This is a genomic window from Salmonella sp. 741265073_HBA, from assembly GCF_046569105.1.
In the GTDB taxonomy this organism is placed as follows: domain Bacteria; phylum Pseudomonadota; class Gammaproteobacteria; order Enterobacterales; family Enterobacteriaceae; genus Salmonella; species Salmonella enterica.
The window spans coordinates 228,657-283,588 of the sequence record NZ_JBKFRY010000001.1 but is presented as its reverse complement, the minus strand read 5'-3'; the positions used below and the strand labels follow the sequence as shown (position 1 = coordinate 283,588).

The 54,932-nt window shown below is 47.9% G+C and carries 63 protein-coding genes, 2 tRNA genes and 2 pseudogenes (1 of these 67 only partly in view); 31 read left to right on the top strand and 36 right to left on the bottom strand.

Translation table 11 applies throughout. From position 1 onward, the window contains the following. Positions 1-2: 2 nt before the first annotated feature. A complete protein-coding gene (locus tag ACLD3P_RS01465) occupies positions 3-449 on the top strand; it encodes a DUF441 domain-containing protein (RefSeq protein ID WP_000460698.1) in 447 nt (148 codons plus the stop codon). Here the strand turns inward: ACLD3P_RS01465 and ACLD3P_RS01460 are convergent. Further along, complete coding sequence (locus tag ACLD3P_RS01460) at positions 429-1,223, bottom strand: AraC family transcriptional regulator (RefSeq protein ID WP_131046384.1); 795 nt, start codon at positions 1,221-1,223, stop codon at positions 429-431. The two genes, ACLD3P_RS01465 and ACLD3P_RS01460, sit on opposite strands and share 21 nt — an antisense overlap. A gap of 100 nt (positions 1,224-1,323) precedes the next feature. On the opposite strand from ACLD3P_RS01460, the gene ACLD3P_RS01455 reads away from it, so the two are divergent. Together ACLD3P_RS01455 and ACLD3P_RS01450 are read left to right on the top strand one after the other, a co-directional pair. Next, positions 1,324-2,508, top strand: a complete 1,185-nt coding sequence (locus tag ACLD3P_RS01455) for a CynX/NimT family MFS transporter (RefSeq protein WP_115286095.1) — start codon at positions 1,324-1,326, stop codon at positions 2,506-2,508. 120 nt (positions 2,509-2,628) lie between these two features. Further along, positions 2,629-2,976 carry a DUF488 domain-containing protein gene (locus ACLD3P_RS01450; RefSeq protein WP_001222527.1) on the top strand — a complete coding sequence of 116 codons (348 nt, stop codon included), beginning with the start codon at positions 2,629-2,631 and terminating at the stop codon, positions 2,974-2,976. On the opposite strand, the gene ACLD3P_RS01445 is transcribed toward ACLD3P_RS01450, so the two are convergent. Both ACLD3P_RS01445 and ACLD3P_RS01440 read right to left on the bottom strand, forming a co-directional pair. After that, on the bottom strand, positions 2,962-3,273 hold the full coding sequence (locus ACLD3P_RS01445) for a hypothetical protein (protein WP_000487126.1): 312 nt from the start codon (positions 3,271-3,273) through the stop codon (positions 2,962-2,964). The genes ACLD3P_RS01450 and ACLD3P_RS01445 overlap by 15 nt on opposite strands. A gap of 68 nt (positions 3,274-3,341) precedes the next feature. Further along, the gene (locus ACLD3P_RS01440) at positions 3,342-3,593 is read right to left on the bottom strand and encodes a DUF333 domain-containing protein (RefSeq protein WP_000673492.1); all 252 of its coding nucleotides are present in this window, start codon (positions 3,591-3,593) and stop codon (positions 3,342-3,344) included. Between the two features lie 195 nt (positions 3,594-3,788). Here ACLD3P_RS01440 and ACLD3P_RS01435 point away from each other — a divergent pair, with 195 nt between their 5' ends. After that, entirely contained in the window at positions 3,789-3,887 is a 99-nt protein-coding gene (locus ACLD3P_RS01435) for a YoaK family small membrane protein (RefSeq protein WP_001589065.1), read from the top strand. Positions 3,888-4,025: 138 nt separating this feature from the next. Here ACLD3P_RS01435 and ACLD3P_RS01430 read toward each other — a convergent pair whose 3' ends face one another. The 6 genes from ACLD3P_RS01430 to ACLD3P_RS01405 all read right to left on the bottom strand — a co-directional run bounded on the left by ACLD3P_RS01430 (position 4,026) and on the right by ACLD3P_RS01405 (position 7,559). Beyond that, entirely contained in the window at positions 4,026-4,274 is a 249-nt protein-coding gene (locus ACLD3P_RS01430; protein WP_000512149.1) for a GlsB/YeaQ/YmgE family stress response membrane protein, read from the bottom strand. Between the two features lie 313 nt (positions 4,275-4,587). Beyond that, positions 4,588-5,229 carry a hypothetical protein gene (locus tag ACLD3P_RS01425; RefSeq protein ID WP_411006349.1) on the bottom strand — a complete coding sequence of 214 codons (642 nt, stop codon included), beginning with the start codon at positions 5,227-5,229 and terminating at the stop codon, positions 4,588-4,590. Between the two features lie 229 nt (positions 5,230-5,458). Continuing rightward, positions 5,459-5,641, bottom strand: a complete 183-nt coding sequence (locus tag ACLD3P_RS01420; RefSeq protein ID WP_000513733.1) for a DUF1869 domain-containing protein — start codon at positions 5,639-5,641, stop codon at positions 5,459-5,461. 2 nt (positions 5,642-5,643) lie between these two features. Beyond that, positions 5,644-6,006, bottom strand: a complete 363-nt coding sequence (gene yeaR, locus ACLD3P_RS01415; protein WP_079944997.1) for a DUF1971 domain-containing protein YeaR — start codon at positions 6,004-6,006, stop codon at positions 5,644-5,646. Positions 6,007-6,178: 172 nt separating this feature from the next. After that, positions 6,179-6,817, bottom strand: a complete 639-nt coding sequence (gene leuE, locus ACLD3P_RS01410; RefSeq protein ID WP_000457190.1) for a leucine efflux protein LeuE — start codon at positions 6,815-6,817, stop codon at positions 6,179-6,181. Between the two features lie 196 nt (positions 6,818-7,013). Further along, positions 7,014-7,559, bottom strand: a complete 546-nt coding sequence (locus tag ACLD3P_RS01405) for a chorismate mutase (protein WP_000617990.1) — start codon at positions 7,557-7,559, stop codon at positions 7,014-7,016. 82 nt (positions 7,560-7,641) lie between these two features. Here ACLD3P_RS01405 and ACLD3P_RS01400 point away from each other — a divergent pair. Together ACLD3P_RS01400 and ACLD3P_RS01395 are read left to right on the top strand one after the other, a co-directional pair. Then, positions 7,642-7,796, top strand: a pseudogene (locus ACLD3P_RS01400) (hypothetical protein). Between the two features lie 78 nt (positions 7,797-7,874). Continuing rightward, positions 7,875-8,123, top strand: a complete 249-nt coding sequence (locus tag ACLD3P_RS01395; protein ID WP_000208086.1) for a biofilm/acid-resistance regulator YmgB/AriR — start codon at positions 7,875-7,877, stop codon at positions 8,121-8,123. Positions 8,124-8,377: 254 nt separating this feature from the next. Here the strand turns inward: ACLD3P_RS01395 and ACLD3P_RS01390 are convergent, their stop codons facing one another. The 6 genes from ACLD3P_RS01390 to ACLD3P_RS01365 all read right to left on the bottom strand — a co-directional run bounded on the left by ACLD3P_RS01390 (position 8,378) and on the right by ACLD3P_RS01365 (position 12,100). Continuing rightward, complete coding sequence (locus tag ACLD3P_RS01390) at positions 8,378-9,226, bottom strand: MerR family transcriptional regulator (protein ID WP_411006684.1); 849 nt, start codon at positions 9,224-9,226, stop codon at positions 8,378-8,380. Positions 9,227-9,294: 68 nt separating this feature from the next. Continuing rightward, positions 9,295-9,888: a helix-turn-helix domain-containing protein gene (locus ACLD3P_RS01385; RefSeq protein ID WP_001562706.1), complete on the bottom strand. Its 594-nt coding sequence runs from the start codon at positions 9,886-9,888 to the stop codon at positions 9,295-9,297. Positions 9,889-10,032: 144 nt separating this feature from the next. Continuing rightward, complete coding sequence (gene aadA, locus ACLD3P_RS01380; RefSeq protein WP_117344089.1) at positions 10,033-10,821, bottom strand: cryptic aminoglycoside nucleotidyltransferase ANT(3'')/ANT(9); 789 nt, start codon at positions 10,819-10,821, stop codon at positions 10,033-10,035. 108 nt (positions 10,822-10,929) lie between these two features. Next, positions 10,930-11,577, bottom strand: coding sequence for a metal-binding protein ZinT (zinT, locus tag ACLD3P_RS01375; protein ID WP_001537483.1), 648 nt, complete (start codon positions 11,575-11,577; stop codon positions 10,930-10,932). A 111-nt stretch (positions 11,578-11,688) separates the two neighbouring features. Further along, positions 11,689-11,765: transfer RNA gene (locus tag ACLD3P_RS01370), tRNA-Arg, on the bottom strand. Between the two features lie 8 nt (positions 11,766-11,773). Beyond that, entirely contained in the window at positions 11,774-12,100 is a 327-nt protein-coding gene (locus tag ACLD3P_RS01365; RefSeq protein ID WP_411006347.1) for a four-helix bundle copper-binding protein, read from the bottom strand. A gap of 193 nt (positions 12,101-12,293) precedes the next feature. Here ACLD3P_RS01365 and ACLD3P_RS01360 point away from each other — a divergent pair, with 193 nt between their 5' ends. After that, positions 12,294-13,427 (top strand): mechanosensitive ion channel family protein, encoded by a 1,134-nt coding sequence (locus tag ACLD3P_RS01360; protein ID WP_024797568.1) that lies wholly within the window; start codon positions 12,294-12,296, stop codon positions 13,425-13,427. An 81-nt stretch (positions 13,428-13,508) separates the two neighbouring features. On the opposite strand, the gene ACLD3P_RS01355 is transcribed toward ACLD3P_RS01360, so the two are convergent. Genes ACLD3P_RS01355 through ACLD3P_RS01335 form a run of 5 tightly spaced genes read right to left on the bottom strand, consistent with a single transcriptional unit; the run spans position 13,509 to position 18,294 of the window. After that, entirely contained in the window at positions 13,509-14,099 is a 591-nt protein-coding gene (locus ACLD3P_RS01355) for an ATP-binding cassette domain-containing protein (protein ID WP_000947460.1), read from the bottom strand. After that, positions 14,093-14,890 (bottom strand): ATP-binding cassette domain-containing protein, encoded by a 798-nt coding sequence (locus ACLD3P_RS01350; protein ID WP_117344087.1) that lies wholly within the window; start codon positions 14,888-14,890, stop codon positions 14,093-14,095. Before ACLD3P_RS01350 ends, ACLD3P_RS01355 begins: the two co-directional genes overlap by 7 nt. Beyond that, a complete protein-coding gene (locus tag ACLD3P_RS01345; protein WP_000966647.1) occupies positions 14,884-15,696 on the bottom strand; it encodes an ABC transporter permease in 813 nt (270 codons plus the stop codon). Before ACLD3P_RS01345 ends, ACLD3P_RS01350 begins: the two co-directional genes overlap by 7 nt. Then, complete coding sequence (locus ACLD3P_RS01340; protein WP_001520270.1) at positions 15,686-16,660, bottom strand: ABC transporter permease; 975 nt, start codon at positions 16,658-16,660, stop codon at positions 15,686-15,688. Before ACLD3P_RS01340 ends, ACLD3P_RS01345 begins: the two co-directional genes overlap by 11 nt. After that, positions 16,660-18,294: an ABC transporter substrate-binding protein gene (locus ACLD3P_RS01335; protein WP_131046387.1), complete on the bottom strand. Its 1,635-nt coding sequence runs from the start codon at positions 18,292-18,294 to the stop codon at positions 16,660-16,662. Before ACLD3P_RS01335 ends, ACLD3P_RS01340 begins: the two co-directional genes overlap by 1 nt. A gap of 681 nt (positions 18,295-18,975) precedes the next feature. On the opposite strand from ACLD3P_RS01335, the gene ACLD3P_RS01330 reads away from it, so the two are divergent. Both ACLD3P_RS01330 and ACLD3P_RS01325 read left to right on the top strand, forming a co-directional pair. Beyond that, positions 18,976-19,290, top strand: a complete 315-nt coding sequence (locus ACLD3P_RS01330) for a TRL-like family protein (RefSeq protein WP_000182479.1) — start codon at positions 18,976-18,978, stop codon at positions 19,288-19,290. Positions 19,291-19,438: 148 nt separating this feature from the next. Beyond that, on the top strand, positions 19,439-19,969 hold the full coding sequence (locus tag ACLD3P_RS01325) for a cytochrome b (protein ID WP_000929974.1): 531 nt from the start codon (positions 19,439-19,441) through the stop codon (positions 19,967-19,969). 81 nt (positions 19,970-20,050) lie between these two features. Here the strand turns inward: ACLD3P_RS01325 and ACLD3P_RS01320 are convergent, their stop codons facing one another. The 3 genes from ACLD3P_RS01320 to ACLD3P_RS01310 form a co-directional block, all read right to left on the bottom strand. Further along, positions 20,051-21,094, bottom strand: a complete 1,044-nt coding sequence (locus ACLD3P_RS01320) for a sialidase family protein (protein WP_131046388.1) — start codon at positions 21,092-21,094, stop codon at positions 20,051-20,053. A gap of 338 nt (positions 21,095-21,432) precedes the next feature. After that, entirely contained in the window at positions 21,433-21,900 is a 468-nt protein-coding gene (locus ACLD3P_RS01315; protein WP_001218118.1) for an Hsp20 family protein, read from the bottom strand. A gap of 197 nt (positions 21,901-22,097) precedes the next feature. Next, positions 22,098-22,325 (bottom strand): hypothetical protein, encoded by a 228-nt coding sequence (locus ACLD3P_RS01310; RefSeq protein WP_079841410.1) that lies wholly within the window; start codon positions 22,323-22,325, stop codon positions 22,098-22,100. Positions 22,326-23,027: 702 nt separating this feature from the next. Here ACLD3P_RS01310 and ACLD3P_RS01305 point away from each other — a divergent pair. After that, positions 23,028-23,372: a c-type lysozyme inhibitor gene (locus ACLD3P_RS01305; protein ID WP_000977721.1), complete on the top strand. Its 345-nt coding sequence runs from the start codon at positions 23,028-23,030 to the stop codon at positions 23,370-23,372. Positions 23,373-24,126: 754 nt separating this feature from the next. Here the strand turns inward: ACLD3P_RS01305 and ACLD3P_RS01300 are convergent. Beyond that, a tRNA-Arg gene (locus ACLD3P_RS01300) sits at positions 24,127-24,203 on the bottom strand. A 405-nt stretch (positions 24,204-24,608) separates the two neighbouring features. Beyond that, positions 24,609-25,166 carry a virulence membrane protein PagC gene (pagC, locus tag ACLD3P_RS01295; protein WP_131046389.1) on the bottom strand — a complete coding sequence of 186 codons (558 nt, stop codon included), beginning with the start codon at positions 25,164-25,166 and terminating at the stop codon, positions 24,609-24,611. 803 nt (positions 25,167-25,969) lie between these two features. Here pagC and pagD point away from each other — a divergent pair. The 4 genes from pagD to msgA all read left to right on the top strand — a co-directional run bounded on the left by pagD (position 25,970) and on the right by msgA (position 27,934). Then, a complete protein-coding gene (pagD, locus tag ACLD3P_RS01290) occupies positions 25,970-26,233 on the top strand; it encodes a virulence protein PagD (RefSeq protein WP_024146543.1) in 264 nt (87 codons plus the stop codon). 131 nt (positions 26,234-26,364) lie between these two features. Then, entirely contained in the window at positions 26,365-26,577 is a 213-nt protein-coding gene (cspF, locus tag ACLD3P_RS01285) for a cold shock-like protein CspF (RefSeq protein WP_001537306.1), read from the top strand. Between the two features lie 415 nt (positions 26,578-26,992). Beyond that, positions 26,993-27,514: an RICIN domain-containing protein gene (locus ACLD3P_RS01280; RefSeq protein WP_131046390.1), complete on the top strand. Its 522-nt coding sequence runs from the start codon at positions 26,993-26,995 to the stop codon at positions 27,512-27,514. A 180-nt stretch (positions 27,515-27,694) separates the two neighbouring features. Continuing rightward, entirely contained in the window at positions 27,695-27,934 is a 240-nt protein-coding gene (gene msgA, locus ACLD3P_RS01275; RefSeq protein WP_000497451.1) for a virulence protein MsgA, read from the top strand. Positions 27,935-28,151: 217 nt separating this feature from the next. On the opposite strand, the gene ACLD3P_RS01270 is transcribed toward msgA, so the two are convergent. Continuing rightward, a complete protein-coding gene (locus ACLD3P_RS01270) occupies positions 28,152-28,316 on the bottom strand; it encodes a hypothetical protein (protein WP_058331232.1) in 165 nt (54 codons plus the stop codon). Between the two features lie 497 nt (positions 28,317-28,813). Between ACLD3P_RS01270 and cdtB the strand changes: the two genes are divergently transcribed. Continuing rightward, positions 28,814-29,623 (top strand): cytolethal distending toxin S-CDT, encoded by an 810-nt coding sequence (gene cdtB / locus ACLD3P_RS01265; protein ID WP_131046391.1) that lies wholly within the window; start codon positions 28,814-28,816, stop codon positions 29,621-29,623. Between the two features lie 72 nt (positions 29,624-29,695). Further along, positions 29,696-30,073 carry a DUF1353 domain-containing protein gene (locus tag ACLD3P_RS01260; RefSeq protein ID WP_001277616.1) on the top strand — a complete coding sequence of 126 codons (378 nt, stop codon included), beginning with the start codon at positions 29,696-29,698 and terminating at the stop codon, positions 30,071-30,073. A 147-nt stretch (positions 30,074-30,220) separates the two neighbouring features. On the opposite strand, the gene ACLD3P_RS01255 is transcribed toward ACLD3P_RS01260, so the two are convergent. The 3 genes from ACLD3P_RS01255 to pltB all read right to left on the bottom strand — a co-directional run bounded on the left by ACLD3P_RS01255 (position 30,221) and on the right by pltB (position 32,113). Beyond that, on the bottom strand, positions 30,221-30,763 hold the full coding sequence (locus ACLD3P_RS01255) for a glycoside hydrolase family 108 protein (RefSeq protein ID WP_000158843.1): 543 nt from the start codon (positions 30,761-30,763) through the stop codon (positions 30,221-30,223). A 191-nt stretch (positions 30,764-30,954) separates the two neighbouring features. Beyond that, entirely contained in the window at positions 30,955-31,683 is a 729-nt protein-coding gene (pltA, locus tag ACLD3P_RS01250; protein WP_000733630.1) for a typhoid-like toxin S-CDT ADP-ribosylating subunit PltA, read from the bottom strand. A gap of 16 nt (positions 31,684-31,699) precedes the next feature. Continuing rightward, on the bottom strand, positions 31,700-32,113 hold the full coding sequence (gene pltB / locus ACLD3P_RS01245) for a typhoid-like toxin S-CDT binding subunit PltB (RefSeq protein WP_000275700.1): 414 nt from the start codon (positions 32,111-32,113) through the stop codon (positions 31,700-31,702). Between the two features lie 612 nt (positions 32,114-32,725). Between pltB and ACLD3P_RS01240 the strand changes: the two are divergent. Continuing rightward, a pseudogene (locus ACLD3P_RS01240) lies at positions 32,726-32,872 on the top strand (hypothetical protein); the annotation flags it as partial. A 191-nt stretch (positions 32,873-33,063) separates the two neighbouring features. Here the strand turns inward: ACLD3P_RS01240 and sopF are convergent. Then, the gene (gene sopF, locus ACLD3P_RS01235; protein ID WP_061383022.1) at positions 33,064-34,188 is read right to left on the bottom strand and encodes a type III secretion system effector SopF; all 1,125 of its coding nucleotides are present in this window, start codon (positions 34,186-34,188) and stop codon (positions 33,064-33,066) included. Between the two features lie 458 nt (positions 34,189-34,646). Further along, positions 34,647-35,897 carry an NADP-dependent isocitrate dehydrogenase gene (gene icd, locus ACLD3P_RS01230; RefSeq protein ID WP_000444508.1) on the bottom strand — a complete coding sequence of 417 codons (1,251 nt, stop codon included), beginning with the start codon at positions 35,895-35,897 and terminating at the stop codon, positions 34,647-34,649. 171 nt (positions 35,898-36,068) lie between these two features. Here icd and rluE point away from each other — a divergent pair, with 171 nt between their 5' ends. From rluE to roxA, 9 genes are all read left to right on the top strand, one after another. After that, a complete protein-coding gene (rluE, locus tag ACLD3P_RS01225) occupies positions 36,069-36,734 on the top strand; it encodes a 23S rRNA pseudouridine(2457) synthase RluE (RefSeq protein WP_023233928.1) in 666 nt (221 codons plus the stop codon). Further along, positions 36,731-37,060, top strand: coding sequence for a lysozyme inhibitor LprI family protein (locus tag ACLD3P_RS01220; RefSeq protein WP_000825956.1), 330 nt, complete (start codon positions 36,731-36,733; stop codon positions 37,058-37,060). Before rluE ends, ACLD3P_RS01220 begins: the two co-directional genes overlap by 4 nt. An 11-nt stretch (positions 37,061-37,071) precedes the next feature. Then, a complete protein-coding gene (locus tag ACLD3P_RS01215) occupies positions 37,072-37,533 on the top strand; it encodes an NUDIX hydrolase (RefSeq protein WP_001628903.1) in 462 nt (153 codons plus the stop codon). A gap of 53 nt (positions 37,534-37,586) precedes the next feature. After that, on the top strand, positions 37,587-38,693 hold the full coding sequence (gene mnmA, locus ACLD3P_RS01210) for a tRNA 2-thiouridine(34) synthase MnmA (RefSeq protein ID WP_000004540.1): 1,107 nt from the start codon (positions 37,587-37,589) through the stop codon (positions 38,691-38,693). Positions 38,694-38,779: 86 nt separating this feature from the next. After that, positions 38,780-39,421 (top strand): high frequency lysogenization protein HflD, encoded by a 642-nt coding sequence (hflD, locus tag ACLD3P_RS01205; RefSeq protein WP_001519653.1) that lies wholly within the window; start codon positions 38,780-38,782, stop codon positions 39,419-39,421. A 3-nt stretch (positions 39,422-39,424) separates the two neighbouring features. Then, the gene (purB, locus tag ACLD3P_RS01200; protein WP_000423764.1) at positions 39,425-40,795 is read left to right on the top strand and encodes an adenylosuccinate lyase; all 1,371 of its coding nucleotides are present in this window, start codon (positions 39,425-39,427) and stop codon (positions 40,793-40,795) included. Between the two features lie 126 nt (positions 40,796-40,921). Then, positions 40,922-41,593 carry a two-component system response regulator PhoP gene (gene phoP / locus ACLD3P_RS01195; protein ID WP_001537766.1) on the top strand — a complete coding sequence of 224 codons (672 nt, stop codon included), beginning with the start codon at positions 40,922-40,924 and terminating at the stop codon, positions 41,591-41,593. Beyond that, positions 41,593-43,056: a two-component system sensor histidine kinase PhoQ gene (gene phoQ / locus ACLD3P_RS01190; protein WP_001031687.1), complete on the top strand. Its 1,464-nt coding sequence runs from the start codon at positions 41,593-41,595 to the stop codon at positions 43,054-43,056. Before phoP ends, phoQ begins: the two co-directional genes overlap by 1 nt. A gap of 80 nt (positions 43,057-43,136) precedes the next feature. Further along, positions 43,137-44,258 (top strand): [50S ribosomal protein L16]-arginine 3-hydroxylase, encoded by a 1,122-nt coding sequence (gene roxA, locus ACLD3P_RS01185; protein WP_000456514.1) that lies wholly within the window; start codon positions 43,137-43,139, stop codon positions 44,256-44,258. Positions 44,259-44,297: 39 nt separating this feature from the next. On the opposite strand, the gene ACLD3P_RS01180 is transcribed toward roxA, so the two are convergent. Together ACLD3P_RS01180 and pepT are read right to left on the bottom strand one after the other, a co-directional pair. Continuing rightward, positions 44,298-45,632 (bottom strand): hypothetical protein, encoded by a 1,335-nt coding sequence (locus ACLD3P_RS01180; protein WP_411006346.1) that lies wholly within the window; start codon positions 45,630-45,632, stop codon positions 44,298-44,300. Positions 45,633-45,635: 3 nt separating this feature from the next. Then, complete coding sequence (gene pepT, locus ACLD3P_RS01175; RefSeq protein WP_000359412.1) at positions 45,636-46,865, bottom strand: peptidase T; 1,230 nt, start codon at positions 46,863-46,865, stop codon at positions 45,636-45,638. Positions 46,866-47,115: 250 nt separating this feature from the next. Here pepT and potA point away from each other — a divergent pair, with 250 nt between their 5' ends. The 5 genes from potA to potD all read left to right on the top strand — a co-directional run bounded on the left by potA (position 47,116) and on the right by potD (position 52,604). Then, the gene (gene potA, locus ACLD3P_RS01170; RefSeq protein ID WP_000531582.1) at positions 47,116-48,252 is read left to right on the top strand and encodes a spermidine/putrescine ABC transporter ATP-binding protein PotA; all 1,137 of its coding nucleotides are present in this window, start codon (positions 47,116-47,118) and stop codon (positions 48,250-48,252) included. Continuing rightward, positions 48,236-49,099, top strand: a complete 864-nt coding sequence (gene potB / locus ACLD3P_RS01165) for a spermidine/putrescine ABC transporter permease PotB (RefSeq protein WP_000799391.1) — start codon at positions 48,236-48,238, stop codon at positions 49,097-49,099. Before potA ends, potB begins: the two co-directional genes overlap by 17 nt. A 328-nt stretch (positions 49,100-49,427) precedes the next feature. After that, the gene (gene sifA / locus ACLD3P_RS01160; protein WP_131046395.1) at positions 49,428-50,438 is read left to right on the top strand and encodes an SPI-2 type III secretion system effector SifA; all 1,011 of its coding nucleotides are present in this window, start codon (positions 49,428-49,430) and stop codon (positions 50,436-50,438) included. A gap of 315 nt (positions 50,439-50,753) precedes the next feature. Then, positions 50,754-51,533 carry a spermidine/putrescine ABC transporter permease PotC gene (gene potC / locus ACLD3P_RS01155; protein ID WP_000580299.1) on the top strand — a complete coding sequence of 260 codons (780 nt, stop codon included), beginning with the start codon at positions 50,754-50,756 and terminating at the stop codon, positions 51,531-51,533. Between the two features lie 24 nt (positions 51,534-51,557). Beyond that, positions 51,558-52,604, top strand: coding sequence for a spermidine/putrescine ABC transporter substrate-binding protein PotD (gene potD, locus ACLD3P_RS01150; RefSeq protein ID WP_000759329.1), 1,047 nt, complete (start codon positions 51,558-51,560; stop codon positions 52,602-52,604). An 81-nt stretch (positions 52,605-52,685) separates the two neighbouring features. Here the strand turns inward: potD and cobB are convergent, their stop codons facing one another. The 3 genes in view from cobB to lolE are tightly spaced (at most 28 nt apart) and all read right to left on the bottom strand, a layout consistent with a single transcriptional unit that may run on beyond the window. Then, the gene (gene cobB / locus ACLD3P_RS01145) at positions 52,686-53,507 is read right to left on the bottom strand and encodes a Sir2 family NAD+-dependent deacetylase (RefSeq protein WP_001191856.1); all 822 of its coding nucleotides are present in this window, start codon (positions 53,505-53,507) and stop codon (positions 52,686-52,688) included. A gap of 18 nt (positions 53,508-53,525) precedes the next feature. Then, a complete protein-coding gene (gene nagK, locus ACLD3P_RS01140) occupies positions 53,526-54,437 on the bottom strand; it encodes an N-acetylglucosamine kinase (RefSeq protein WP_000291330.1) in 912 nt (303 codons plus the stop codon). A gap of 28 nt (positions 54,438-54,465) precedes the next feature. Beyond that, a protein-coding gene (gene lolE, locus ACLD3P_RS01135) for a lipoprotein-releasing ABC transporter permease subunit LolE (protein ID WP_000168092.1) crosses the window boundary here: on the bottom strand, positions 54,466-54,932 show its 3' portion. 778 nt of this gene lie beyond the right edge of the window; 467 of the gene's 1,245 nt are visible here — the last part of the coding sequence; the start codon falls outside the window, past its right edge; the stop codon is at positions 54,466-54,468.

Genomic DNA, 54,932 nt, shown 5'->3' with positions numbered 1-54,932 from the left:
TAATGTTTGATGTCACTCTGCTGATCCTGCTCGGACTGGCAGCTCTGGGATTTATCAGCCACAACACCACTGTCGCCGTCTCAATTCTGGTGCTGATTATTGTCCGCGTAACCCCGTTGAATACCTTTTTTCCCTGGATTGAAAAACAGGGACTCACCGTCGGGATTATCATTCTGACCATCGGCGTGATGGCCCCCATCGCCAGCGGAACCCTACCGCCCTCCACATTGATCCACTCTTTTGTGAACTGGAAATCGCTGGTCGCGATTGCCGTCGGCGTTTTCGTCTCCTGGCTGGGCGGTCGCGGCATTACGCTGATGGGAAACCAACCGCAGCTCGTCGCCGGGCTGCTGGTCGGTACGGTACTTGGCGTCGCGCTGTTTCGCGGCGTGCCGGTCGGCCCACTGATTGCGGCAGGGCTGGTCTCTTTAATTGTGGGGAAGCAGTAACTCGCCCGTCAAATACTGGCCTGGCGTCTGCCCCAGGCCTTTTTTAAACATGGTAATGAATGCCGTGGTGGAATCATAACCCAGCATTTGCGCCGTCTGCTGTACATTACGTCCCGCGATTAGCGCTTGTAGCGCCAGAATTAATTGCAACTGATGACGCCAGCGACGAAAGCTTAGCCCCGTCTCTTTGACAACCAGCCGGGCAAGGTTACGCTCGCTCATCGCGAATACGCTGGCCCACTGCCCTAACGTATTCCATCGCGCGGGCTCCTGCGCCATTGTCTCAACCATTTGGCGAATTTTTGGATGCCCCGATACCGGTAATTGCAATTGTTCCTGCGGCTGCTGCGGCAGTTCATCAAACAACACCTGAATAAGGCGCTGCGTTGGCATTTGCGCTCTTTCGGAATCGGTTCTGCGCGCCAGCGACAAAATCAACTCCCGGCATAACGGCGAAATTTTCAGCGTACAGCAACGCTCCGGCATGACGACCGCCGCAGGTTCAATAAATAAAAAGCACAGCTCCGCCCCTGCGGTCACATGATTACTGTGCGGCAGCGAGCCGGGGAGCCAGACGGCATACTGGGGCGGAACCATCCACATCGCATTTTCCACCTCACAGGTGATCGCGCCGTGCAGAGCGAGGATCAACTGTCCCTTGCGATGCTGATGGCGAGGGCTAAACAGTTCATCATCCCTGGCGCGAATACAAAAGGCCACAGCGGCATCGTGGTGAAGGTCGGGAGCGTAACCGTCCAGTCTCAGGCCAATCATTATATTGTCCGATTTTAGCGATAAATTGTCATTTTAGCTTGATTCATCCAAACAGTAAAAACTGTTAAGGTATCGCCTCGCCTGACGAGATGAGAAAACGATGACGACAGCCCTTTCACCACGCGGCAAACAGGGCGCTTTACTGATTGCCGGTATTTTGATGATAGCCACTACGCTGCGCGTAACATTTACCGGCGCTGCACCGTTGCTGGAGACAATCCGTTCGGATTACGGTCTTTCCACCGCCCAGACGGGCCTGCTAACAACCTTGCCGCTTCTGGCGTTTGCACTGGTTTCGCCGCTGGCGGCCGGTATTGCCCGCCGGTTTGGGATGGAACGCAGTCTGTTTGCCGCAATGCTGCTGATTTGCGCGGGTATTGCCCTCCGCTCCCTGCCCTCCGCTGCATTGTTGTTTGCCGGAACTGCCATTATTGGGTGCGGGATAGCGCTGGGTAATGTGCTGCTACCAGGATTGATTAAACGCGATTTTTCACAACATGTCGCAAGGCTGACGGGCGCGTATTCATTGACGATGGGCGCCGCCGCCGCGTTGGGGTCTGCGCTGGTGGTTCCGCTGGCGTTGCACGGTTTTGGCTGGCGCGGCGCGCTGTTAATGCTAATGCTGTTTCCGCTGTTGGCGTTTCTTATCTGGTTGCCGCAGTGGCGCACTACTCGCACAGCTAACCTGAGTAGCTCCCGGGCATTACATGAACGCGGTATCTGGCGTTCGCCTTTAGCCTGGCAAGTTACGTTGTTTCTGGGACTTAACTCACTGATTTATTATGTGATTATCGGCTGGTTACCAACAATACTCATCAGCCACGGTTACAGCGAAGCACAGGCAGGATCGCTACATGGCCTGCTGCAACTGGCGACCGCGGCGCCTGGGTTAGCTATTCCGCTTATTTTGCATCGCTTTAACGATCAACGCTGGATTGCCGCGCTGGTCTCACTATTGTGCGCAGTGGGCGCGGCGGGGCTTTGGTTTGTGCCGGGCCAGGCGATCATCTGGACGCTACTGTTCGGCTTCGGTTCAGGCGCGACGATGATCCTCGGCCTGACGTTTATCGGCCTGCGCGCCAGTTCGGCGCATCAGGCGGCGGCGCTTTCCGGCATGGCGCAGTCGGTCGGGTATTTACTGGCGGCATGTGGGCCCCCCGTCATGGGAAAACTTCATGATGCCAGCGGTAGCTGGTATCTGCCGCTATCAGGCGTGACGGTTCTGGCTATCATCATGGCGATTTTTGGCCTCTACGCCGGACGCGATCGAGAGATAGCGTCATAAATAAACTTGATACCCACTTCTGAATGCCTGATGGCGCTTCGTTTATCAGGCCTGATCCATTAAAATCATTACCGCTATTCGACAAAAGTAGCGTAAGCGACACCATCACAGGAGGGAAAAATGCGAATCCAGTGTAAGCGCGTCTATTTCCCGGCGGAAAAAGACGATGGTTATCGGGTATTGGTTGACAGGCTATGGCCGCGCGGCATTAAAAAAGCAGCGCTGGTCTATGATGAATGGAATAAGGCCATTACGCCCTCAACCGAATTGCGCAAAGCCTTTCATAGCGAACTGATTGATTTTAACCACTTCGCGCAGCAATACCGGGCAGAACTTGCGCAACAGCATCAAGAAGGCAAACGGCTGGCGGATATTGCCCGACACCAACCGCTAACGTTGCTATACGCCGCTAAAGATACTCGCCAGAACCATGCCATTGTGCTGGCAGAGTGGCTACGAGAGCTGTGATTGTCGTGCCGCCGCCTGGCCTGGTTGTCTGTCCGGGGACAACGGCATCAAATGTTCTGCCCGCACCCAGGCAAAACCGTGCTGACCATCGGCGGAGGCTACATCGCCCGTGACCAGCCACAGCGCCCGAGGCGCTTCTTTCGGCAGTAAGGTGACGTGTCCATTTACCGGGTTAATGAATTCATCTCCGGGTTGACACAGGCAAAATAGCTCAACCGATTTACCAATATTCTGCCGTCCGGCGGGTGTTTTAGCGCCAATAACTATTGCCAACGCGCCCGGCTTTAACTGAAACATATTTTCTTGCGCCGCATGAAACTCATTATCAGATTGTTCTTAATCATATCCCGTCGGACCGCAGGTTGTCACTTTTTCGTATCAGGATGCTCTCTGCGCCATAATGTCCACTCATCAATGATTTCGCCATTGGGCAATTTGCAATCGGAACGCACGCCTTGTGGGGTCTGCACCGGCATCAGCGTACCGCCCTGTTGCTCACAGTAGACGGCTGCCGGATTAGGCATCCCAATACGCGGCGGCCTGGGGGCGTTGGGTTGCGACGATGAACAAGCGCTCAGCAGCAATACGCCTGGCAACGCAATCCACGTAAATTTCATAACGACTCCTTAAAGCGATATTTTGTCCAGGATAACCTGGCGGGTACGCTATTTCCATACTTTCTGTCAGCGCTTTAGCGGGTGTTTATCCCGGGTTAAGTCAGTAATAGCCACGCCCTGTCACAAAGTAACCGACCTTTTGTCGCTGAGAAAACCCTGCTATTCTGGCGCCCCCTGAACAGTGAAGGTAATAGCATGAGAGTGGGTATCCTCTTCCCTGTCGTCATTTTTATTACGGCAATATTATTTTTGGCATGGTTTTTTATTGGCGGTTACGCCGCGCCGGGAGCATAACCATGAGGAAAACAACGATGGTGTTGATGGGCATCGCGCTAATTGCGGTGGCGGGTACCGAACTGGGCTGGTGGTAAATTCATTTTGAATAATAAAGGCTACCTGTCGTAGCCTTTATTATCTCTGAAAGTTCTGCGTTTAGCTTTTGATTTTTCTGTAGATTAACAGCACGACAATCGCGCCGATCACCGCGACTGCAAAGCTGCCGAAGTTGAAACCATCCACTTTGCCAAAGCCAAAGAACGTACTGATCCATCCTCCGACTACCGCACCAACGATCCCCAGAATGATCGTCATAAAGAATCCGCCGCCATCTTTACCTGGCATGATCCACTTAGCCAAAATACCCGCAATAAGTCCAAAAATAATCCATGAAAGAATGCCCATTTTTTCCTCACTTATGTCTTAACGTTAGCGGTTTATTTGCCGTTAAAAAGAATAGCACATCGTCAGGAAAGTGAAGTTTGTGATATCCATCACCTTTTAGCGTCGTGGATAAAAGCGCATAAATATCAGGGTTGCAATCATTAATGATAACGATTATCTTTATCAACACCGAGTGGTTGAGTTTATAACCCACCTGTTCGGTACGACATTGCTCACATTGCTTCCAGTATTATTTGCCCGCCTCACCGAGTGCGGGCTTTTTTTGCTAACCGCTATCTATCCCATGTCGAATTCATGGTCTTTTTCAGCCGCGCTATTTTGCGTGATACAGGGTCATCTCCAGCGCCGTACATTCATCTTGCTTGTCCTGCTGCATAAACCCCATTGTCACCATAAACAAACCGATCATAAATGGCACTTCATAAAGCTCTTCAATCAAATCTGTGTAACGCGCGTTATGCAGGAATATCGGCGACAACCACCGATGATGCTCGACAGTGTCGGAAATCAGATATGAACATGCCGTCACGGCAAACAGCCACAATGGCAGAGAAACGTCCCGCAGACGACGAACAATCTCCTTACGTAGCCCGGCAGAAAACAGGACTGGCAAGACTAACGCAGCAATTAATAGCACTGAAATCGTTCTGAATAGCATACGCGGCTCGTCAGGGAAATAGTCACGCCCCCAACTGGTGCTTCTACCCAATAGCACCACCCACCAGACAACAGCCCATAGCCAAAACTGCTTTGCCCCTTCGGGACGGGAAAGTGGCCGTATATACCAGGCGGTAAATAGCGCCCCAAACAGTAACCATAACGCTTGTCCGTTTTCAATCCATCGGACCACCACGCCGTTAAGCAAAGGCAATTGCCAGTCCGCCGTAAACGGGATGACCACAGCGGCAAGCGCAAGAGTAAGTGCTGACGAAGTTAATCGGGTATCGAGTTTCATGATTATAAGACTCTTCTGGTTTTTAATACCCAATCATAAGTTTTATGAATACGCTCTCATTAGCAAACAATGCGATATTCTTAATGTTTTCTTAATGTTTCTTTTCAACCCATGTCTGATGTAAATAAACAGCGCTTTTCAATACGCAAAAACCGCATCACGTTGGCGACGCGCGATGCGGCTTCTGATTTAAAAAATCACTTTATATCAAATAGATACTACAATATCCTTACCAACCGCAAACGTCGTGTTCGTTTTCGGTATCGTAGGAACGCACGGTATTGACCAAATCCTTCACAACTTCTGCTGCAACTTCAGGTACCAGCAACGTCATCGGTGCTTCCGTTTCATAGTCCACAGAGACGCCGTTGCTATTATTCGTGACCGTGACGGTATAAGTAGCCTTTCCCATTATTATTCTCTCCCGGCATGAATGACTTTTCGTGAGGTCGCCCCTTCCATCAGTACTTCCGGCGCGACAAAAAAGTCGATGTTAAAATAGGTATCATCCGTCATGACCTCAATATTGTGCCACTTTTCCGGAGGAAACACGCCAAACTCGCCGGCATTGATCACTATGATCTCTTCCGGCTCAGAGCAATGTTCATCAGCGTATCCGAGATATTTGACCGCCCCCTGCATCACCGAGAGGCGAGGATAAACGCCGGGTCGCGTTCCCTTATCAAGGTGGCGTTCGAAAATTCCGGCAGGCGCCGTCTCTTTGTTCCAGAAGGGCGTGGAACGTGTATGGATATGATTTTGTGGAATTTGCCGCATTTGCTTCCCTCTTCCCGCAGGTTACTCAGCGATAATCTCATCGCTGTCGTAAAAAGGTTACGCTCCAAAAACAGCATTTTAAATACCATTTATTGGTTACTATTTTGCTGTTTTCCACGCAATAAAACCGAAAGGAGAGCAATGACCCGCCGTTGACGACGGGTCCAGGGGGTTAAGACTGGAGCGTTGCCAGCCGGGCGGCAAATCCGACGAAAAGAAGGCCAATCAAAGAATTGCCCACTTTTGCCAGTTTCTTTTTGGTACCAATATAGTGGGTTACAAAAGCGCCAGAAAGAATTAAAAAGCTCAGATAGCAAAAACTGACGATTTCAAGGGTGGTGGCCAAAATAAAAAATGACACCCCAGTATGCGGCGCAGTAACGTCAATAAATTGCACAAAAAAGGAAACATAAAAAAGTATGGCTTTAGGATTCGTCAGGCTAAGAATTAAAGCACGCTTAAAAATAGCGCCAAAAGGAACTACCGTTTCCGTCGCCGCACGCCCTTTTGAGGTCAGCGTGGCGTAAAGAATTTTTGCGCCAAGGTAGAGCAGATAAAACGCGCCGAGATAGCGAACAATGTTAAACAGAACCGGCGTTGTTTTGATCAGCGTCGCCACGCCCGCATACGCCAGAAACATTAATATCGCATCGCCGATAAACACGCCGCATGCGGCAAGATATCCTCCTTTAACCCCGCGTCCCACGCTGTTTTTAAGCACAAAAAGCGTATTCGGCCCCGGTACCAGAACGATAAAAATCGCCCCAACCAGGTACGTCCAATAATTCAGAACACCATACTCCGCGAACACATTAACCTCTTCCTGAAAACATTTACGCTTAGCTGCGAAACAGTATGCTAACGAATGCACCGGAAGATGGGAAGCGAAACCACGTCTCTCCAGCCGCTATTCCGCCACGCTTATATCCACATCACCCAAAAACGTTCTTGTATCGCAACCCCCGCAGGCAATCACCAGGTAGTGGCCCACGTTTCCTCATGGGGTATTAACGCGCGCGTCGCACCAAAGATAGGGCTGCCAACACATCACTGATATCGCTCTCATTCAGATTCGGCGCATTAAAGTGCGTTCTCAGCCACACCATATCCTCATGGCTGAAAGCGCCGACCATCAGGCGCTGGCTGATAATGATCAACATTTGATTATCAAGTTGTCGAATACGTTGCCGGGTGACCGACAAGGTTTGTATCGGAAAGGAGGGTTCTGAGCCAGTTCGCCACTGCGCTAAATAGCGGTATTGTATCGCTTTACTGGCATCCATTAGCGAACGAATAAAAGGGGTTATCGAATGCGGGTCCAGACCGTTATTTTTCGCTTCTTCTTCAGCCTCGGCGAAAACATTTTGTTCACGCGTGAAATCCTCTATCGGCAGATGGTGCTTCATTTTATAAGCAGCCACATCTTTCATTAATAACATGCGTTCATTGAGCGCGGTTAAGAGCGCGCCAAGCGATACCGATGTTACCGAATCGGCAAAAGTGGTGCTGCACATCAATAAAGAACAAAGAAAAATGGCGATATGACGAATCATTAATCAACCTCCTTTCACGGAGGCCTGACAGTAATTTACCTTCATTAAGATAACATTAAGTAATTATTACAGATGGGTATTAATGCTTATTCGTTTAAACTGGAGTGATAAAAAGAACAGGCCGTTGATTCTGCGGAATCTTCACCTTCATTTAAAGTGTATAAAATATACAACAAATCACACAAATGTGATGCATATCACGTTTTTATGATTTTTTATTACAGTTTTATGATATAGGTCTAACTTTAATAAGTCACTAATTTCTCTCCCCCGCTCAGGGAGATCGGCTTCAATTTACATCGAATATGGTGAAATATGACTACCATTACACTAGTCAACGAACAAAATAGTACTGGCAATCCTTTTTCTGCACATATGTTATGTGAACAGCGAGCTATTCAGGAAATTACTTACGAACTATTGCAATCGCAGCAGCATGTCTCAAATAAGGATATCATCGCCAAACTTATTGAAAAACTGGAAACAGAAAAAGACGTAGTGCAGCTTGATATTTACCGTAATGCCTTAGAAGCCGTTTTGTTTCAGACACCTGACGACATCTAATATATACCCAAAATAATTCGAGTTGCTTAAAGGCGGCAAGGGAGTGAGTCCCCAGGAGCATAGATAACGATGTGACTGGGGTGAACGACAAATCTGCCGGGAGCAGATGTGAACGTCGCGAGCGACGGCCCGTCAGGGCGAGGCCCATGGATGGGCCGAGTAATCCGTAGCCAACACATAAGCAACTTGAAGTATGAAAGGTATAAACAAGGGAGGGGGTTACTCCTCCCCTGTTCGTTAATAATGCAGATGCCTCAACGTGCGGTGCCTGATCTTTCGTAGCCGTTTGCATGGATTTGCGGTGCAACATGCTGCATGCTTTCTGGCATCTCATGCTGCCGGTATACGGCTGGCAGTAATGTTAAGCCTGAGCCATTTTTCACATGAAGACTAAATTTACCCGATTCTTTTAAAGCCTGAATAAGATTTTCCTGCGCGGGAGTTAATGTCTCATCATGCCACAGAACAATATGCTCGAAAGACGTTGATAAAAGATCGGGCATCGGCACCTGCCAGGGGATGACTTCAACTCGCATACCTTCACTACAATATTTAATCGTTTCGAGCCATAGCTCAATGGGGTCGTTCAGCGAAAACGCAGCAATAAGCATTGTGCCTGCTGGCGCCTTTCGTACGCTACTTAGCTGGAACGTGGCGTATTCAATAATCGCAGTATCCAGTAATGCCTTTTCAAATCGGCGTGCATCATCATCGCCTGCGGACAACCACAGCCGTAAAGGACGCAGTATTGACTCAATTACGATACCCGGCGGAATTTCCCGACCATAACGCCAGAGTAATTTTCGCAATTTGGCGGGTTCGAATTTTCTACACTGCGCTAAAATCTCTTCCTGGTAGAATAACCATCCCGAGCGGCAATGCGTTTCTTCACCATAGAGGGCAGGTTTAATCTCTTTTAATGAGAAGCCTTTGCTTAACGCGTCGATAATATGCTGTATTCTGATAGCATCTTCTATGCAATAAAAACGATTACCAGCTTCATCTTTGGTAGGTTGAAGCAGGCCATAGCGTTCCCAGGACCTGATATTTGCAGTTGTGACACCACACTGCGCCGCCATTGCGCTAATACTAAAAGTAGCCATGCCTGTCTGGCCTCATGATGATGTAAGAAAGCATAGTGAACCTAAACGCCATCAGAAGCAAATCATTATTAAGCAATGACCTTACTATTTACGCGTGAAATTACATTATCGACATTATTTATTGTAAGCCAGTGCGTAAAGGCTTTAGAGACGGACAGTATTTGATAATCCAGAACTGTTCTACAACCTAATTTAGTCAGAACATGGTAGCGTACTGAGTAAATAGTTTTTAAATGTACATTCAGCTCACAGCTTATTTGTCGGATATCCATTCCTTTAACAAGCATCGCCAAAACATTTCTTTCATTCGCCGTTAATCTGACTTTCTCTGACCTGGGAAAAAATTGACCAGCAGCGGCCAAAATCAGTAATTCACGCCACTCAGCTATAGAGGCATCGACCTTTATTCGATATATGGCATGATGTTCATCAATAAAGTTATATTCATTATGGGTAACAATCCCAATGAGTACCGTTTTAAATGTGGAAGTAATATACTGCTGTACGGTGTAGTAATCGTCGATATCAAAAATAATATAATTTACGTTGCCAGCTATTATTGCGACGTCCTTAAATAAGGACTCCAGACCATAATTAAGAAACAGGTTTTCGCTCAATAACCTTGTATCTGTCTTTAAAACAGATGATGCGGAACCAGTCATATCCACCTCAACAAAACGAGAGCCATGTGGGAATATCCATTCGATGGCCCGCATAAGATCATCTGCTTACTTCAGCGATGAGAACCTATTAAGTAGTAGTTGAGGAACGCCGTTTGCGCAACCTGACAGACGTCCTGGGGCATCTTATGTGAACTGCGTGGGGATGTGCGTTTTGGCAAAATCCACAAAGCGTACGACCGCAGGCAGCAAAATATGCCAGTCCTTTTGCTCCAGACCTAAATATTCACGCTGCGCTGCACGCAACGTAGCAGCATAATCTTCTGGCAACTGAGGTAACAGCCAGTCAGCCGCCGCATCCTTAGAGGTAAATTTCCCGGTAGAAAGGGTGTACCAGATACGCGCCAGGGTTAAAACGATATGATACTCATCTCCCTGCACATCTGCCGTGGATTGCCAAAGGTCGAGGGGATAACGCAAGGCCTTCAGCAACTGCGCCGCAGGGGCTGGCGTGAACAGCCGTTCCGCGCGTTCGCCCTTTAGCGGTATACTGGTTTCCAGAATTTGGGTTATCAGTAACACAATGTCCCAGTCCTGCTGCGCTGGTTCATAAATCCCCTGACAAATGTCCTCTCTTAGCCACTCGCCAAATTGCATTTCCCTGGAAGGTGGAAAACACCAGGGAACCAGCTGCGAATAAAGCACGACAGTGACCTCCAGAGCGCGTTTTTCTGCCGACGCCCCCGGCGGCGATGAAAGCGCCAGCAATTCCTGCATCAGCGTTGCGCGTTGGGTCTCCGTCAGCGGCTGGCATATTGTCACCAGCAGATCAATGTCGCTGTTTGGCTTCAGACCGCCCGCGACAGCGGAACCATATAAATGAATAGCACGCAACGTATCGCCTGTGACACGAGTAATCAGGCGACATGCCGCTTCCGTTTGGCATTGAATCGAGGGCGGTATGGACAGCGTCATCATCGCTCCGGGGGCGCAGGTATTTTTTATATTGATTGCCAGAAATATGGCATAACGGCAGAAAAAAAGCTCGCTATTCATAGCGAGCTTTTAACATTGCAATCAGACTTAATGATGTAGCATTTCGTCAACGACCTCATTCGCCTTTAACTGATAAGGATAATAGGTAGGCCAGTTTTCCATCTCTTGCAACAATGCCTGCTGCGAGGTATTTCCCATAAAGATATGGAAATGCGCCGATTTGCGCGGGGCAATGATATGATCGCTAAACTGAACATATTTAGGCGCTTTGCTATTCGCATCTTTACATTCGAACAGGTAGCGCACCCCTTTTTTACCCGATGCGTAAGTCAGAATTTTATAGCCGGCATAATTGTATTTACAGGATGCAACGTTATTGTCGCGATGGAATTCTATAACGCCATTTTCAATGCCAATAGTCTCAACATTCGTCGCGTATCCTTTGCGATAATACGCTTTAATATCCTCAAACGTTTTCTCTGGGTCTTTCTTCGCCTTTTGTCTGAAGACAGGGTCCAGCTCGCCGCTGACCAGATAAGGATAGACGGATTGCCACATACCATCCCAGTCGGTGAGCGCGCGATCGCGTACATTAGCGTCATCAAACACACCCGCTGCCGCTTTTTGCTCAACCTCCGTCATCGGCGCGCCATGAGCATGATGACCATGCGCGAAGGCAGGACTATTTACCAACAGCATTCCCAGAAGCATTGTCAGTTTTTTTAAATGAATCACCAAAACGTTACCCTCATCTTTTTTAGAAAGATGATTGTTATATTATAACATTACATTTATTTCAACAAAAACTCAGCGGCCACCGCGCAGGTGGCCTTTTTTGATATCAACTGGTCCGCCATCGAGGAATTGAACCCCGAACCTTAGAGGTAGAAGCTCTATGCTCTATCCGGTTGAGCTAATGGCGGAAGAAAAATTACGCGGTCATTTTAAGGCAGGCGTCTGCGCATTGGCTGCATGCCCGCGCGCAATTCTGGCAATGGTCGTGATCGTGCCTTGCACACTCTTCGGCGCAGGCTTTGCAGATATCCGCGCACAGGCGGCATAATTTTTGTGAGTACTCGCTTTCCAATGCCATAAATTGCGCCGCCAGGCGACAAATGGCCGCACATTGCATATCTAACTGGATGCAGTGCTTCATCATTTCGACGTTATCTTCACGCAGACAAGAAGAGGCGCAGATATCACACGCCGCCGCGCATTCATAACACTGCTCAATACACTCACGATGTTCTTGTTGCATAAATGACTCCTTATTTTATTAAGAGGAGTAGATAAGTCTGCACAGAAACGCCGGGATAGCCAAACGGCTACCCCTCTTTTTCATGCTTTTTGAACAAAAGTGCTGAATAAAACAGCAATAGTAAAGCCGGAAATCGGCCTCCGTGATGTGACGTCTATACTGTAATGTTCATCTGCTTTTCATCGGAGGTAAAATGGAGTATTTAGCACGACTAAATATCGTTGCGATGCTGATGTCAACGACGTTCTGGATCAATCTGGCGGTCGTTTTTTTCGTCACCCTCATTACTTACTGGCTCATCAACTGGCTACTTAATGTGGTCTATAAAGCGCTACAACGCCCGGATAAAAAGGATGATGCTCATGGGCGGCTGCGGCCTATTGTTTTCGAGATGCTGAAAAAGACCAGTAAGATGCTAATCTTTTTTGCCGCATTTCTCTTTAGCCTGCGCTTTGTCGCCCTGCCCGACCGGTTATTCTCTACCCTCTCTCACGCCTGGTTTTTAGTGGTTGCGATTCAAATGGCGATTTGGCTTGATCAGGGCGTACAGTCATGGATGCGTCATTTACTGTATGCCCCAGGCTCCAATAAAAACCCGGTGACGTTAGTCATTCTTGGTATGATTTTGCGCGTGCTCGTCTGGTCTATGATGTTGCTCTCTATCCTGGCGAACGTCGGCGTGGATATTACCGCACTGGTAGCCAGCCTCGGCGTGGGCGGTATTGCTATTGCCCTGGCGGTACAAACCGTTCTGAGCGATGTCTTCGCTTCGCTGTCGATTGGTTTCGATAAGCCCTTCGAGATCGGCGATTTCGTCGTCTTTAATGATGTAGCCGGTACGATTGAACATATCGGTTTGAAAACCACTCGCATCCGTAGCCTCAGCGGCGAACAGATCGTTTGTGCGAACGCGCAGTTGTTGCAGCAAACCATACACAACTATAAGCGGATGCAAACGCGTCGTATCGTGTTTACTTTTGGCGTCGCCACTGCGACACCGCCGGAAAAGTTACGCCTCATCGGCGATATGGTGAAAAAAATTATTACCGATGTCGGCGAAACACAATTCGACCGCGCCCATCTACTGGCCTTTAGTCAGGATCGGCTGACCTATGAGGTGGTGCATATCGTCAATACCGCGGATTACAATAAATACATGGATATTCAGCAAGAGATAAATATCCGTATTATTGAAAAACTCATTGAGAATAATATCGAACTGGCGCTGCCTAGTCTGGTCGTCAGAGCCCCTGTACAGGTTGAAGAGACCAGGGACTACAGTAATACCGCTGATGCAAAAAACGCAGATAAACGCGTCATGCAGTAAAATCTCTACCGACAATACCGGGAACCCATGGGTTCCCGGTGCGTTAACGGCGACACGGCAATGCGGGGAAACGACTTGCGGCTATTCCACCTGTAAATGGCGGGTACAGACTTGATCAAGCAGCGCAGACTGATGACTAATCACCAACATCCCTAATGAACGGCTGCGGCACACCTCAAGCACGTATACCCATATCGCTTTTTGAATAGACGGATCGAGTTGCGCCGTCATTTCGTCGGCAATCAGAAAACGCGTTCGCGGGTCAAGCGCGCGCAGTATCGCAATACGCGCCAACTCCCCGCCTGAGAGCTGCATTGGCCGACGCGTCAGCCACTCGGGCTGCACATGCAAACGCCTCATCGTTTCCGGGTCAGGCTGCCAGGCATCACGCACAGCGTCTCCGGCGCTTCGCCAGGGATTAAACGTCAGTTCAGGATGCTGGGGGACCAGCTGTACCGGACAATACTGATGCAGGGGTAACGGGCTACCGTCCAGCAGAACGTCGCCCGCCGTCGGCTTTTGCCATCCGGCCAGGACGCGCCCCAACGTTGTTTTCCCCGTTCCGCTTGGCGCATGAATTCCTACCCGTTCACCGGCAGAAATCGTAAACGTCAGGTTCTGCCATAAGACTTTCCCACCCTGACGAATAACGAGGTCGCGGCAGCTTAGCATTCTATTCCCTCTCCGGTCGGCATAAATAACGGGTTTAGTTCAGGCAATGCTTGCCATTGCCGTTTTAACGGCTCACTCATCTCTTCCGGCTGTAATCGTTCACGGCGAATATTGTCCGTGATATAACCCTGATGCAGCGCCACAATGCGATCGGCATACCGCGCCGCCAGCAGCAGGTCATGAGTCACCCACAGCACGCCGCATCCCCGCTCGCAGAGACCTCGCAAGTGCTCAAGCAACTGGTTTGCCAGTGCCGTATCAAGCCAGGCGGTGATCTCATCCGCGAGAATATAACGCGCCTGGCTAAGCGAGGCGTGGCACGCCAGAATTCGTTTAGCCATCCCACCGGAGAGCTGGCGGGGAAAGCGTTCCAGGACTGTCGGTTCAAGATCGCTTTGCTGTAATAGCTGTACCATTTGCGTCTCATCCCAGGCGCGTCCGGTCAGATGACATGCTCTGTTCAAATGTTTTCTGATATTCAGCATGGGATTAAGCGCCTGTACCCCCTGCGGCACGTAGCTAAACGTATTGCCCCTAAGCTGCCTGATGGTATGTCTGTCCAGCCGGTTGCCATCAAGCGTAATCTCCCCCCGAAAGCGTAAATTTTCCGGCAGCAGATCGAGCAGACATTGCAGCAGCAGACTTTTGCCCTCCCCGCTGCCGCCAACCAATGCCACCATTTCGCCGGGCGCGATATCAAAAGAGACATTCTGTAATAACGGCGACCAGCGTCTCGCGCCATACCAGCGATAACGCGCGCTTTCCAGCGTAACCTGTTGTAAACTCAGCATACGTCACTCCTTAGCCACAGCCGCTGAATGGCGCGCGCAAACTGATCGAAGAGCATCACCAGCGTGAATAACATTAGGCCGGGAAACAGCACCAGCCACCAGTTTCCATGGCTAATAAACCGTAACGCATCCGCCAGCAACAGCCCCAGCGAAGGCTCATGCGGCGCCAGCCCAAACCCCAGAAAACTTAACGCCGCGCTGTGCAATACCGCATGAGGAAACATCAATAACGTTCCCGTCAACCATTGCGGCAATAGCGCCGGAAAATAGTGATATCGCCAGCAATAAAGGTGTCCATGCCCCAGACGATAGGTCAATGTCAGGTAGTCACTCTGCGCTACCCGCTCCGCGTCGGCGCGCAGAATCAGCGCCAGACGGGGCCAGTGCGTTAACGCCACGGCCGCAATGACGCCGCTTTTACCGCCGCCGAGCGTAAAACAGATAAGGATCAGCAAAAGTAAATGCGGCATGGCGAGCATGGCATCGGTTATCAGCCGCATCAGGAGGTCCAGCCGGGGATGAATGCGCGCCGCTGCCGCCATCACTAGCGCGATAACGCCGCTGCACAGCGCGGCGCCAACGCCAATTTGTAAACTGGTGAAGGCCCCCTGAAAGCAACGAAGCCATACATCGCGCCCCAGATTATCGGTGCCAAACCAGTGCTGGATATCAGGCGACAGATGCCGGGCAAGCAGATTAACCTCTGGCGGCTGGCTCAACGTGGCATAACCGTATCCGGCAATAAATAGCAGGCAGGTAACGGAGAGGATCAGACGAAGCAATGTCGGGGCAGGATTATAGAGCATCGGGACGCTCCAGCGATCGATTAAGCACCACCACAAGCCAGGCTGAAATCGTATTTCCGGCAAACACTAATAGCGTACAGAATAAAACGATCCCCATGAGTAGCGGGACATCGCCACGCAGGCCGGCATCGATAGTGGCCTGTCCCAGCCCCGGATACGCAAAGACTTTTTCTGCCAGTAACGCCCCCCCCATCAGTTCGCCCAGAGAAGCAAACTGTAAACAGAGTGCTGGGGTAATCGCATGACGTAACACCTGGTGACGTAACAGCGACCATCCTTTATCCCCCTGAGCGCGCGCAAAACGAATAAATTCGCTCTTCATTACGCTGGCTATTTTTTCTCGCGTATGCAGCGCAATTTGCCCCATGCCCAACAGACTTAACGCACATACCGGCAACACAAGATGGCGTAAACGTTCCGATAAAAGAGCTGTTCCTGCATTATTTCCGGGGTCCCAGGCGCAACAAACAGGTAATACCGGCCAGCGGACGGCAAACAGCGCCAGCAGCAGCATTGCTATCCAGAAAGTGGGCAACGATGACAATAAGTAGCTGATACGGCAAATCATCTTATCCGGCCAACGGTGGAGAAAACGTCCGGCCAGAAAACCCAATGTCACGCCCAACACACCAGACAATAGCCAGGCGCCTGCCAGCAGCGCGAATGACGTCGCAAAACGTTCCCGGATCACGCTGGCGACAGGCATGTTAAACAGCATGGAATACCCCATGTCACCCTGGAGCAGACGCCAAAACCAGTGACCGAAACGCTCCCACAGCGGCTGGTCAAGCCCCCAGCGCGCCGCAATCCGCGCATATTGTTCTGGCGGAACATGGAGCAGATCGTTGCCAATATAAGCGCGGATAGGATCAACGGGCGAAAAGCTAAGCAAAATGAAGGTGCCGGCAGCCACCAGCACCAACAGAATAATCAGCCGCAAAAAATGACTGAAGAACAATTTCATCACCGACAGGTCCAGGTCCAGTCATCAAGATTGTTTAACACCGACCAGCTACCGTGGATTTCTGGCGCGCCTTTTCCCAGATCAAGACAGGGGTTGGCCAGATAGGTATGCTGAATATTAAGCAGCCATGCCCATGCCGCATCGCCCTGGACGCCCGCGCCCTGCTTTCCATCCCACTCAACCTGCTGCCAGAAAGGAATCGCCTTTTGCCAGTCAGGCGCATCTATAGCCTGTTTCAGATGTGCTTCTACCGCAGGGTTGCTGTAATAGCCCGGGTTATAATATTCCACACCAGCGGCTTTCCCGCTGTAGTGATGGAAGAGTTCCATCGGGTCCAGACTTCCCCAGCCAAACAGCGTAGGGTTAGCGTGCATATGGCGCTCTACGGTTTCCCAGCTTCCCGATTGCAACGAGACGACAATGCCTAAAGGCTGCAACATGGCGCGCACCGCCTCGGCCAGATCCCGTCGGGTGCTGTCGCCACTGGCATACCATAAGGTCAGACGCGCTTCTTTACCTGCTTTTTCACGCACGCCCGCACTGTTTATCTTCCAGCCAGCCTCTTCCAGGATGGCGCGCGCTTTTGCAATATCGCCATCGCTGAATACCACTGAAGGATTTTGCCACGGCAATCCCTGCACCGCGCTATAGGCGGGTATCGCATGGCCTTCCATCACCTGTTCCGCCAGTTGCTTACGATTAATGGCATAGTTAATTGCGCGTCTGATAGCGACATCAGCGGTCACATCGTTGCCGACAGGATAACCGTTAGCATCCTTTTTACCGGCTGGCACCATCGGGAAGACAATGCCCCGGTTTTCAACGCTATCGCGTACCCAGAGTTTAAGATTATCCTGCTGCGGGGCCACCGCCATAGAAGGGGCAATGCGCACCAGTCCCAACTGTCCGCTGCGCGCGGCGGCATAAGCATTATCTTCATCCAGAAAGACAAAAACCAGCCGGTTAAAGTCATTCTTTTTACCCGCATACCAGGGATTAGCTTCAACGATCAGTTGCTGACCCGGCTGAAAGCTGACCAGTCGGTACGGACCGGCGCCTATCGGTTCGCGGGCGAACGTTTTTTCATCATAACGGCTGGCAGGAACAATCCCTAACGATCCTAATACATTCACAAAGGTACTCTGCGGGTGGCTCAGCGTCATCTCAATTCGGCGCGCATCCAGCGCTCGCGCATGACTAAAGTTGCCCATGTCAATTTTACCGCCGCTCTTCGCCGCTTTGTTATATGTAAAAACGACATCTTCGGCAGTTAATGGCGAGCCATCGGAGAATTTCAGATCGGGTTTTAAGGTCAGTATCCAGATTTTACCGTCGGGGCTGGTATCCACTTTTTCCGTCAGTAAATTACCCCAACTCATATCGGCGTTTTGCTTGAGCAACGGCGCATGAAGCAATAAGTAACTGCCGTGGCTCCAGCCCAGCATAGGATCAAAGCCTTCCGTTGGCTCAGGGCCAATGGCCAGCTTTAAGGTATGGCCATCTGCCGTGTCCGACGCAGCGAAAAGCGGCGAGGTGAATGCCAGAGCCATCGCGCACGTTATGAGCGCCAGTTTGCCTTTAATCATCAGTTTACCCCAGATTATACGTTGTTTTTGTTCCTCCCGGCGCAGCATAAACGTCGGGAGGCCTCCTGAGGACGGCATTATGGCGAGCATTTGTAATGAAAAAATTGATGCAGAACAGAAAGTATGACGATCTTTTAAAAACATCATACGCACAAACGCCGGGAGCGCCAACGTGGGCTAAAGGCCGCTTTTGATGGGGATAAAACGCAAGAGAAATGATGCCAGGAATAGCGGGTTAATTAACGCCATCTTATTCTCTTATTTCCTTTCTATTCTGTATTACGTCTTCCCATCCGACGCTGTTCATTTTCTCAACGTTATTAGTCAGTGCTGAAACGTAAGAAGGTATCGTAATTAGCGCCTCCTGGCTTTAAACCTAAACCAATATTAAACGAACCGGGTGTTAATGAAACTTACCGGCAGAACGCCAGTCATATGGCAACCCGATGAAATGACATGCTATGGAGTCCAACCGAAAAATGTTAACGCCGCCAGGGCTCGTGATGATTTTTTTAGCCGTACTGTTCTCATTACTGACAGGATGCGCAAGTTATAAAAACACGGCGTGGGGAATATATCCGGCTTCAACGGATATTTGTCCATCAGGTACGACATCAACAGGAGGGTGCAAAGAGTAATATCGCATATTTAATATACACCACTTTTTAAATGACTGTCCGGACATTTTCGGACGGTAAGTTTTCTATTAATTTATAATGGACTAATCCCATGACAAATAAAAAACACATTTTTTCAATTATCTTTATTGGTTCTCTTTTAACGGGGTGTGCTACAGGACCATCACCGACAGGGATTGGCTTATATACGGATGTTAAAGGGCCAATTACTGCCACGAGTCTCCCGGCAACCAAAACCGGTAAAGCGTGTGCGCAAACGGTATTGGGTATTGTAAATACCGGCGACGCATCTATTGATTCAGCGAAAAAAGCGGGCGATATTTCTTTAGTGTCGAGTGTTGATTATGAAACTACAGGCTCATATCCGTTTTATGGTAAAACCTGTGTTGTCGTAAGAGGACAATAACAACAGTAAGCCGGCGATGCCGCCGGCTTTTTATCCCATTTTACGTGCCGCTATCTCTGTCTGTTCCTTGCGACTCAGCCCCCGCTTTAAGGTTCTGTTAAGATTTTACGCATACCCTACAAGCAGTTGTTAATAAAGGATAATAATAATGGCACATTTCTCAAGACTGCAAATAACGCTTCACTGGTTAACACTGCTCCTGACAGGCATCGCATATGCGGCTATTGAGTTACGGGGGTGGGCGCCAAAAGGCTCCAGCGTTTACCTGTTTATGAAAGACATGCACTATGATATGGGCGTTCTGGTCTGGGCGCTGATGTTTTTACGGTTATATCTTAAACACAAATACCCGGATCCGGTCATTACGCCTCCCCCTCCTCACTGGCAGCACGTAGCCGCTAAATTAATGCATATCGCGCTTTATCTCACTTTTCTCGCCTTACCGCTGCTGGGCGTCGCGATGATGGCGTCAGGCGGGAAAAGCTGGAGCTTTTTTGGTTTTACTGTACCGGTATTTTTGACGCCAGATAGCACCCTAAAATCGGATATAAAGCGTATTCATGAAATGCTGGCCAATATCGGCTATTTCCTGATTGCCATGCATGCAGCAGCGGCGTTGTTTCACCATTACATACAAAAAGATGATACATTTTCAAGGATGTTACCCGGTAAATCATGACTATTCGGCCATCCCGGCGTAGCGGAGCACGCCGGGCAAGGCATTATTATTCCAGCGCTATCGGTTTCGACTTATAGCGCCTTACACCGTTTGTAATCGACAATATACGATATTTTTCCGGTTCCACGTGTAGGTGATATGTACGACGCCCCCCTCGCTAATAATAGCAGGATAAGAATACTCACCGCGGTCACTTTCCAGGTCCAGTAGTGGTAGCCATGATTCGCCATTATCCTGGGAAGCAATCAGTGAAAGCGGATAGCGCTTCCCCCAGTTGCCGTTGACCGGATTTAACGCAAGAATCAGCGTACCGTCCTGCATACTAACCAGATCGATACCACTATTATTATTCGGTAAAGATGTCGCGCGGGCAACAGACCAGGTAGCGCCATAGTCGATTGAATCACTGCGAAAAATTGCCCCGCGTGTGCTTCGTAACAACATATGGATATGCCCCGGAGAAGACTCCCACAGCGTAGGCTGAATAACGCCATCCCAGCGCAGGAGGTTTTCCAGACAACATTCCCACAACATCCCCTTTTTTACACCATCCCACAACGCTACGTTTATCCCGGAAATAGCGTTATCAGGCTCCAGCGGTACAAAAGAGATATTCCAGTGTTTTCCTTCGTCAGAGGATCGATCCACAAATGCCCTCCACCGTTCAGGACTTTCAATCGACCCTGGCGCAATCCAGGCACCATTTGATGCCAGCAGGAGTTTATTTTTCACGGGACCGCGCGGCAAAATATCATCGTTCACCAACGGAGCTGGCGTACTCCAGGTAAATCCTCTATCGCTGGAGGTGATAAACCAGGTTTTCCACACGTGTACGTCGCTGCCTACTTTATAAAATAACCACAATTTATCCGACGGGTAAAATAACACCGGATTCCAGTGCGCTTCCCCCTCGCGTGCCGCCACTCGCTGCGGTGTTGTCCAGATATTATGTTCATAGCGAGATAGCCAGATGGCTGTATCTTCGCTTCCTTCGCGCAACCCCGCGAACCATGCGGCCACGAGCGTACCGCACGGTAAGCGAACAAGCGTAGAGGCATGGCACTGGAAGAACTCGGTTCTGCTTTCCGGTAAAATGACCTGCCGATTGACGAGCGCTAATTTCATACCTGCCTCTATTAAATAAGGTAAAAAGCATCAGCTTTTTTATGTATGAAAGTAGTGTTAGCAGAAATAGCATCAACGCGGTGAAAACGATGAACCGCTATACGAATTTATGTTCAGATATCGCGCCCATAACAGGCAGAATGTCGAGAGTGGACAAAAATTGGACTGACCTCGCGGATAATTCCAACTTACCGCCGTCCAATGGCGACGAGGTCAGTGGCACGGGATAATATAGAGGTCAGGGCTATAATATTTAGCGATCTGTGCCTACAAGCATGACGGGATACTTTTCGCTACAGGCAATGAAGGCCCGTCTAAACGGGCCTCTATTAACGCGATTATGATTTGTGTTCAATCGCTTTTGGTTTGCTTTCTATGGCAATTTTTTTCGGTTTCTCGCTTTCAGGGATCTCCTGGTAAATCTCGACCAACAAGAGGCCCTGTTCCAGTTTCGCATTATTCACCTTAGCATGTTCAGGCAAAGAAAAACTCAACTGGAAATCCGCCTTACGAATACCACGATAAATCCAGTGCGTCTGATCCTCTACCGTCTCTTCAGTGTGTTTACCCGTAATATTCAGGTTGCCGCCAACCGTTTCAATTTCAAGCTCTTCCTCTTTCCAGCCAGGAACGCTCACGGTAAGCAGATAGTTATTCGCATCGCGCTTTTGCAGATCGTAAGCTGGCGTCGCAGCGACTGGCGTATCTCCTGTTAATTGACTGAAAAGTCTATCAATACGGTTGAAACGGTCAGAGAAAAGAGAATCAGCAAACACGGGAAGTGCTGACAAGGTTCTGAGTGCCATCATTAACCTCCTGAATCACTATTCAAAAGTTCAACATCAAGGCAAGCATTGCTTGTCCACTGACTACATAGGGACGGAAAAAACATTTTCAAGCCTATAAAAGCCTTTTTTTAGTCACAAATTTAAGTGGTTAACGAAAAATCTCATCCCGTTCATTGCCATTTCCGTTGTCCCTTCATCTTTACAATTTTTCTTCATCAGCACAATTGATAATGATTATCAATTGCATTAATGTATACAGGTTGGTTATGGCAGTGACCAACGCCCTTCTCCATTATCAAACCCAGCGCCGCCTTCGGGCGGCCTTTTGGGAGGAAATATGGTCGCCAAAAATAAAATTCACGGTCGTCGTATTCATCAGTCTCTGCAACAGTTACATCATCGTTGTCTTTTTCAGCAACTGGCGGTAAGTCCACCAGGAGCAAAATATGTTTCAGTCACCGCTGAAACAAAAAACTGGCTTATTCATCTTGTGACTTCAGAGGGTCGCTAGCACGCGGTAGTGACTGTCCATGTTGTCGCTAAAATTTTAATGAAATGACATTTATACACCTACAATTTGCGCCCGGCTACTCCGGGCGCCATACCTGAAGATATGACACCCGTTGCCAACTCACAGGAATTTTAGCTATCGTCTCCGACGTAGAAAAATTCGATATCTTTATTAAACCATTTATCAATGTTGTGCCACATCAGACAACCGGTCAGAAAACTTGCGATCAATATCCCTCCTATAAGCCACTTTTTCACATATACTCCTGAATAACCCCTGTTGATGCCATTATCTGATCGATAATAAAAAGACCATCATTTGAAGAAATAGTTTCACTGACAGATACCGTATGAAACGAGACAGTGAACAGTACCGTTTTCTTCGGTTTTTATGCCATAGTATTGAGCAGTGGTGACAATCATTTTCTATCGCGCCATAATGATTTGCAGCCTATAGTTTATGATTTTAAGATTTGTCTACTCATCACATATGTCAGTGATGGATAAATTATAATACGCTTTTCTGGCGCACTTTTCGTCAGTAAACAGGAATACTACAGCATTCATCGTATTGATGCCGCTTTATCTCCCGTTCTTCAGGGAATTAACGACAATTTTATGCACAAAGGATACTAATGATGAAACGTAAATTGATCCCATTTGCCCTCTTTCTCGCTGCGCTTAGCGCCAGTACCACCTCTCTAGCAGCTTCGCAGGAGATTTCTAAATCTATATACACCTGTAATGATAACCAGGTTATGGAGGTGATTTACGTCAACACTGAGGCTGGAAACGCCTATGCGATTATCAGCCAGGTAAACGAGATGATCCCGATGCGGTTAATGAAAATGGCCTCCGGAGCAAATTACGAAGCCATAGACAAAAATTATACTTATAAACTTTATACCAAAGGCAAAACGGCTGAACTGGTGGAAGGTGATGATAAACCTGTTCTCAGTAACTGTTCCTTAGCTAACTAACCTTCAGAAATGCCTGAAGGCTCATCAGGCATTTCCACTTCCACCTTCCTGTAACGTAACGTTAAAAAATATGTGAATCACTACAATAAAATAATGGCTAATTAGTAACCACTTTTAAACATGGCTAATCCTATTTTTAAAGAAAAGTTCGAACTGTCTTAATTTTCGTTGTTTAGTGTTTAAATGTTTTGCTTTATTAAGTGGCCCAGGTAGAATTCACAGCGGCTGGTAACCATTCATATTCGCACTATTGAACGATTACCAGCCAACCGCGCCAGGGTCTTGCATACGCTCTGGCGCGGTTAAATCCCCAGGCCATAAACGAAATCACAGGTTTCTGCTTTTTCTCATATCTTTCACGTTAACCTGCATTATCCTTGCCCACCTGATGTAGAAAAACACCGCTCTGAACCATAGGGTGTGAATTTCATTTTATAAAAAATTGCGGTGCCGGGTGCCTCCCGGTGAACCATACCACAGTCAATATGGTTCGCGAGGAACATTAACTATTTGACTGGACGCCCCGCCGCAAAGGGGGATTCACCGCATAAGAAAAATCTACAACTCACAAGTAATAAAAGACAATAACATTTTTGTGCATTTTTTATAAATGACTATCTTGTCACGTAATAAATGAAATTATTCTGTAACAGGGGTGCAAGACAATACTTATTCAAAACTGAAGTGGTCAGTGGGAGTCGAACCCACATCATCAGCCTGGCACTGAGGTAATAACATTATACGATAACCACATTGGACCGCCACCGAGGCCTCGAACCTCGCACCATCAACTTAGGAGGTTGATGCTCTATCCAGCTGAGCTAGTGGCGGCTGGGGACTTCTGCCAGGCGCAAAAAAGGTGCTCTCCTGGATAAGATACATACCTTACTACTTTTCAGTAGTCGTTCAACGGCAGGTACAATATGCGAAGGCGGTCACAAAATCTTGATGACATTGTGATTAATTACAGGAAAATTTTTCAGAGTGAATCTTGTGAGATCTGGCGTTATTTACACCAGATTTTCCTTCCTGCTTATCACCTACCTGAGCAACCTTGATTGCTTACCACAATCACTTAACTGTGCTAATGCTGGTGAGATGTTATGTACAGCGTCACTATGACGAAGAGAGTATGACGAAGAGAGAAAAGACAGGCAGGTACGTGTCACTGGTAAAGAAGCCCTGTTTTATTGACTGGCGGTGCGGAAGGCGAACCTTCCGCATAGCTTATGCTTTTCAGAAACGGTATCCAACCCCGACGTTGAAGCCGTTTATTTTTGTAGAGGAGATGTTGCTTCCTTCATACCCAACATCGACGACGATATTCTCCAGCGGATTCATCTGTACACCCGCGCCCCAGGCAAATCCCGTTTTCCTTGAGGAAATTTTGTTAGAAAAAGAATCGCCATCCTGAGTGGAATGTTCTTTAAACGTCGCCTTTACCGTGCCGACACCTGCCAGCGCGTATAACGAAAAATTGTCAGACAATCGATAGGCTGGTCCAACCATAAAAGAACCGTACTTCACCTCAAACTTGTCATGGTAATGAATACCTTCAGACTCAACAGACCCGGAAGCCTGGCTGTCTCCATATAAGTAACTTAGCGAGGAAATAAAACTTATCGGAGAGTCATCCTCATAACGGTATTTCACATTAACCCCTCGGATATTTTTGAAATCCTGAACTTTACTTTGTGCATACCCCACAGAAAAGGCGTTAGTATCGGCCTGTGCAACATTTACAACCAAAACGCTTGTAGTAATAACTAAAGTGGATAAAATAATATTTTTCATAACAACTCCTTAATACTACTTATTATTTACGGTGTGTTTAAACACCTGCAGTACCGATCCGGCATTCAGTTATCGCCACTATGCCGAATCGACAAAACCACGAATAATTCACCGCTATCGCTCCTGATGCGTTTACTTTCTGAAAGATATTTTTACTACGAAGTTCTCTATCGCTCCTTAAGGTAACCGGTTCTACGATGTCATCTCACTTTTATAGATTTGAATGCTAATTTTTCTCACGCATATATATTTAACAGAAACCATAAAGTGTTAAGCCACTATAGAACAACAAACTCGCCATACAACTATTTGATATTTAAAGAAAAAACCTCACAACCACATTAAGAAACCTGACGCCGAACGGCTAAAACATGTCATTAAGCACACTCGCCATATAACCAGAACATATCGCATTGTGCTTCACAGTCCTCACGTGACGCTCCAGCCGCAATACCGTATATGCCATCGCAGGCGCTGTAATCATATTCACGATGATGCTTAGCACGATTTATTCCCGCTCCGATTTAATCTTTTAATATGTCTATCAGTTACAACATTTCTTGTTATAAGAATAGAATCAACACCACAATTCCAACATAAATATCACCTGTGTTGAGAGAAAATTTACATTCCAGAAAAATAATAACGGACGCAAATATTGAACACGCGATAAAAAAGTCTATTTCGCTATAAAACCCATTATTATTAAGAGTGGTTAACTCTTCGTTGAATAAAAAATGCCAATGACGTTCCATAATTCATTAGATGAACTTCACAAGTCATTACATATAACAGGAGGTGCTATGAAACATCATGCTTTTATGCTTTGGACATTACTTATTTTTTCATTCCATGTTTTGGCCAGTTCAGACCATTGTTCTGGTTTACAACAGACATCATGGGAAATTTTTATCTACGATTTTGGTAGTAAAACCCCGCAACCACCTACAAATACCGATAAAAAGCAAGCCAGGCAGATTAGTTCACCATCCTGCCCGACGGCAAAACCCATGATGTCCGCACCAACCAACGACGCCAGGAAAGGGAATACTTTCTCCAGAACATAATGTTATTTATCTACAATGGTGCCGAGCGACTACTTTTAGCCATCCGGAAATCTTGATTGTCATCAAATATAGCTGGCATTATTTTTCCTGACGTGTATAGTGCGCCTCGTTATCCCCATTAAGGAATTTGTTTGTCTCGTAAAATGACAGGAATTGTCAAAACCTTTGATTGTAAGAGCGGTAAAGGTCTCATCACCCCCTCCGATGGACGCAAAGATGTTCAGGTCCACATTTCAGCATGTCGCCAACACGAAACAGAAGCGCTTATCCCCGGTATACGCGTTGAGTTTTGTCGTATTAATGGCCTCCGCGGACCTACCGCCGCCAACGTTTATCTTTCATAATTCGTCACTCGGCATTTTTTCAGAAAAATTTAGCGAGCCCGTATACCTCCGCAGTCTGCTATGAGGCTTTGCCTGAAAGGCTGCAGAATGTTTTCAGTGGCGAAAATCTAAAGGATTTATTTTGCTAATGACTCCTGTGACCTCTTTTATCATATATCGTGTATCCCCCCCTTCTCACTTTGTTTAACGTGAAGAAATGTACAGCCGTTTTTCACTGTGATAGCATCTAATATTGCAAAAGTATTTAACGCTATATACCCATCGTCACAGGAGTGGCTGGCTGCGCGCATTTAACCGAAGTATTTATGTGATTCTATCGGAATTATCTCTATTGTCGCTCAATGCTACGTCATATTCAGTGGGTATAAATCGCCAATATAGTTGTAACGCTATTTATTTTTAGGGTAATAATTGAATGACTTTGCTTTCAGGAAAAACCACACTGGTTCTCTGCCTCTCCTCTATTTTATGTGGATGTACGACGAACGGCTTACCCGCACCTTATAGTATTAATTTGTCGTTCCCGGTCATTACACAAAACCAAATTAATTCCGGTGGTTATTACATAAATGACGCGGAACAAATTCGGACAACTGATGGTCTGTGCCTTGATACAGGTTCAGAACAACAGAATCGTTTGACGCTGCGGGAGTGTAAGCATGTGAAATCTCAGCTTTTCTCATTTCACCGAGACAGAATCACGCAGGGTGAGAAATGTCTGGATGCCGCAGGACAAGGTACAAAAGAAGGCACACCAATCATTCTTTATTCATGCACGGGTAATGATAACCAGCGCTGGCTCACTGATGATAACAAAATTAAGGGGAAACAGAGCCGAAAATGCCTGGGCACAAATAGCATTATTGTCAGAAAAGGCGACCCTGTTGTGTTGGCCGATTGCGATTTTAGTCGCGCCCTGGAATTTACCATCAGGTAGCAGGACATCGCTGTGAAGAGAGGGCCGCTAACCTCATGACACAACAACAGGTTAGCGACCTTTACTTCCACGTGCGGTCACGTCCGCAACGTCAGGATGACAAAACGGCGGCTAAACCTTGACACCAGTTATATACCCAGCTTAAATACTGGTCATCCAACCAGTAAAAAGGAAATGGCGATGTTCGTCGAACTCGTTTATGACAAGCGAAATGTTGAAGGTTTGCCAGGCGCACGCGAAATCATCCTCAATGAACTCACAAAACGCGTACATCAACTTTTTCCCGATGCGCAAGTGAAAGTTAAGCCAATGCAGGCGAACGCATTAAACAGTGACTGTACAAAAACCGAGAAAGAACGACTGCACCGTATGCTGGAAGAGATGTTTGAAGAGGCTGATATGTGGCTGGTCGCCGAATAACGTCCCCTCCTGCGAAAGCGACATGTCCGATCGAAAACAGCGCCCTGAGGCGCTGTCTGTGACGATATAACGCAAACGCCACCACTCAGAACATGTAGCGGAAGTTGGCGTTTATCGCATGGTCAACATGCTATTTGCCAGATGCCGACTGCTCCAGCGCCAGTCCTTGCCACTGAACGTTTTGCCCAGTGCCACGCCTGTACGCTCTATCAACGAATTATACGTTTTGCTGCGCATCGACACTATTGGTCACGGTTTTACAGTAAAAACGGTACCTGTTCTCAGGTTCTTCCGGCATCAGTGCACCGTTATAATGGTGAGGTCTGACGCTATTGTAGTCGTTCAAGATGTATCCATTAATTTGTCCGGTTTTCTTGTTCATTAAGTCACCTGTTTTGTGTTGAGGTGAGAATATCACCTTTAATCAGGTGACCAAATTTACTGTGTCACTACAAGAATGAGAATAGATGAAATGTTACCTTCCACACAGGAATATAATAATCTTGGTAATGAAAAATTTATGTTTACTTATAAAGTACTAATGATATCGAATCTCTATTTCCGCATATAAATCAACCCAATACAGTTACAATGAGATAAGTGAATGTAGTTTTAAATTCAGTTAGTTGTTTATCTATAGTTATCTCTTTGGTATTAACAATAATTAATTGATTGCACTGAATAAACTATCATTTTACCTCTGTAATCGACATCTATTTTAGTTTTATTGACGTTAGACTATGTATCTTACTATCTGCACAAGACATAGAACCAGAAACAAGTCAGGCATTGCCAGAATAAAATCAACGTCATGAAACAATGGGTTATGAACACATATATCATTCAGATAAAGAAGTAATAATCGGGAGAGTAGATATCATGAAAAAACCTGTTTTTTTCCTTCTGAACATGATCATCTGCAGCTATATTTCTTTTGCCTGCGCGAATATCAGTGACTACAAAGTTATGACCTGGAATCTTCAGGGCTCATCAGCCTCCACTGAAAGTAAATGGAACATCAATGTCAGTCGGCTTCTCAGAGGTAGTGACGGGGTAGATATTCTCATGGTACAGGAGGCCGGTGCTGTTCCCACCTCAGCGGTTCCTACCGGACGACATATTCAGCCTTTTGGAGTGGGTATTCCCATTGATGAATACACCTGGAATCTCGGAACCACCAGCCGTCAGGATATAAGATATATCTACCACTCGGCTATTGATGTTGGAGCACGCCGTGTTAATCTGGCAATAGTTTCCAGACAAAGAGCGGATAATGTTTATGTCTTGCGTCCGACAACTGTCGCATCTCGCCCCGTCATTGGCATCGGATTGGGTAATGATGTTTTTCTGACAGCGCACGCACTGGCTAGTGGAGGTCCGGATGCTGCAGCTATTGTCAGGGTTACCATTAATTTTTTTAGACAACCTCAGATGCGGCATTTATCCTGGTTGCTTGCCGGGGATTTTAATCGCAGCCCAGACAGACTTGAAAATGACCTGATGACTGAGCATCTGGAACGAGTTGTAGCCGTACTCGCACCTACAGAACCCACGCAAACTGGCGGTGGTATTTTAGATTATGGGGTCATTGTCGATCGAGCACCTTATTCACAAAGGGTTGAAGCATTACGTAATCCACAACTCGCTTCTGATCATTATCCCGTAGCCTTTTTGGCACGAAGCTGTTAATGAGTAAATAGCGTTGACGACATGTACTTTGAGCGTAAGGTGCAGAATATATATTTATTATAAGGTAAAATTATGAGTTGTTTTACCAGTCCAGCAATTATGGAAATGTTAGGTCATTATAAATGGCGTGTTTATGAGCCATTCAGGTTTTATCTCAGTGAAGATAAAAATGATGTCATTGAAGTACCGGTAGGATTCGTTACCGACCTTGCCACTGTTCCGCGTATTTTCTGGTCATTATTACCACCGGATGGTGAATATGCCAAAGCGGCAATCATTCATGACTACCTGTATCATTATCCATTACGTAACAGAAAAGAGTCCGATCTCATATTCCTGGATGGGATGAAAGTTCTGGGCGTGCCAAAATGGAAAAGGATAATAATGTATTTAGCCGTAAGAATATTTGGCTGGAAATACTATCATTCTCATACCATACAACATAATTAATTTCTCGTTTTTAACACACAAAGAACTATAGAAAAACCTGACGCCTTAATATAGTAATAATGAGACTTAGTGGCTTTTACCAGTTCTCTGTGTGAATATATCATTATATGCTATCATCACAAACCGCCATAGTGGTAAGTAAGGGAATTACAACCTTACCCGTTCCTTTATCCATCCATAAACAAATGACTCATTCGCCTGGCGCTTTTCAGCTAACTCCAGATAGCGTTGTCCCTGACTACAATTCAATGCCCGGATAAGTATCATTTCGCCCTCATCTCTCCGGTGAGAGAGAAAAAATGTTAGTGCCGAAAGCGTCCGTGGCCCAATCTGACCATCTGCTATCAAATCCGGATAAATTTTTTGCTGATCATTAAAAACATTAAGCCAACGCTGGAAGTACTTAATCGGGATTGAGGGTCCCATGTTCACACCAGTATCACAAAGCTCAGCTGCGATAGAATGAGAGATAATGGCAACCTGATCAAGTCGTGGACCATACCAATAATCTGCCTCAAGGATTTTTAATGCTTGATTACGGGTAAGATTCCGCATATCCCCCATATAGCCATTAGCCCGGGCCGTCGTCAGGGTTATACCCCAATGCGTTGGTCCCCCCCTGTCGTCAGGGTGATCAACGTAACCGCCTTCTCTACTAAGGATAGCTGCAAAGATTTCATCTTTAGTCATAATGACTCCTTCTAATATTAATAAAATACGTACCTGAATGCTATGATTGATAATGCAATGAATCTGATAAAAAATTTATCGAAGTATATAAACATTTATATTTAAGTGGATAGCCAACTTAATAAACAATATTAACCAGACCACTAATAAACGGTCTGTTTAATTTAATAGGCAACATAGGTAAGTTTCATTTATTTAGAAAGTATAAGTTCTATTACAGGTCTTGCATCATAAAAAGACATGTTGTATACGTCAGCTCTTTGCCCTCGATGTGATTGACATACGCTACCTATTGAAAAGCATGAACTTATTAATGGGCCGAATGCATCAATTCGTTGTTGGGTATACGTCTGCGGTTCCGGAAGAAAAGGTATCACGCCAGGATTAGACGTAGTGCTTAAACCTAAATAACTGGAATTCATTGTGCTTACACCATCCTTTACCAGACCTGTTGCGCTATCATAAACAAGCGCCACGGCCTTTTGAATATTCTCGGGTAAAATAGATAATGTGGAAACATACTCTCTTTGCAATCGCATCATCGTTTTTTCATAAGCATTAAAGTGACCACCTTGCGTTTCCAGATAGGTGATGGATGGGAGCAAGCTGTAGAAATTATTATCTGCACGAATCTGATATCTGTATAAATTACCTTTGAATGTTGAGCGAGAATAGTACGCCCTGGCTATAGCATATGTTTGATTAACACTTGAGGTTGTTGCAATATAGCGACTGTCACTACTTCCACCACTACATGACCTTCCACTGATAAATTGCTGAAAGTTACGGTTATACCCAAGTAGTGAAAACCCATCGCGAAAAATAACGTCCGGCGGGGTTGAGTCCACACGATACACAAAATCTACTGCATAGTTATTAAAGCTAACTATAGATAAGGTTAAGAGTATTAACTTTTTCATTATTTCTTCCCCCCTCTTACTTGGGTCCAAAGCATTGTGTCGCACTGCACGATGATAGTCCCACAAGAGCATTTGCTGAAAAGGTATTTACAAAAAGCGGATAGGTCCAGATATTTTTTTGAACATGAATCCTTACGGATTGCCCTGTACTATAAAAATATCTTGCCTGGTCAAGAAGTTCTTTAAAGGAGGGTGCCCATATGCTCTGCTTTGATACCGCACATGCAACAACTGGTGTACCACTACCGTTAGCTTTAACCGTTTTTATGCAAAAATAAGGACTAGTATCTATCTGACCAACATGTATTTCACTGATAACTTCGTCTGAGTAATAGGCGTTCGTTTTATCTCCTGTCCACTCAGCGCTGGCATTAAAAGAATAAAGGAGAATTAATAATGTATAAACAGGCACAAACTTATTTATATACATGCTACTCTCCTGTACATTTAAAATAATTAACAAAGCACAAATTTATTATATCTCATCACATCTAAATCCAGTCTATCATGATTTACTTCAACACAATGTTACCAACCACAACAAACACTCAAATTACTTGTGAATAGCAATTAATACATATATAAAAAATTTCATCACTGATAATAAGCACACCTGTTTTATCAGTTACAGAATTCCTGCCACGGTAATAACACAGGTACTTCCGGCTCATATTGATCGCCGTCGTCTGTCTACTGGTTTTCATTTTCAGCAAAGCAGGACATAACTCATTAAGAAATTGACGATAATTTAACAAGTCCGCTCTTTGCAAGAACGTTCTGGATAACTATCAGATCACTATTGTAGGATCAAAGAGTGGGGAATAAATCATTATCATCCAACTGAATCATGGACGACATCTTATTAACTGGCAATCTTTTTCCGGTGTAGTGATCCTACCCGCGTAATCTATCTGTACCCTCCTGGTAAAGTGTCTGGCAATTTAGTCAGCCTATTGTTGATAACCACCAGAAAATTAATATTTTCAGAAAGATGATCTAATAAAGTTGTGAGTTGTAGGTCGCTGAGATCTAGTATAAGGCAATAATATTTCAAACATTCCCGCATCCAAGTTTGTTGAACGAAAATTTACTTAAAGAAAAAATAATAAGCCTTAATATTTTTTGCAGTATTTCAACTTATAGCAGAATAAATGTGCGTAGATGGCGTAAAAACCTGATGAACAGGAATATCGATAGCCAGCAGGCGCTTCTGCTGGTCCATATTCCTCCATTTTGCCAGGCCATACTAGAGCGCCACCAAGTATCTGCCAGATTGATCCTAAGCTAATAAATATAAACAGATAGCAGTTACTGCCTACCTTAAGAAGTATGTGCTCATGATCATTTAAAGCTCTTTTAAAGAGCCTGATAATAAGCTTGTCAATATAATATTATGCAGTCTCTATTAAGCGCTTGGTTTATTTGTTTTGCATAATCATATAGTTGACTTTCCGAGTAAGAGTTTTCTTGCAAAGACAAATAAACGTGCTTTATATCTCTGAATAAACATACATCACCATGAATATGAGCCTCTATATAATTCCCTTCATAGCCTGTACCATAATTAGAATGAGCTAAAAATTTTTCGCCCTTAGCCATTTTAACCAAACTCTTAAAGCAATTATAACCAAAAAAATCATTTTGACAGGATGCAATCAGGTTCTCCATATGGCAAAATGTAGATAATTTACTAGTATCCAGGCCAAATCTGTGGCCGTAGATATCAAAAGGTGAGAATGTACAATTTGTTTTTACATTATCATTTAATTCAAAAAATGATTTCCCATAGGCGCTGGCACCTCCATTTTCACCGTTCAGAAAGTCCAGTGCAGCATAAATTGGTCTGCTTGTAGGGCTAAAAGTTTTACTGTTGGGAGTATATGCTACGGAAAAACCGCCTGTCTGACCATATGGGGCATAAGGTGAATCTGCAAGCTTCTCCAGTTCAAATGCTTTAGTTTCAACTGAATCACGCCCGACATTATAAGCAGGTAAATCTCCCGGTCTGCAACCTAATGCATAAGAGTTCAGATATTCTTTATTTTTTAAGAGAGAGACAAAGTCAATTTTTGCTGCATTAAAATTTATTGTCAGCCGGGCATTTTGTAAAATATCCACCATCTTATTTAGTAAGAGAGCGCAATCTATTTCGGCACCACACTCACGGCTTATCCGCCTGAGCGCTTTTTCTCTTATTATGTCAGCGTCGCGCTGACACCTGGAATGAATATGCGCAAGTACTTGTTTTCCAAAAAGGCGACCATACACCTTTTTACGCTCTTCATTGCTGAGACCGCAAAACACTTCGTCAAAAGAAAGCCTGTACGCTGCGCTTACAGAACCTCTCGCCGCTCTGCTTTCTGGAAATGGCGGAACATCTTCAACAAAATTTTTAATTTGCTGAATGTCTGAAGACAGAGGAGTACGTCCGACATTTTTTTCCTTATCTGTTTCCAGATATTCCGGAACCTTCACACTTCCACTGTAGAAGATAAGTTTGAGCATATGTCTCCTGAATTTTTATGACTAATATAGCATTCACTTTCGCTGACGTATTCTTTACCAGGCTGATATTTCAACACCTCTTAACAGCCTTATAGAAGTGCAAATAAAGACACTAATAATTTCATAAAATGCTTAATCTACCCACTATTGCAGGCAATAAATCATCACCTTTTATTGAAATAATCCCCTGATAATAACAATAAATCTGGTAAGGCACTTTCAAAAAATAGCCAAACCACACATCATAAAGAAAACCACCACAATCAAAATCGGTAACTATCAGCTTTCAGGGGGTCTCAGGTTATCATGACGATCGGCGTAAAGGATGGATTACTATTGCGGTCAGAATTGAGGGAGTTTTGATAAATTTTTTTGATAAAATTTTGATAACCGTTCGAATGCTAATAATAAAAACGGGGACGTTAAGTCCCCGTTTTTGTTTTTAACAATTATCGTTATTACATATTTGCGATAATCGCGTCGCCAAACTCACTACATTTCAGCAGCTTAGCGCCTTCCATCAGGCGTTCAAAGTCATAGGTCACGGTCTTCGCGGCAATCGCGCCTTCCATACCTTTAACAATCAGATCCGCCGCTTCGAACCACTGCATGTGACGCAGCATCATCTCCGCAGACAGAATAATGGAGCCTGGGTTGACTTTATCCTGGCCCGCATATTTCGGCGCAGTCCCGTGAGTGGCTTCAAACAACGCGCATTCGTCGCCGATATTCGCACCCGGTGCAATACCGATACCGCCAACCTGAGCCGCCAGGGCATCGGAAATATAGTCACCGTTCAGGTTCATACAGGCGATAACGTCGTATTCCGCCGGACGCAACAGGATCTGTTGCAGGAACGCATCGGCGATAACGTCTTTAACCACGATCTCTTTACCCGTGTTCGGGTTCTTAATTTTCAGCCACGGACCGCCGTCAATAAGCTCACCGCCGAACTCGTCGCGCGCCAACTGGTAGCCCCAGTCTTTAAACGCGCCTTCGGTGAACTTCATGATATTGCCTTTATGTACCAGCGTGACGGAATCGCGATCGTTAGTAATAGCGTATTCAATCGCCGCGCGAACCAGACGTTTAGTGCCTTCTTCAGAACACGGTTTGATACCGATACCGCAGTGCTCCGGGAAGCGAATTTTCTTCACGCCCATCTCTTCGCGCAAGAACTTGATCACTTTCTCAGCGTCTGCAGAGTCAGCTTTCCATTCAATTCCGGCGTAGATATCTTCAGAGTTTTCACGGAAGATGACCATATCGGTCAGCTCCGGATGTTTCACCGGACTTGGCGTGCCCTGATAGTAACGAACGGGACGCAGACAAACGTACAGGTCAAGCTCCTGACGCAGGGCAACGTTCAGAGAGCGGATACCGCCGCCAACCGGCGTGGTCAACGGACCTTTAATCGCTACGCGGTAATCACGAATTAAATCAAGGGTTTCAGCGGGAAGCCAGACATCCTGGCCGTAAACCTGTGTGGATTTTTCTCCGGTGTAAATTTCCATCCAGGAAATTTTACGCTCGCCTTTATAGGCTTTCTCGACGGCGGCATCGACCACTTTAAGCATGGCTGGAGTGACATCAACACCGATACCATCGCCTTCAATAAACGGGATAATCGGATTCTCAGGAACGTTGAGTTTGCCGTTTTGCAGGGTGATCTTCTTACCTTCCACCGGAACAACTACTTTGCTTTCCATTCACCTCTCCTTCGAGCGCTTCTGGTTTGCTCGTCTGTCATCGCGCTGCATGTGCAATGGCGTCCTGCTGCACGACTGCGTTAGAGCAATTTTTTGTTAATGTTTTGTAATGAGCATGTCAATACTACCCTATTGTTTGCCGCCATGAAAGACACTCATTATTGCGCTATAATGCGGCAATTAATAAGTTCTGAAAACACCATGCAAAAAACTTCTTTTAGAAATCACTACGTTAAGCGATTCAGCTCACGACAAGCATCTAAATCACGGAAAGAAAACCAGCCAAAACGCGTGGTTTTGTTCAATAAACCTTACGATGTGTTGCCGCAGTTCACGGATGAAGCAGGTCGCCGCACGTTAAAAGATTTTATTCCTGTGCAAGGCGTTTATGCCGCAGGCCGCCTGGACCGCGACAGCGAAGGGCTTTTGGTGCTGACTAATGACGGCGCGCTGCAGGCGCGCCTCACGCAACCGGGCAAACGCACCGGCAAGATTTACTATGTTCAGGTAGAAGGTATACCGGATAATGCAGCGCTGCAGGCGCTTCGTACTGGCGTCACGCTCAACGATGGCCCTACCCTGCCCGCCGGTATTGAGATTGTCGCGGAGCCTGACTGGCTGTGGCCGCGCACCCCGCCGATTCGCGAACGGAAGAATATTCCCACCAGTTGGCTAAAAGTCACCTTATATGAAGGCCGCAACCGCCAGGTAAGACGCATGACAGCGCATGTCGGTCATCCCACTCTACGATTAATTCGTTACAGCATGGGCGACTACACGCTCAACGGCCTCGATAATGGACAGTGGCGCGAGATCGTACAGGAGAAAGACAGATGAAACGGCTTCTCATTGCTTTTGCTTTATTAACACCGTTATCCGTTAATGCGGCCAGCTTCGACTGCCAGAAAGCGCAGGCTGCGGATGAAAAGGCTATCTGCGCGCACCTGACGCTGAATGATAAAGACGTGGAAATGCACACCAAATATCAGTTTCTGAAAGGGTTGTTCGCGATGGGCAGTCGCGGCGCCCTGCAGGACGCCCAGCAGAGCTGGCTTAAACAGCGTCAGCAGTGCAAGGCCGACGTCACCTGCCTGACAAAAGCTTATAACGAGCGTCTGAAACAGCTTGACGCGATCTATGACCACATTGATAAACCGCTGTAATAAGGATGCCTATGTTCAAGCCGCACGTGACCGTTGCCTGCATCGTACATGCCGAAGATAAATTTCTGGTGGTGGAAGAGACCATCAACGGTAAATCGTTATGGAATCAACCTGCCGGACACCTGGAGGCAGATGAAACGCTGGCGCAGGCCGCCGCGCGTGAACTGTGGGAAGAGACTGGCATCACGGCGCAACCACAGTATTTTATCCGTATGCATCAGTGGATTGCGCCGGATAAGACCCCGTTCCTGCGCTTTTTATTCGCTATCAAGCTTGATCATATTTGCGCGACTGCCCCCCATGACAATGACATCGATTGCTGCCATTGGGTGAGCGCCGACGAGATTCTGAACGCGCCGAATTTACGTTCTCCGCTGGTGGCTGAAAGCATTCGCAGTTATCAAACGGGGCAATGTTACCCCTTATCTATAGTGGGCGAATTTAACTGGCCGTTTACAGAGGGTGTCAAGTAAAGGGCTGCGTGGTAGAATACGCCGCCTTGAAGTTCAATGTCGCGAGTATTCCAATGTCAGAAAGCCCAAAAAAAGTGATCGTCGGCATGTCCGGCGGTGTCGATTCCTCCGTTTCCGCCTGGCTGTTGCAACAACAGGGTTATCAGGTAGAAGGCCTGTTCATGAAGAACTGGGAAGAGGACGATGGTGAGGAATACTGTACCGCGGCAGCCGATCTGGCTGACGCGCAGGCCGTGTGCGACAAGCTTGGCATTGAACTGCATACCGTCAATTTTGCCGCAGAATATTGGGATAACGTCTTTGAACTGTTCCTTGAAGAGTACAAAGCGGGCCGTACGCCGAACCCGGATATTCTGTGCAATAAAGAGATCAAATTTAAAGCCTTCCTTGAATTTGCCGCAGAAGATTTAGGCGCCGACTATATCGCCACCGGTCACTACGTCCGACGCGCGGATGTAAACGGCAAAAGCCGGTTGTTGCGCGGGCTCGACGGCAACAAAGATCAGAGCTACTTCCTCTATACGCTTGGCCATGAGCAGATTGCGCAAAGTCTGTTCCCGGTTGGCGAGCTGGAAAAACCGCAGGTGCGTAAAATCGCCGAAGATCTGGGGCTGGTAACCGCCAAGAAAAAAGATTCTACCGGTATCTGCTTTATCGGCGAGCGCAAGTTCCGCGACTTTTTAGGGCGCTATCTGCCTGCGCAGCCGGGGAAAATTATTACCGTTGACGGCGATGAAATCGGCGAGCATCAGGGTCTGATGTATCATACGCTCGGTCAGCGTAAAGGGCTGGGAATCGGCGGCACCAAAGACGGTAGCGAAGACCCCTGGTATGTGGTGGATAAAGACGTTGAAAACAATGTGTTAATTGTCGCCCAGGGGCATGAGCACCCACGCCTGATGTCGGTAGGCCTCATCGCCCAGCAGCTACATTGGGTCGATCGCGAACCGTTCACCGGCACTCTGCGCTGTACGGTAAAAACCCGCTACCGCCAGACCGATATTCCGTGCACGATTAACGCGCTGGATGACGATCGTATCGAGGTCATTTTTGACGAGCCGGTTGCCGCCGTTACGCCGGGCCAGTCCGCTGTCTTTTACAGCGGCGAAGTCTGCCTGGGCGGCGGCATTATCGAGCAGCGACTGCCGCTGACGGTCTGATTATTCAATACACAACACCATTCAAGTCGCCTCAAAGCGGCTTAAAAGATGAAGTGTATTTTATTTGATACAAGGAAGCAGTGATTGTGGCAAAGAATTATTATGACATCACCCTCGCGCTGTCTGGCATTTGCCAGTCGGCACGCCTGGTGCAACAACTGGCGCACCAGGGGCACTGTGATGCCGACGCGTTGCACGTTTCACTCAACAGTGTCATTGATATGAATCCCAGCTCTACTCTGGGCGTGTTCGGCGGCAGCGAAGCTAACCTGCGTCTTGGTCTGGAAACACTGCTCGGCGTGCTGAATGCCAGCAGCCGACAAGGACTTAACGCCGAACTGACGCGTTATACGCTTAGCCTGATGGTGCTGGAGCGCAAGCTGTCATCCGCCAAAGGCGCATTGAATACGTTAGGCGATCGCATTAACGGCCTGCAGCGCCAGCTTGACCATTTTGATTTACAGTCAGACACGTTAATGAGCGCCATGGCGGGCATCTACGTGGATGTGATTAGCCCATTGGGCCCGCGCATTCAGGTGACGGGCTCCCCGGCCGTTCTGCAAAGTCCGCAGGTTCAGGCCAAAGTCCGCGCTTCGCTACTGGCAGGCATCCGTGCAGCCGTGCTCTGGCATCAGGTAGGCGGTGGTCGCCTACAGCTTATGTTTTCTCGTCATCGCCTGACGACTCAGGCAAAACAAATTCTTGCTCATTTAACCCCGGAGTTATGATCTATGGAATTATCCTCACTGACCGCCGTTTCCCCTGTCGATGGACGCTACGGCGATAAAGTCAGCGCGCTGCGCGGAATTTTTAGCGAATACGGTTTGCTGAAATTTCGTGTACAAGTCGAAGTACGTTGGCTGCAGAAATTAGCCGCGCACGCAGCGATCAAGGAAGTTCCTGCTTTTGCTGCCGACGCAAACGGTTACCTGGATACGCTTGTTGCAAACTTCAATGAAGAAGATGCCGCGCGCATTAAAACCATTGAGCGCACCACGAATCACGATGTGAAAGCGGTTGAGTATTTTCTGAAAGAAAAAGTCGCCGCGATCCCGGCGCTACATGACGTTTCCGAGTTTATCCACTTTGCCTGCACGTCAGAAGACATCAACAACCTGTCTCACGCGCTGATGTTGAAAACCGCTCGCGACGAAGTAGTCCTGCCATACTGGCGTAAGCTTATCGATGCAGTGAAAGATCTGTCCGTACAGTATCGCGATATTCCTCTGCTCTCCCGCACCCACGGCCAGCCGGCAACACCTTCCACCCTGGGTAAAGAGATGGCGAACGTGGCGTATCGTATGGAGCGTCAGTTCCGCCAGCTCAACCAGGTGGAGATCCTCGGTAAAATCAACGGCGCCGTAGGCAACTATAACGCGCATATCGCCGCCTATCCGGAAGTTGACTGGCATCAGTTCAGCGAAGAGTTCGTCACCTCGCTGGGCATCCAGTGGAACCCTTACACCACCCAGATTGAACCACATGATTATATTGCGGAACTGTTTGACTGTATCGCGCGCTTTAACACCATCCTGATCGATTTCGATCGCGATGTCTGGGGCTATATTGCGTTGAACCATTTCAAACAGAAAACCATCGCCGGGGAGATCGGTTCTTCTACCATGCCGCATAAAGTTAACCCCATTGACTTTGAAAACTCAGAAGGCAACCTCGGTCTGTCTAATGCAGTGTTGCACCATCTGGCAAACAAACTGCCGGTTTCCCGCTGGCAGCGCGATCTGACCGACTCAACCGTCCTGCGTAACCTGGGTGTCGGCATCGGCTATGCGCTTATCGCTTATCAGTCCACCCTGAAGGGCGTCAGCAAGCTGGAAGTAAACCGCGATCATCTGCTTGACGAACTGGATCACAACTGGGAAGTATTAGCTGAACCGATCCAGACCGTCATGCGCCGCTATGGTATTGAAAAACCATATGAAAAACTAAAAGAGTTGACCCGTGGCAAGCGTGTTGATGCCGAAGGAATGAAACAGTTTATTGATAGTCTGGCCCTGCCGGAAGCAGAAAAAACGCGCCTTAAAGCCATGACGCCGGCAAATTATATCGGTCGCGCTGTGACTCTGGTCGACGAACTTAAATAATGTCTGCCTCACCCTCTTTTCTTCAGAAAGAGGGTGACTATTTGTCTGGTTTATTAACTGTTTATCCCCAAAGCACCATAATCAACGCTAGACTGTTCTTATTGTTAACACAAGGGAGAAGAGATGATGCGCGTACTGGTTGTAGAGGATAATGCATTATTACGCCACCACCTGAAGGTTCAGCTCCAGGATTCAGGTCACCAGGTCGATGCCGCAGAAGATGCCAGGGAAGCTGATTACTACCTTAATGAACACCTTCCGGATATCGCTATTGTCGATTTAGGTCTGCCGGATGAAGACGGCCTTTCCTTAATACGCCGCTGGCGTAGCAGTGATGTTTCACTGCCGGTTCTGGTGTTAACCGCGCGCGAAGGCTGGCAGGATAAAGTCGAGGTTCTCAGTTCCGGGGCCGATGACTACGTGACGAAGCCATTCCACATCGAAGAGGTAATGGCGCGTATGCAGGCGTTAATGCGCCGTAATAGCGGTCTGGCCTCCCAGGTGATCAACATCCCGCCTTTCCAGGTGGATCTCTCACGCCGGGAATTATCCGTCAATGAAGAGGTCATCAAACTCACGGCGTTCGAATACACCATTATGGAAACGCTTATCCGTAACAACGGTAAAGTGGTCAGCAAAGATTCGCTGATGCTTCAGCTGTATCCGGATGCGGAACTGCGGGAAAGTCATACCATTGATGTTCTCATGGGGCGTCTGCGGAAAAAAATACAGGCCCAGTATCCGCACGATGTCATTACCACCGTACGCGGACAAGGATATCTTTTTGAATTGCGCTAATGAATAAATTTGCTCGCCATTTTCTGCCGCTGTCGCTGCGGGTTCGTTTTTTGCTGGCGACAGCCGGCGTCGTGCTGGTGCTTTCTCTGGCATATGGCATAGTGGCGCTGGTCGGCTATAGCGTAAGTTTTGATAAAACCACCTTTCGTTTGCTGCGCGGCGAAAGCAACCTGTTTTATACCCTCGCCAAATGGGAAAATAATAAAATCAGCGTTGAGCTGCCTGAAAATCTGGACATGCAAAGCCCGACCATGACGCTGATTTACGATGAAACGGGCAAATTATTATGGACGCAGCGCAACATTCCCTGGCTGATTAAAAGCATTCAACCGGAATGGTTAAAAACGAACGGCTTCCATGAAATTGAAACCAACGTAGACGCCACCAGCACGCTGTTGAGCGAAGACCATTCCGCGCAGGAAAAACTCAAAGAAGTACGTGAAGATGACGATGATGCCGAGATGACCCACTCGGTAGCGGTAAATATTTATCCTGCCACGGCGCGGATGCCGCAGTTAACCATCGTGGTGGTCGATACCATTCCGATAGAACTAAAACGCTCCTATATGGTGTGGAGCTGGTTCGTATACGTGCTGGCCGCCAATTTACTGTTAGTCATTCCTTTACTGTGGATCGCCGCCTGGTGGAGCTTACGCCCTATCGAGGCGCTGGCGCGGGAAGTCCGCGAGCTTGAAGATCATCACCGCGAAATGCTCAATCCGGAGACGACGCGTGAGCTGACCAGCCTTGTGCGCAACCTTAATCAACTGCTCAAAAGCGAGCGTGAACGTTATAACAAATACCGCACGACCCTGACCGACCTGACGCACAGTTTAAAAACGCCGCTCGCGGTTTTGCAGAGTACGTTACGCTCTTTACGCAACGAAAAGATGAGCGTCAGCAAAGCTGAACCGGTGATGCTGGAACAGATCAGCCGGATTTCCCAGCAGATCGGCTATTATCTGCATCGCGCCAGTATGCGCGGTAGCGGCGTATTGTTAAGCCGCGAACTGCATCCCGTCGCGCCGTTGTTAGATAACCTGATCTCCGCGCTCAATAAAGTTTATCAGCGTAAAGGGGTGAATATCAGTATGGATATTTCACCAGAGATCAGTTTTGTTGGCGAGCAAAACGACTTTGTCGAAGTAATGGGCAACGTACTGGACAACGCTTGTAAATATTGCCTGGAGTTTGTCGAGATTTCGGCTCGCCAGACCGACGATCATTTGCATATTTTCGTCGAAGATGACGGCCCAGGCATACCCCACAGCAAACGTTCCCTGGTGTTTGATCGCGGTCAGCGCGCCGATACCCTGCGACCAGGACAAGGCGTGGGGCTGGCTGTCGCGCGCGAGATTACGGAACAATACGCCGGGCAGATCATTGCCAGCGACAGTCTGCTCGGCGGCGCCCGTATGGAGGTCGTTTTTGGCCGACAGCATCCCACACAGAAAGAGGAATAAACATTTCTGCGCGTTCTTCCACGCATCTCGTTAAGCATCCGTTATAATCGGTGTCAGATACCAGCCTGCGGATACTTAACATGGAATACCAATTAACTCTTAACTGGCCCGACTTTCTTGAACGCCACTGGCAAAAACGCCCGGTGGTCTTAAAACGTGGGTTTAGCAACTTTATCGATCCGCTCTCGCCGGATGAGCTGGCGGGGCTGGCGATGGAAAGCGAAATCGACAGCCGACTCGTTAGCCATCAGGATGGCAAATGGCAGGTCAGCCATGGCCCTTTCGAAAGCTACGATCATCTGGGTGAGAGCAACTGGTCGCTGCTGGTACAGGCGGTAAACCACTGGCATGAACCCACCGCCGCCTTGATGCGCCCGTTCCGCGCTCTGCCGGACTGGCGTATCGACGATCTGATGATCTCCTTTTCCGTTCCCGGCGGCGGCGTTGGCCCGCATCTGGATCAGTATGATGTGTTTATTATCCAGGGAACCGGTCGCCGTCGCTGGCGCGTGGGCGAAAAGCTGCAAATGCGTCAGCACTGCCCACATCCCGACCTGTTACAAGTCGATCCGTTCGAGGCCATTATTGATGAAGAGCTGGAGCCGGGCGACATTCTGTATATTCCGCCAGGATTCCCGCATGAAGGCTATGCGCTGGAAAACGCCATGAACTATTCGGTCGGTTTTCGCGCGCCCAATAGCCGTGAGCTGATCAGCGGTTTTGCCGATTACGTCCTGCAACGGGAGTTGGGCAATACATACTACAGCGATCCGGATATGCCGTCCCGCAAGCATCCGGCGGATATCCTGCCGCAGGAGATGGATAAACTGCGTAATATGATGCTCGATTTGATCAATCAACCCGCGCATTTCCAACAGTGGCTTGGCGAGTTTCTCTCTCAGTCACGCCACGAACTGGATATTGCGCCGCCGGAGCCGCCGTATCAGCCTGATGAAATTTACGATGCCTTAAAGCAAGGCGAGGTATTAGTACGTCTCGGCGGGCTTCGCGTATTGCGTATCGGCGATGAGGTCTATGCGAATGGCGAAAAAATAGACTCTCCGCATCGCCCTGCTCTGGAGGCGCTCGCCAGTCATATTGCACTGACCGCTGAAAACTTCGGCGATGCGCTGGAAGACCCGTCCTTCCTCGCGATGCTGGCGGCGCTGGTGAATAGCGGGTACTGGTTCTTCGAAGGATAAGAACATCGCAATGCCCGGCGACCGCCGGGCTGACGCAAACTATCCACAACGATCGCCGCCAGGTTTGGCGAAATCGTTATATTGCGGATCGCCCGGATAAATCGAGTGGGCCATTCGATGGCGAAATGACATTTGCCGATAGCGCCGCGCCAGTACGTTATCTCCAAGACCTTCGGCAATATTAGCCAGTTGCTGTAATCGTTCATACTGCATCTTTGCTGGATAAGCTACGGCATCAAGCGTAAAGGCGCGTTCCGCAAAGTCTTTTGCTTGTTCAAGTTCTTGATTACTCTGATAAAGCAGCGGAATACCATACAACACCATTGATACGTCAGACTGCCGACGTTTATATTCTGCCAGCAATGGGAGATAGAGGGAGGTACTGTCCAGGTCGATGTTTTCGGGCAAATAAAAGCGTAATCGTGATATTACCGTCGCCATTGGTGTTAAACGGCTCTGGTAATACACGATAAGTTTAAGGTAGAGATCTTTCGCTTCCTTATAATGATGGCCCTGTGCATAAAAGCCAGCAAGATTATTGCTGTCAACCGTCATTTCGCCGAATTCGGCGCCATAAAGCGTTTGCTCAATTTTTAGCGCCTGACTTAGCGCATTAATCGCCTCGCTAATATGCCCTGCATTATAAGCAATATCCGCTTTCTGCTGCAAAAAAGAGGCGATGCGCTCACGATTATCCCAGGTTTTATCTCGTAAAATAACGCTCAGCCACTGCCGCTCCGTTGCGTCTACCTTCGCCAAATAATAGGCTTTACGCGCACTATCACATTCGACATCCCGCTCTTCCAGCGCATCAGAATAAGCGTCGCGCATCCTGTTTAAGGTATAAACCAATGCCTCCGTCGATGCCTTTTTGTCTTTAAGACGCCACGTTAATGCCTGCTCTTGCCAGGCTATCCGCTGACGGTAATCAACCTTGATCTCGTATCGCCACTGCTCTGTAGATGAATACTCTATATGGCGATCGTCACTGTAAACATTAAAGGCCGCCAGGTGTTCAAACATATCGGCCCGATCGCCCGGATAAGCGCCCGCCGGAAATGTTTTCATGATTGCCCGCGCTCGCAGCAGCATTTGCGGCGTTAATTCAGGTTTACCCAGCCATTGATAAATATCGCTTTGTAATAGCAGGCTACGAACAAGCTGTATTGAGCGTTTGCCATATTGCCGCGAGGCCAGCCTCACCGCATCATCAATAAACGTTATGCAGGTTTCATCGCCGGTCATAAAACATGCTGCAGATTGTTGCTGGCGCTGGGACCAGGAAGGCGGATCTTCGGCGCTCCAGGCAGAAAAATTTATGGCGGAAAATATCCCGCCATAAATAATAAAACGCTTCACCACAATGCGTAACATTCGCTACTGGCCGCGCTTCGCCGTCAGCTCCGCGATACGTACAATCACCTGTACCGCTTTTTCCATCCCCTCCAGCGTCACAAACTCATGTTTACCATGATAGTTATATCCGCCGGTAAAGAGATTAGGACACGGCAGGCCCATAAACGACAGTTGCGCCCCGTCTGTGCCGCCGCGAATCGGTTTCATCTCCGGCGTAATATGACAGTCGCGCATGGCCTGTTGGGCGATATCGAGAATATGCGGATGTTCAACCACTTTTTCGCGCATATTGTAATAACTGTCTTCAATCACAAGTTCGATATAGCAGTCCGGATGCAGCCCCTTACCGACTTTTTTGGCAATCTCCATCATTTTGCGTTTACGCGCTTCAAACTGCTTACGGTCGAAATCACGAATGATGTAGTGCATTTCGGCCCGATCAACGGTGCCTTTCATACTGGCCAGATGATAAAACCCTTCGTAACCTTCGGTGGTTTCAGGCGCTTCATCCGCCGGCACTTCCGCGTGAATCCTCGCAGCCAACGACAGCGCATTGACCATGACGCCTTTCGCCGTACCGGGATGCACGTTATTGCCGACGATTTTGATATTCACCGAGGCGGCATTGAAGTTTTCAAACTCCAGTTCGCCCACGCCGCCGCCGTCGACCGTATAGGCCCACTGTGCGCCAAACTCCTCAACATCGAAGTGCTTCGCGCCTTTCCCTACCTCTTCGTCAGGCGTAAACGCCACTTTAATGTCGCCGTGGGGAATAGGATTACCTTTCAGCACCGCCAGCGCGGTCATGATCTCCGCAACGCCGGCTTTATCGTCCGCGCCCAGCAATGTCTTACCATCGGTAGTAATCAGCGTCTGTCCCAGTAATTGATGCAGTACCGGGAACATCACGGGTGACAACACCTCATCGCCAATCCCTAATGCTATATCGCCGCCGCGATAATTCTCGACAATCTGCGGGTTAACGTTTTTACCGCTGAAATCCGGAGAGGTATCCACATGGGAGATAAAACCAATGGCGGGAATATCCCCCTCAACATTGGCCGGGAGCGTCGCCATCAACGTCCCTTTTTCGCTTAATGTAATGTTAACCAGCCCCATCTCTTCGAGCTGCTGTTTGAGCAAACGTAGTAACTTCCACTGCCCCTCAGTGCTGGGAACCTGCCGAACACCCGACTTTGATTGGGTATCCAGCGATACGTAGTGTAAAAAACGCTCAAGTAGTTTATCCATGCAGTCACCCTCACTTTTCGTGACAACATTATTAATAAGCAAGAAAAGACAAATATTGCGTCAGGTCACTTTTATCCCTGCAAACAAGAATATTTCACTTTGACACGCTTTCTGACTATAAAGCTAAGTCAGTAATTCGCAACAAGGATTGGCGATTACAGTGGTTTGCCGTAGAATGACCGCCCTCATTAAGAGTGATTAAGGTGGTTAACCACAAACCCCGCAGCGGTCAGCCATCCGTTGCGTTTACATGGGACAGAGTAAGAAATTGAATAAACAACCGCGTTCGCTTTCACCGCTGGTGCTTTTGTCGGGAATTAGCAAAAGTTTCGATGGCAAAGAGGTCATTTCACAACTGGATTTGACCATTAACAATGGCGAATTCCTCACGCTGCTTGGCCCTTCCGGCTGCGGTAAAACAACCGTTCTTCGCCTGATTGCCGGCCTGGAAACCGTTGATGCCGGGCATATCATGTTGGATAACCAGGATATCACCCACGTTCCCGCCGAAAATCGTTATGTGAACACCGTATTTCAAAGCTACGCTTTATTTCCGCATATGACGGTGTTTGAAAATGTCGCGTTTGGCTTACGAATGCAAAAAACGCCAGCCGCCGAGATTGCGCCCCGCGTGACCGATGCGCTGCGTATGGTGCAGCTTGAAGAGTTTGCACAACGTAAACCGCACCAGCTTTCCGGCGGACAGCAGCAGCGTGTGGCTATCGCTCGCGCGGTGGTGAATAAACCTCGCCTGTTATTACTGGATGAATCGCTCTCTGCGCTGGACTATAAATTGCGCAAACAAATGCAGAACGAGCTTAAAGCATTACAGCGTAAACTCGGTATCACGTTTGTTTTTGTCACTCACGATCAAGAAGAAGCGCTCACCATGTCCGATCGTATCGTGGTAATGCGTAATGGCGTGATTGAGCAAGACGGCACGCCGCGTGAAATCTATGAAGAGCCAAAAAACCTGTTTGTCGCCGGTTTTATCGGCGAAATTAACCGCTTTGACGCGACAGTCATTGAACGGCTTGATGAACAGCGCGTCCGCGCCAGCGTAGAAGGTCGGGAGTGCAATATATACGTCAATTTCGCTGTCGAACCAGGCCAAAAACTGAACGTCCTGCTGCGACCGGAAGATCTACGCGTCGAAGAGATCAACGATGATAACCACATCGAAGGGCTTATCGGCTACGTGCGCGAGCGCAATTATAAAGGTATGACGCTGGAGTCGGTGGTTGAACTGGAAAATGGCAAAATGGTGATGGTCAGCGAATTCTTCAACGAAGACGATCCTGACTTCGACCATTCACTTGACCAAAAAATGGCCATTAGTTGGGTAGAAAGCTGGGAGGTCGTACTGGCTGATGAAGAACACAAGTAAATTCCAGAATGTAGTGATTGTCACTATCGTCGGTTGGCTTGTGTTGTTTGTTTTTCTGCCCAACCTGATGATCATTGGCACCAGCTTTCTGACCCGTGACGACGCCAGTTTCGTCAAGATGGTCTTTACGCTGGATAACTATGCACGCCTGCTCGATCCGCTCTATTTTGAAGTGCTCCTGCACTCTCTGAATATGGCGCTGATCGCCACCCTCTCCTGCCTGGTGCTGGGTTATCCTTTTGCCTGGTTTCTGGCGAAGTTACCGGAAAAGATACGTCCGTTATTGCTGTTTTTGCTGATCGTTCCTTTCTGGACCAACTCACTGATCCGCATCTATGGGTTGAAAATATTCCTGAGCACTAAAGGTTATCTCAATGAATTCCTGCTGTGGCTGGGCGTGATTGATACGCCGATTCGCATCATGTTCACCCCGAGTGCCGTTATTATCGGCCTGGTTTACATTTTGCTGCCGTTTATGGTCATGCCGCTCTACTCCAGCATTGAGAAGCTCGACAAACCGCTACTGGAGGCCGCACGCGATCTCGGCGCCAGTAAAATGCAAACGTTCATCCGCATCATTATTCCATTAACCATGCCGGGCATTGTCGCCGGTTGCCTGCTCGTGATGCTACCGGCAATGGGCCTGTTCTACGTCTCCGATTTAATGGGGGGAGCGAAAAACCTGCTGATTGGTAACGTCATTAAGGTACAGTTCCTGAATATTCGCGACTGGCCGTTTGGCGCGGCGACCAGCATTACGCTGACCATTGTGATGGGACTCATGCTGTTGATTTACTGGCGGGCTTCCCGCTTATTGAATAAGAAGGTGAGTGATATAAGCGATTAATTGCACAACGCTAACAAATCCACACGCATCCAGGCATGAAGTTTATTCAAGGGTAAACTTCATGCCTCCGGCATAAAAAACGCATGAAAGAAGTTGCCGCCAGTATTGCAAATCTACAACATCATCCGCGCCAGGCCTTCTTTTACTTTTACCTGTACCGACGCTAGCACAGACAGTAATGCGTTTATACGCGAAGCTCTCAGGTTTTATACTGATTGCCAGTCTCTTTTAAAAATTATATTACATCCGATGCGCCCGCAGTTGAGATAAAAAGGGTCGATTTAATCAATTATGTAGTCATTTTTACTCCAGTATAAGTGAGATTAATATGCCGATTACTATAGGGAATGGTTTTTTAAAAAGTGAAATCCTTACCAACTCCCCAAGGAATACGAAAGAAGCATGGTGGAAAGTTTTATGGGAAAAAATTAAAGACTTCTTTTTTTCTACTGGCAAAGCAAAAGCGGACAGTTGTCTACATGAGATGTTGTTTGCCGATCGCACCCCCACACGAGAGCGGCTTACAGAGATTTTTTTTGAGTTAAAAGAGTTAGCCTGCGCATCACAAAGAGATAGATTTCAGGTTTATAATCCTAATGAAAATGATGACACTATTATTCTTCGCATCATGGATCAAAACGAAGAGAACGAATTGTTACGTATCACTCAAAATACCGATGCCTTTACCTGTGAAGTCATGGGGAATGCTTATTTTTTAATAAAAGATCGCCCCGATATTTTAAAACCGCATCCACAAATGACGGCCATGATTAATACAAGATATAGCGACATCGTAGATTACCCCCTCCCTTCGACATTATGTCTCAATCCTGCTGGCGCGCCGACATTATCGGTTCCATTAGACAACATAGAGGGGTATTTATATTCTGAATGGAGAAAAGGACATTTAGATGAGTGGAAAACGCAAGAAAAGGTAACCTACCTGGCAGCGAAAATTCAGTCTGGGATTGAAAAGACAACGCGCATTTTACAGCATGCGAATATATCCGAAAGTACTCAGCAAAACGCATTTTTAGAAACAATGACAATGTGTGGCTTAAAACAGCTTGAAATACCACCACCACATACCCACATACCTATTGAAAAAATGGTAGAAGAGGTTTTACTGGCGGATAAGACGTTTCAGGCGTTCCTTGTAACGGATCCCAGCGCCAGTCTAAGCATGTTAGCTGAGATAATCGAAACCCTCTCTGATCAGGTTTTTCACGCCATTTTTAGAATAGACCCCCAGGCTATACAAAAAATGGCGGAAGAACAGTTAACCACGCTACACGTTCGCTCAGAACAACAAAGCGGCTGTTTATGTTGTTTTTTATAAAATCAGACGACGCTTTCTCAGACGTCACGTTCAGGGTTTACTCACGTACTTCATGTTTGCCTACAGAGTAACCTCTTGCCTGGCGCAATAATGCCGCATCTGACCGGATCGGATGAGAATAGTCATTTAAATGGCCTTTTTTTCCCGCTCGTCTGGCAATTTGTTGTAAAATTCGCGGCTTCAAGCGGCAGCTTGCTTCTTCCTGGCTGCTGATAACCGCGAGACGTTTTGGAGAGATTTTGGAGAAGAGAAAAAATTGATCATTTTCAATACTCTAAAAGCACCCCATCCTCTGAATAAGAAGGTGGAACTTGAATGATCGGTCGGCTGCTCCGTGGCGGTTTCATGACTGCCATCTATGCGTATCTGTATATTCCTATCATTATTCTGATTGTGAACTCCTTCAACAGTTCGCGGTTCGGCATTAACTGGCAGGGCTTTACCACTAAATGGTACGAACTACTGGTCAATAACGACAGTCTGTTGCAGGCCGCTCAACATTCACTGACGATGGCGATTTTCTCAGCGACCTTCGCTACGTTGATTGGCTCGTTAACCGCGGTGGCGCTTTATCGCTACCGCTTTCGCGGGAAGCCATTCGTCAGCGGGATGCTGTTTGTAGTAATGATGTCGCCGGATATCGTGATGGCGATCTCCCTGCTGGTGCTGTTTATGTTACTCGGCATTCAACTGGGCTTTTGGTCGTTGCTGTTCTCGCACATCACCTTTAGCCTGCCGTTTGTGGTCGTCACGGTCTATTCGCGCCTGAAAGGCTTTGATGTCAGAATGCTGGAAGCCGCAAAAGACCTGGGGGCCAGTGAGGTAACGATTTTACGCAAAATCATTCTGCCGCTGGCGATGCCGGCGGTGGCGGCGGGCTGGTTGCTGAGCTTTACGTTGTCGATGGACGATGTCGTGGTCTCGTCGTTTGTCACCGGGCCGGGCTATGAAATTTTACCCTTAAAGATTTATTCCATGGTAAAAGTCGGCGTTTCACCAGAAGTGAACGCGCTGGCGACCGTTTTATTGGTGCTGTCTCTGGTAATGGTCATTGCCAGCCAGCTTATTGCTCGTGATAAAACCAAGGGCCGATAAGGCCCATAATTCAGGGGACGTTAAATGAAAAAATGGTCACGCCACCTGCTCGCGGCGGGCGCCCTGGCGCTGGGTATGAGTGCCGCTCATGCCTCCGATAACGACACGCTCTATTTCTATAACTGGACTGAGTATGTGCCGCCGGGCCTGCTGGAACAGTTCACTAAAGAGACAGGCATTAAGGTGATTTATTCGACCTACGAGTCGAACGAAACCATGTATGCCAAACTCAAAACCTATAAAGATGGCGCGTATGACCTGGTTGTTCCTTCTACATACTATGTCGACAAAATGCGCAAAGAAGGCATGATCCAGAAGATCGATAAGTCGAAATTAACCAATTTCCACAACCTCGATCCGGAAATGCTCAACAAACCGTTTGACCCCAACAACGATTATTCTGTTCCGTATATCTGGGGCGCAACGGCGATTGGCGTGAACAGCGATGCTATCGATCCCAAAACCATTACCAGCTGGGCTGACTTGTGGAAACCGGAATATAAAAACAGCCTGCTTTTAACCGACGATGCGCGAGAAGTCTTCCAGATGGCGCTGCGCAAGCTAGGTTATTCCGGTAACACTACCGATCCGAAAGAGATCGAAGCGGCATATGAAGAGTTGAAAAAACTGATGCCGAACGTAGCGGCCTTCAACTCCGATAATCCGGCGAATCCGTATATGGAAGGAGAAGTCAATCTGGGGATGGTGTGGAACGGTTCGGCCTTCGTTGCTCGTCAGGCTGGCACGCCGCTGGAGGTCGTCTGGCCGAAGGAAGGCGGTATTTTCTGGATGGATAGCCTGGCTATTCCGGCGAACGCGAAAAATAAAGAGGGCGCGCTGAAGCTAATCAACTTCCTGCTGCGTCCTGACGTCGCGAAAGAGGTGGCAGAAACCATAGGCTACCCTACCCCCAACCTGGCGGCGCGTAAGCTGTTAAGCCCGGAGGTCGCCAATGATAAGTCGCTCTATCCGGATGCGCAAACCATCAGCAAAGGCGAGTGGCAAAACGATGTCGGCGACGCCAGCGCCATTTATGAAGAGTATTATCAGAAGCTAAAAGCAGGACGCTAATTCAGCCAAAGCACCTGTCGGGCCTACAGATGAACGTAACGTGAAATGTAGGCCGGATAAGGCGTTACCGGGCAAACAGCACTACAGCCCTTTCAGGAATTTATCAACAAATTCCGGCACAACCTGGCTTGCCGGGCCGTAGTGCTTCTCTTCAAACTCGCTGCCGACCTGGCTTGGCTCAAGATTCAGTTCCACCGTATGTGCGCCGTGCAGTTTTGCTTCATGCACAAACCCCGCAGCCGGATAGACATGACCGGATGTGCCAATGGCGATAAAAATATCCGCCATCGACAGCGCCATATAAATTTCATCCATGCCAAGCGGCATCTCGCCAAACCACACCACGTGCGGACGTAGCGGCGCCGGGAACTGACAGCAGTGACATTTATCTTCCGGCATCACATCGCCGTTCCATTCCAGAATCTGGCCACTTTGCGAACAGCGCACCTTCAACAGCTCGCCATGCATATGAATGATGTTGCGATTGCCCGCGCGTTCATGCAAATTGTCGATGTTTTGCGTCACCAGCAAAAAGCGATCGCCAAGCGCTTCTTCAAGCTTCGCTAACGCCAGATGCGCCGCATTAGGTTGTATTTCCGGCTGTTGAAGCTGCTGACGGCGGGCATTATAAAATGTCTGCACCAGCCCCGGATTACGGGCGAATCCTTCCGGCGTCGCCACATCTTCAACCCGATGCTCTTCCCAAAGGCCATCCGCCGCGCGAAACGTACGAATACCAGACTCTGCAGAAATTCCTGCACCTGTAAGGACTAATACTCTTGGGTTTTCCATCATTTCCGGCACCACTCTGTCTCTGAAAAAGATCCGCTGGCGCAGACGTTCACGCAACAGACGTTTATTTTTACGAAAGCGGCTTAATCGATGAAACCGACGCGACTGCATAACAACCTCTTTTTTTGATTAGTCGGTAAGATGTAAAAAAGCAGCACCGCGCATCCCACCTGCATCCCCATGCCGCGCACGCTCAATGCGCGGCGCGCGGGCAACAGGGAGGAGATGGCGCGGCAGTCTTTCCGCCAGTTGCGTTGTTATTGCCGTAAAGTTCGATAGTCCGCCGCCGATCACCAATAAATCGGGATCAACAATCGTCAGTATATTCCCCAGACAAACCGCCAGTAAATCCAGATAGCGCTCAACATGCGCGTGCGCCTGCTCATCGCCCTGCTCCCACAACGCGATAATCTCCGGCGCCTGCAGCGATTGATCATAATAATGCTGATATAGCCACGCAAACCCGCGCCCGGACAGATAATTCTCAATACAACCCATCTGACCGCATCCACAACGGCGGAGAGGAAAATCAAATCCCATCAACGTTAGCGCGTCAACCGGCAAACGCATATGACCAAACTCGCCGGTGATATAGCTCTGACCGGTAATCGGCTTCCCATTTAGCACCAGGCCACCGCCGACGCCGGTGCCGAGGATAAGCCCCATAACCAAAGGATATTGCGTGAATTCATCATCCCAGGCTTCGGACAAGGCAAAACAGTTAGCGTCATTGTCCAGACGCACATCGCGATCCAGTCGGGCGCTGAGATCGGCGCGCAACGGCTTACCGCTGGCTGCCGGGACATTCGCGGCGTACAGCGTGCCGTCTTCAGTTTCCGGCATACCGGGTATGCCAATCCCTACCGACCCTTTTACGCCAAATCGCTGGTCGGCTTCCGCGACCAGTTCGCACACGGCGTCTAAAAAGGCGCTATAGCTGGTATGGGGCGTGGGAACCCGTTTTTCCCACTGCAGCCGCCGCGTTGAGTCAAATACGCCTAACGCAATCTTTGTTCCGCCAATGTCAAACCCGTAATACATCACCGCTCCTTGTTTTTATATTCCGCGATTACTGGCCGCTCAATACTCGCGCAGGGTCAATGTTGCTCGCCCGCCGCGCCGGATACCAGCTCGCCAGTAAGCTTAATAACAACGCCGTGACCAGTACGTAAACAACGTCCAGCCAATGTAATTCGGATGGCAGGAAGTCGATAAAATAGATATCGCCGGACAAAAACTGATGCCCGATCTCCTTTTCAATCCCATTAATAATGGCGGTAAGCTGAAGCGAAACGACAACGCCGATCGCCACGCCAATCAAGCTGCCCAGCAAGCCCGCCAGTAGTCCGTACCAGACGAAAATGGCACGAATCAAACCATCTTTCGCCCCCAGCGTTCTTAATACCGCAATGTCGCCGCTTTTATCTTTTACCGCCATCACTAAGGTGGAAACGATATTAAAACAGGCCACGCCGATCACCAGAATCATCGCCAGATACATAATGGCGCGAATCATCTGGATATCGCGATACATAT

What these genes read in the sequence shown, in the direction of transcription:
- ACLD3P_RS01360 (WP_024797568.1), top strand. Translation starts at nt 12,294, where the DNA reads ATGGAGTATTTAGCACGACTAAATATCGTTGCGATGCTGATGTCAACG.
- ACLD3P_RS01255 (WP_000158843.1), bottom strand. Translation starts at nt 30,763, where the DNA reads ATGACTAAAGATGAAATCTTTGCAGCTATCCTTAGTAGAGAAGGCGGT.
- mnmA (WP_000004540.1), top strand. Translation starts at nt 37,587, where the DNA reads ATGTCAGAAAGCCCAAAAAAAGTGATCGTCGGCATGTCCGGCGGTGTC.
- ACLD3P_RS01365 (WP_411006347.1), bottom strand. Translation starts at nt 12,100, where the DNA reads ATGCAACAAGAACATCGTGAGTGTATTGAGCAGTGTTATGAATGCGCG.
- pagD (WP_024146543.1), top strand. Translation starts at nt 25,970, where the DNA reads ATGAAACATCATGCTTTTATGCTTTGGACATTACTTATTTTTTCATTC.
- ACLD3P_RS01320 (WP_131046388.1), bottom strand. Translation starts at nt 21,094, where the DNA reads ATGAAATTAGCGCTCGTCAATCGGCAGGTCATTTTACCGGAAAGCAGA.
- ACLD3P_RS01345 (WP_000966647.1), bottom strand. Translation starts at nt 15,696, where the DNA reads ATGCTCTATAATCCTGCCCCGACATTGCTTCGTCTGATCCTCTCCGTT.
- ACLD3P_RS01425 (WP_411006349.1), bottom strand. Translation starts at nt 5,229, where the DNA reads ATGAAACTCGATACCCGATTAACTTCGTCAGCACTTACTCTTGCGCTT.
- rluE (WP_023233928.1), top strand. Translation starts at nt 36,069, where the DNA reads ATGCGGCAATTAATAAGTTCTGAAAACACCATGCAAAAAACTTCTTTT.
- purB (WP_000423764.1), top strand. Translation starts at nt 39,425, where the DNA reads ATGGAATTATCCTCACTGACCGCCGTTTCCCCTGTCGATGGACGCTAC.
- ACLD3P_RS01395 (WP_000208086.1), top strand. Translation starts at nt 7,875, where the DNA reads ATGACTACCATTACACTAGTCAACGAACAAAATAGTACTGGCAATCCT.
- ACLD3P_RS01405 (WP_000617990.1), bottom strand. Translation starts at nt 7,559, where the DNA reads ATGATTCGTCATATCGCCATTTTTCTTTGTTCTTTATTGATGTGCAGC.
- potC (WP_000580299.1), top strand. Translation starts at nt 50,754, where the DNA reads ATGATCGGTCGGCTGCTCCGTGGCGGTTTCATGACTGCCATCTATGCG.
- ACLD3P_RS01390 (WP_411006684.1), bottom strand. Translation starts at nt 9,226, where the DNA reads ATGGCTACTTTTAGTATTAGCGCAATGGCGGCGCAGTGTGGTGTCACA.
- pagC (WP_131046389.1), bottom strand. Translation starts at nt 25,166, where the DNA reads ATGAAAAATATTATTTTATCCACTTTAGTTATTACTACAAGCGTTTTG.
- phoP (WP_001537766.1), top strand. Translation starts at nt 40,922, where the DNA reads ATGCGCGTACTGGTTGTAGAGGATAATGCATTATTACGCCACCACCTG.
- icd (WP_000444508.1), bottom strand. Translation starts at nt 35,897, where the DNA reads ATGGAAAGCAAAGTAGTTGTTCCGGTGGAAGGTAAGAAGATCACCCTG.
- pltA (WP_000733630.1), bottom strand. Translation starts at nt 31,683, where the DNA reads ATGAAAAAGTTAATACTCTTAACCTTATCTATAGTTAGCTTTAATAAC.
- ACLD3P_RS01340 (WP_001520270.1), bottom strand. Translation starts at nt 16,660, where the DNA reads ATGAAATTGTTCTTCAGTCATTTTTTGCGGCTGATTATTCTGTTGGTG.
- aadA (WP_117344089.1), bottom strand. Translation starts at nt 10,821, where the DNA reads ATGACGCTGTCCATACCGCCCTCGATTCAATGCCAAACGGAAGCGGCA.
- ACLD3P_RS01325 (WP_000929974.1), top strand. Translation starts at nt 19,439, where the DNA reads ATGGCACATTTCTCAAGACTGCAAATAACGCTTCACTGGTTAACACTG.
- msgA (WP_000497451.1), top strand. Translation starts at nt 27,695, where the DNA reads ATGTTCGTCGAACTCGTTTATGACAAGCGAAATGTTGAAGGTTTGCCA.
- ACLD3P_RS01270 (WP_058331232.1), bottom strand. Translation starts at nt 28,316, where the DNA reads ATGAACAAGAAAACCGGACAAATTAATGGATACATCTTGAACGACTAC.
- ACLD3P_RS01305 (WP_000977721.1), top strand. Translation starts at nt 23,028, where the DNA reads ATGATGAAACGTAAATTGATCCCATTTGCCCTCTTTCTCGCTGCGCTT.
- sopF (WP_061383022.1), bottom strand. Translation starts at nt 34,188, where the DNA reads ATGCTCAAACTTATCTTCTACAGTGGAAGTGTGAAGGTTCCGGAATAT.
- potA (WP_000531582.1), top strand. Translation starts at nt 47,116, where the DNA reads ATGGGACAGAGTAAGAAATTGAATAAACAACCGCGTTCGCTTTCACCG.
- ACLD3P_RS01450 (WP_001222527.1), top strand. Translation starts at nt 2,629, where the DNA reads ATGCGAATCCAGTGTAAGCGCGTCTATTTCCCGGCGGAAAAAGACGAT.
- potB (WP_000799391.1), top strand. Translation starts at nt 48,236, where the DNA reads ATGAAGAACACAAGTAAATTCCAGAATGTAGTGATTGTCACTATCGTC.
- potD (WP_000759329.1), top strand. Translation starts at nt 51,558, where the DNA reads ATGAAAAAATGGTCACGCCACCTGCTCGCGGCGGGCGCCCTGGCGCTG.
- ACLD3P_RS01440 (WP_000673492.1), bottom strand. Translation starts at nt 3,593, where the DNA reads ATGAAATTTACGTGGATTGCGTTGCCAGGCGTATTGCTGCTGAGCGCT.
- pltB (WP_000275700.1), bottom strand. Translation starts at nt 32,113, where the DNA reads ATGTATATAAATAAGTTTGTGCCTGTTTATACATTATTAATTCTCCTT.
- ACLD3P_RS01220 (WP_000825956.1), top strand. Translation starts at nt 36,731, where the DNA reads ATGAAACGGCTTCTCATTGCTTTTGCTTTATTAACACCGTTATCCGTT.
- ACLD3P_RS01280 (WP_131046390.1), top strand. Translation starts at nt 26,993, where the DNA reads ATGACTTTGCTTTCAGGAAAAACCACACTGGTTCTCTGCCTCTCCTCT.
- ACLD3P_RS01420 (WP_000513733.1), bottom strand. Translation starts at nt 5,641, where the DNA reads ATGGGAAAGGCTACTTATACCGTCACGGTCACGAATAATAGCAACGGC.
- cobB (WP_001191856.1), bottom strand. Translation starts at nt 53,507, where the DNA reads ATGCAGTCGCGTCGGTTTCATCGATTAAGCCGCTTTCGTAAAAATAAA.
- ACLD3P_RS01350 (WP_117344087.1), bottom strand. Translation starts at nt 14,890, where the DNA reads ATGCTGAGTTTACAACAGGTTACGCTGGAAAGCGCGCGTTATCGCTGG.
- ACLD3P_RS01460 (WP_131046384.1), bottom strand. Translation starts at nt 1,223, where the DNA reads ATGATTGGCCTGAGACTGGACGGTTACGCTCCCGACCTTCACCACGAT.
- cdtB (WP_131046391.1), top strand. Translation starts at nt 28,814, where the DNA reads ATGAAAAAACCTGTTTTTTTCCTTCTGAACATGATCATCTGCAGCTAT.
- ACLD3P_RS01445 (WP_000487126.1), bottom strand. Translation starts at nt 3,273, where the DNA reads ATGTTTCAGTTAAAGCCGGGCGCGTTGGCAATAGTTATTGGCGCTAAA.
- pepT (WP_000359412.1), bottom strand. Translation starts at nt 46,865, where the DNA reads ATGGATAAACTACTTGAGCGTTTTTTACACTACGTATCGCTGGATACC.
- ACLD3P_RS01215 (WP_001628903.1), top strand. Translation starts at nt 37,072, where the DNA reads ATGTTCAAGCCGCACGTGACCGTTGCCTGCATCGTACATGCCGAAGAT.
- ACLD3P_RS01335 (WP_131046387.1), bottom strand. Translation starts at nt 18,294, where the DNA reads ATGCTGCGCCGGGAGGAACAAAAACAACGTATAATCTGGGGTAAACTG.
- ACLD3P_RS01315 (WP_001218118.1), bottom strand. Translation starts at nt 21,900, where the DNA reads ATGGCACTCAGAACCTTGTCAGCACTTCCCGTGTTTGCTGATTCTCTT.
- nagK (WP_000291330.1), bottom strand. Translation starts at nt 54,437, where the DNA reads ATGTATTACGGGTTTGACATTGGCGGAACAAAGATTGCGTTAGGCGTA.
- roxA (WP_000456514.1), top strand. Translation starts at nt 43,137, where the DNA reads ATGGAATACCAATTAACTCTTAACTGGCCCGACTTTCTTGAACGCCAC.
- ACLD3P_RS01430 (WP_000512149.1), bottom strand. Translation starts at nt 4,274, where the DNA reads ATGGGCATTCTTTCATGGATTATTTTTGGACTTATTGCGGGTATTTTG.
- ACLD3P_RS01180 (WP_411006346.1), bottom strand. Translation starts at nt 45,632, where the DNA reads ATGTTACGCATTGTGGTGAAGCGTTTTATTATTTATGGCGGGATATTT.
- yeaR (WP_079944997.1), bottom strand. Translation starts at nt 6,006, where the DNA reads ATGCGGCAAATTCCACAAAATCATATCCATACACGTTCCACGCCCTTC.
- ACLD3P_RS01330 (WP_000182479.1), top strand. Translation starts at nt 18,976, where the DNA reads ATGACAAATAAAAAACACATTTTTTCAATTATCTTTATTGGTTCTCTT.
- sifA (WP_131046395.1), top strand. Translation starts at nt 49,428, where the DNA reads ATGCCGATTACTATAGGGAATGGTTTTTTAAAAAGTGAAATCCTTACC.
- ACLD3P_RS01455 (WP_115286095.1), top strand. Translation starts at nt 1,324, where the DNA reads ATGACGACAGCCCTTTCACCACGCGGCAAACAGGGCGCTTTACTGATT.
- ACLD3P_RS01465 (WP_000460698.1), top strand. Translation starts at nt 3, where the DNA reads ATGTTTGATGTCACTCTGCTGATCCTGCTCGGACTGGCAGCTCTGGGA.
- ACLD3P_RS01435 (WP_001589065.1), top strand. Translation starts at nt 3,789, where the DNA reads ATGAGAGTGGGTATCCTCTTCCCTGTCGTCATTTTTATTACGGCAATA.
- ACLD3P_RS01355 (WP_000947460.1), bottom strand. Translation starts at nt 14,099, where the DNA reads ATGCTAAGCTGCCGCGACCTCGTTATTCGTCAGGGTGGGAAAGTCTTA.
- ACLD3P_RS01260 (WP_001277616.1), top strand. Translation starts at nt 29,696, where the DNA reads ATGAGTTGTTTTACCAGTCCAGCAATTATGGAAATGTTAGGTCATTAT.
- phoQ (WP_001031687.1), top strand. Translation starts at nt 41,593, where the DNA reads ATGAATAAATTTGCTCGCCATTTTCTGCCGCTGTCGCTGCGGGTTCGT.
- ACLD3P_RS01385 (WP_001562706.1), bottom strand. Translation starts at nt 9,888, where the DNA reads ATGACTGGTTCCGCATCATCTGTTTTAAAGACAGATACAAGGTTATTG.